Source organism: Shewanella sp. SM101 (genome assembly GCF_025654465.1).
In the GTDB taxonomy this organism is placed as follows: domain Bacteria; phylum Pseudomonadota; class Gammaproteobacteria; order Enterobacterales; family Shewanellaceae; genus Shewanella; species Shewanella oncorhynchi.
In genome coordinates this window covers 1-57,671 of record NZ_JAKKRH010000031.1, presented here as the reverse complement: position 1 = coordinate 57,671, position 57,671 = coordinate 1, and the positions used below count along the sequence as shown (strand labels likewise).

Here is a 57,671-nt window from a genome sequence, read left to right as displayed (position 1 = left end):
GACGATTCAAAAAAGACAATGCATTACCCTAGTAAACAACTCTTTTAAGCACGGAGGTATTCATGCCAAGTACCCACACTCACCCGCAGTTAGGTCCAAATCCCAACGATAAAGCGCCGATGAAAGGCTTTCCTCAGGTTGGCTTTCTTAAAAATTTTATTTCCCGCGAGAACATTATTGTCGGTGATTACACTTATTATGACGATCCAGCAGGTCCTGAGAGGTTCGAGTCAAATGTACTTTATCACTTTGACTTTATTGGCGATAAACTGAATATCGGTAAATTCTGTGCCATTGCGAAAGACGTGAAATTCATTATGAATGGCGCCAATCATCAAGTATCTGGCTTCTCGACTTATCCTTTTTATATCTTCGGCAATGGCTGGGAGAAAGCGGCGCCCAAGCCCGAAGATTTACCTTTTAAGGGCGACACCTGTATCGGTAACGACGTATGGATTGGTTATAACGCCACTATCATGCCTGGGGTGAAAATTGGCCACGGCGCCATTGTTGCCAGTCAATCCGTAGTGACAAAAGATGTGCCACCCTACGCTGTGGTTGGCGGTAATCCTGCCACAGTGATCAAGCTGAGATTCGAGCAAACTGTGATAGATGAGCTTGTTGCCATCGCTTGGTGGGATTGGCCGATAGAGAAAATCACTCAACACCTACACGCCATCGCAGGGGCAGAACTCACAACATTACAGCAGGCAACCTAAATAACGCCTATCGCGAGCAAGACTGAACAAAAAATCTCAAGCGACAAGCATTAAGCAACAAACATAAAAAACCGCCATTAAACGCAAACAAAATCCAATATGCGCAATTTTGTACAAAAGCGCTGAGGGTGTCTGGGTTACTATCAGGCACAACCCGCCATTAATACACTAAACACGGAGGCCTACTGTGAACACAGAACATGCGGCCTACCAGATTGCCGATGAATTAGGTGGCCTCGAGTTACTCAATGCCCACTACCATAAACAAAACTTTAGTCGGCACACCCACGAAGGTTACACAGTCGGCGTGATTGAAACGGGGGCGCAGCGTTTTTATCGCACGGGTGGCAACCATGTGGCGCCAAAGCACAGCATCATTCTCGTCAACGCCGACGAAGTCCATAATGGTTGTAGCGCCACCGAGGGCGGTTGGTCCTATCGTGCCATGTATCCAGTACCCGCGCAGTTTGCCAATATTAACAGTGAGCTAGCATCAAACCGCGGTGCGCCCTATTTCCCTGAGCCCGTAGTGTACGATCCTGAATTAGCCGAATTACTGCGCTTCACCTTTACGACTTTAGATACATCGGACAATCGCTTACTGCGCGAAAGCTTGGTCTATTCAAGCTTGACACAGTTGATGACACGCCATGGCAAGAATCACCCAAGCGATGACCTCACTGTAATCGCTAAGCCTGCGTTAGCACTGGTGAAATCCTTTATCGACGATCATCCTGCAGCCGACATCTCCCTTGAAGAGCTGGCAACACTCGCGGGATTAAGCCCCTATTATTTGCTGAACCAATTTCAGCGTTATTACGGCTTACCGCCCCACGCTTACCAAATTCAGGCAAGAGTGAGACTCGCCAAAGGAAAAATCAAACAAGGCACACGGCTGCTCGATGTCGCCCTCGATTGTGGTTTTCACGATCAAAGCCATTTGAATCGACATTTTAAGAAGACAGTCGGTGTTACGCCAGGGCAATTTGCCAAAGAAATAGGCCGCAATATTATCCAAGCCTAAACAATCACTTTAAGTTAATCTGCCATGCTCATTCTTGCTTTCTCCTCTATTGACTAAGCAAGCAACCTTATCCAAGCATTTATTATTTAACAGCAACCCCATCGCCGCTATTTTTAGGAGCCAAAGTGACCACCGACAAGCTTATAAAACCTGATGTTTATCCTGTGCATCCCACAAAATCCAAGGCATTTTTAAAAGGCACCTTGGCCATGATGCCGTTGACGATAGCGGTTGTACCTTGGGGAATTTTAGCGGGCTCCTTCGCCATTGAGGTTGGGCTAACGCCCATTGAGAGCCAAGCTATGTCGGCGATTATCTTTGCGGGCGCGGCTCAATTAGTGGCGCTCGGCATGGTGAAAGCCGGTATTGGTCTGTGGAGTATCTTAATTACGACGTTACTCATCACCTCACGCCATCTGTTATATGCAATGGCGATGCGCAGTCAAATCAGTCCGTTGCCGTTAAAGTGGCGCCTAACATTGGGCTTTTTGCTCACAGATGAACTGTTTGCCATCGCCAATCAAGGCAAGTTACATAAGTTCGACCCTTGGTACGCCCTTGGCGGAGGTTTGAGTTTCTATATCGGTTGGAACATAGCAACCTTTCTTGGCATAGTGGCGGGCAATGCGATCGAGAATTTAGATGAGATGGGATTAGATTTTGCCATCGCAGCCACCTTTATCGCTCTGGTCGTTCCTACCATAAAAAAGCCATCGATTCTCGTCTGTGTATTAGTCTCGCTCACCCTAGCAGTGGTATGCGCCGTTTTTAAAATTCAAGCGGGACTGCTCATTGCCGCCATTGCGGGAATGACGGCAGGTGTACTTTACGCCAAAGTGACCAAGGAAGCGGAACCCGCGGAACAATCCGCCAGCCAGTTAGCAAGCGCACAGACCAAAACAGAAGTGGATACTGGAGTTGGGACTGACATTAAGACAAAAACATTGTCAGGAGAAAAAGTATGATTTGGTTAATGATCTTTTCAATGGCGGCGGTTGTGTTTATCAGTCGTCATTTACTACTTGAGCCTAAACTACCGCTGCGATTAAGTAAGGGCACCCAAACCTTTTTAAGTTACTCGGCCCCTGCGGTACTCACTGCGATCTTTGCGCCCATAGTGTTTGTGCAGGAAGGTCAGCTCGATCTGAGCCTAGACAACAGCTATCTCATTTGCGCCGTAGTCGCTACAGTGTTGGCGCTCATCACTCGCAATACCTTGCTGACCACAGTGCTGAGTATGGGACTGTTTTTCTTTATCCACTAAGTAAGCAAAGAGTCAGTGCTCAGCAACGGCACTGACTCTTGCATCAATCACTGACACCGTCCCTACCACTCTTTTACACAGCCTAACCCTCTCTGAGACATCGCCCCCTAGAAAATTACTGACACGTTATCTTGATTTTCCACAATCTTCATATATTTAGACTCTTATGTCTGTGCAACTAACAGTATCGGCTTTAACGGTATTTCACACATCGACGATAATGGAAGAGTGATGATATTTATCAGCAATAACAAAGACTCAAACAATAAAAACAATATACTTAATCTAACCATATTCAAACTATTTAGTCTCTAAAACGTCCATTCAGAAATGTTATTTACAGCATCTATTACGGCATTAATCTCAGTATAGTTCTCGGTATAGCTCTCGGTATAAAGAGTCCATTTAAAAAGTTTTACATAATAAAATGCCGCATAAATATTAATCCACATTCAAAAACCAACCCACTAAATTTAAAGTAAATACACTATATTATAAAGTTCTAAATACCGTTTAAAAATAAAGTGATTAACATTTTTAACCAGATTAAAACACACCTCAAATTAATTAATTAATTTTTATTTTGTTTAATAAAAATAAAAGTGCTAGTTTTTAGATGTGCCTAGCAGTAATGATTATTTATATGATTCAGGACTACATATAATTGCCATCGGCGCTCTCAATGAAAGGACGTATTTTATTAAAATAAAGGAACAATCATGAGAACAAAATCTAGCCTGAGTATATTAACGTTATCCTGTTTAACCGCACTTGGAACTGTTTCTTTGTTGGCCGAAGCTGCTATTCCGAATACTATTCCAAAACTGTCAATGGTAGAACACGCTGCCCCTGATCTTGATTCGCTTAAAAATGATGCGATTAACGATCCCTCGTTTATCAGCTCGTTATTCTCCTTAGGACACCATCTTGGATATGCATGGGCTGGCGGTACGGCATCCCAGTATGTTGGTGAAGACATCGAAGTCAGAAGGGAATCGAGCAACGAATACAGTCTTAAAGCCCGCTATAACGGCAATGATCCTTATGCAAGCGGCTACAGAGCGAATGAACGTTTGAAGATAAATTTACAAAATATTCATTTCGTCACTAATCCTCAAAGTCTAAAGTTAGGTTCACCTCAAGTTTATGATCGTGAGGCTATTTATACTGCTCCTGTGGTTATCTATAACTGGGGCGATACCGAAGATACCGGTGTGGCCACCCTAAACTATGATTACACCACTAGCTGGGCCAAAACCGATAATTTCTCCTTCTCCGAGAAAATTGGCGTAACCAATAAATATGAAGTGGGTATTCCAGGAATAGGTGGAGCAAGTTCTGAAATCAGCGCCGAATTTTCTGCCAGCCAAGGTTGGAGTGAAACCGACGGCAAAAGTACAACGATTTCGAGTCAGGCGCAGTACCGCGCAATTATGCCGCCTCGCAGCAAACGTTATATCTCAATCACCCTATTTAAACAAAAGGCGGATGTCCCATACACCTCAAGTTTATATATGATGTACGATATAAAATATGAGAACTTCTTAAAATGGGGTGGTAATGCGCATATTAATCATCCGACAAATAGACCTAACTTCCCTTACACCTTTGGCGGAGCGAATGCGAATAATCTTAATGGACCAGAAGCCTTAGTCGATCAATATCTTCATCAAGATATAAACGGTTATGGTGTATGGGATTGGCCTGCAGCAATTAATTCGGCACAGTCAAAAAGTGGGTTTGAGTGGCAATTGGCGAATATTGTTAGACAACATGGCGCACCTATCAACGGTAAATTTACCGCAATAGATTCGAGTCAATTTAATATCGATGCGAGTGAATCCTATCCATTAACGGATGAAGACATTGCTAATCGCCCTAAAAGCGCTCAAAAGTTAGGACTGAGTCGCAATATTCAGGTTGCCGTCGGCGAACTCCAAAACAATGATGAAGATGGTTTAATCAAAAAACTGAATATTTCGCAATCAAGTGAAGTCATGTTAAACAATTAAAAACGGTGAGCTTAGGCTCTCAATAACAGCTATGACACCAGTATCAGAGAGATCTCGATACAACTAGCGAATTACTAGAAAGTTACTAGCAAATTAAAAATGTAATACAAAGCCACTTATTCGAGTGGCTTTTCTTTCGCTTCTGCTCGCGCCTTTGATTGCTCATCCATCAGGCAAATATAATCTTCAAGCTCTTGCCCGAAAGTGAGATCAAAATGACGGTTTAACCGCACAAGACCTGTGATGCGATCGACCCTGAAATTACGAAAATCAGCACGTAGCTCACACCATGTCAGTAAGGTCCAAGTACCACGCCAAAAATAGATGGCGAGCGGCCTAACTTCCCGTTCGGTGACATCCAGTTTGACATCTTGGTAGAAGAGTTTGACGTATTCGCGGCGCTGAGCCGCATTACGCAAGGGATCGAGGAATTGAAACTCATTGGAATCGAGGTAAAAATCCGGTGAAAACATTAGGGATTGATAGGCTTGTAATCGTTTAGGCAACACAGCTTCGACTTTAATCATCGCCTGCCTCGCGGCGCTACCAAGCTCCTTACCACCCCAAGTTTGTACCATTCGCATGCCAACTTGAATCGCTTCGAGTTCGGCTTCGTTAAACATCAAGGGCGGAACATTAACCTCATGGCGCAACAAATAGCCGACACCCGCTTCCCCTTCAATAGGAATGCCACTTAAACACAGGTCCTGCACATCACGGTAAATCGTGCGTGTAGAAACCTCTAACCGTTCAGCCAACTCTTGGGCTGTGGTCAGGCGTTTGTGTTTAAGAATTTGCACTATTTGAAATAGGCGATCAGCGCGGCGCATTAGCTCTGGTTTAACCCTTTATCTATCAATCAATTGATTAAGTATTATTACCCTAGGTCAATCGCTGGTATGTCCTTGAATACACACTTGAGTGTTTTTACGATTTGAATCATAAAATCCCGATATAGATCTCAACCTCAGTAGCACTAAGATAGACTTCAAAATCCGTTTGATAGCGTCGCTGATGAAAGCAATCAGCCGCGCTAAAATAACCCCACACTTGCCCCCAAAGATCGATAACACACTGGGGCATATCACCCTGGGCGGTGAATTTTAGGTATTTGCCAGCGTTAAGCTCCAATGGCGTAAAATGACTTGCATCAACAGGGGCATCAATTGCCTTACCCACCAGTACAGAAAACTCGCCATTCATGTCTGACTCATAGTCATAATACACGCCATACATGGGCGAATTAAGCATTGCTGTCAGCTGGGATGATTCAAAAAAGGCTTGCCACAGACCGCCTATTCTCGCGCTATCGACAGACATTTCTGCCCGATTATTCGTGCGGGTGCTTAGTCCAAGTAACGGTCGAGCATCAATATAAACCACATCCATCTTTGTTTCTTCCATAGAAATCTAAACCAATAGGTTAATGTTAGCGTCGTGCCTTAAGGGCACGACGCTAAAAATTTAACACTCGAGACTACTTATCCTTAGACCACAGACCGACTTTATTGCCTTCACTATCGGCAAATAAGGCGATATAACCACACTCACCGTCTTTTATCGGTGTGACTGGCAGGATAATCGTCACCTGTGCTGCGATCAGTTTATCCACTAAAGGTTGCAATTGTGCGCTGAAATGCAGATACACAGTGCTGCCTTGCATCGATGGTTGGCTCATGCTGCATTTGACTAGCCCTATGCTCGCCGCACTCGCATCTTCGGTGACTATGGTCGCATATTCCATGTCTTCCATATCGTCACGTTTAAACTCAACCCCAAAATGCTGCTGATAAAAGGCAACGGCACGGTTCATATCACTGACAGGAATTTCACCCCAAACTAACGGTGCAATAGATAACATTTTCACTTTCTCCTTGTTGAAAAATATCAATGATTCAAAATCTTATTTATAAAATTCAGGACAGAATCATTAACGGGCGACAACAAGAATAAAACAAGGCTACTGACAGCATGATGTCAGTAGCCTTTTAATAAAAGTGAATTTTGGCGTTTTAACTTAACCAGCAACCAAGATTATTTTGGCAAACTGGCTTGATGTGCCTGAATAAAATCATCCATGGCTTTGCTCGCCCTCGCTTGGGCGCTGGCTAAGGTATCTGTATCAACCATAGTTTCTACCACTTCGTAGTAGCACTTAATTTTAGGTTCAGTGCCAGATGGTCTGACGATCACCCGAGCCCCGCCCGCTAAGCAGTAAGTCAATACATCGCTCGGTGGTAAGTCGATTTTCTCAATATTTCCATCGGCAAAATGACGCTCAAGCGCCTTTAAATCATCGGTTGAGAGCACATCTAACTCACCAATCTTCACCGGTGGATGCTCGCGCAAATAGGCGCCAATATTGGGCGTGTCAGGTTTTAGCGCAATGCTCACCTGCGCATTGAGATGGAAGCCATGCTCACGGTAAATTTGCTCGAGTCTGTCCCAAATCGTTTGCCCCTTCGCCACCAGTTCGGCAGTTAATTGGGCAAATGCCACCAGCGCCGACAGGCCGTCTTTGTCCCACACCATGCTGCCAACTGTGTAGCCAAGGGCTTCTTCATAGGCAAACAGGAACTGATCCTCAGGGGACATTTTTGCAATCCCCACATTCATCAGCCACTTAAAGCCAGTGAGCGTGGTAAAGCTTTGCGTACCAAAACCCTGAGCAATTTTAGATAACAGGCTCGATGACACTATCGTTGTACCCGTAAGACGCTGATTATCTTTGGCATGAGATAACAAGTAATGCCCAAAGAGCACACCAACTTGATCGCCCGTCAACATCTGATACTCGCCATCCTCTTTACGCACTGCAACCGCAAAACGGTCGGCATCGGGATCGTTAGCACAGGCGAGCATAGCGCCGTGTTTTTTCGCCTCGGCAATCACTAAATCCATCGCACCCTTTTCTTCAGGGTTTGGGAAGTTCACCGTCGGGAAATCGCCATCGGGTTCACGCTGGGAGGCAACCGAATACACTTGGGTGAAACCGGCATCTTTCAATACAGTTTCGGCCATTTCAGCACCCACGCCGTGCATGGCGGTATAGGCTAAACTGACCTTTTCAGGAGCGGTATGGTTTTGCAGCACCTCAGCTTGCTGCACACCATGACGATAGCTTTGGTAAAAATCGTCCTGCAGGATAATTAACTTACCTTGGTTTACCGCGTCATCATGCTCTAAAAACGGAATCGCTTGATTCGCGGCGCGCTCAATTTGCGCGGCAATGCCAGAGTCGTGGGGCGGAATAATCTGCGCGCCATTCTCCCAATAGACTTTATAGCCATTGTATTGCGGCGGGTTATGACTCGCGGTCACCACAATGCCTGCTGCCGCATTAAAATGTTTTACCCCAAAGGCCACCAACGGCGTTGGCGCTACTTTGGACGTTAAGCGCACCTTAATCCCCATAGCGGTGAGCACACTCGCCGCATCATGGGCAAAATTAAATGAATCGTGGCGGCCATCATAACCAATCACCACGCCACGCTCGGCTGCATCTTTAATCTGATCAAGTAGATAAGCACCAAGACCAGCAGAGGTTTGGCGGATCACCAAACGGTTCATCCCCATAGGCCCTGCACCGACGACACCGCGTAATCCTGCGGTGCCAAACTCCAAGCGACCCGCAAAGCGCGCCGCGAGTTCGGCATCATTGCCGCTATCAATTAGAGTTTGTAACTGGGCTTGAGTGCGAGGGTCAGGATCATTTTCAAGCCAATGGTTTACCTGTAACTGCAGATGGGTATTCATATCACGCCTCATTGAAAATCATTTGCAATCACCTTAGGAAAAAGCAAGTAGAAGAACAAGCTAATTTGCATTAATTTCAAAATGAGCCAAGGGTATTGCCATAAAAAACGCACTATCTAACAGGTCATGCCAGATAGTGCGTTGGTTTTAACAAACTGGTTTCAAAACGGATTTAGAGTTTAAAGATATTGTCCTTCGTATCTCTGTCGATGAGCTTCACAAAGGGATCGACCCCCACATAACTGGGTTTTTCAGCCAAAGTGATCGTCAGCTTGTTTTCACCACTGACCAGCCTGTGCTTCTCAATCAATAACACCTGTTTGTCATCCTTTAGCTTATCGGGATCGGCACTAAAGGCACCGATATCGATGATGGCATCTAAAGGTTGCTCGGTTTCTTCACCTTTACCACTCGCGACTTTGCGACTGGCATAAATGCTCAAGTCAACTTGCGTCTTACCATCAGGCAGAGTGGTCATGACCGCATTGGTTAACCTAAGATCGTAGAGTGTGATGTCATTAAAAGACTCATCGATAAAGCGAGCTTGCGCTTCATCTGTGCCTTGCTCAAGGTAACTCACTAAATCCAATGTGGTTGGGAAAGGATCATTACGATACTGATAACGTGCTAAGAATGCCTTCAAATTAGCGTTGAGTTTCGCTTCACCCAACACATCTTTAATCGCCATCATCACCACTGAGCCTTTCTGATAATGAATGTACTGCTGATTTTCACTGCGCAGCAAAGGCATTTCTTTGATGGATTCAGATGAACGGCCACGTAAATATCTATCTAATTCATATTTCAAGAATTTACGGATCATTTTATCGCCGTACTTTTTCTCCAGCACCATCAGCGCCGAATACTGCGACAAGCTTTCGGATATCACAGCACTGCCCTGCACATCCGCAGCACCCACTTGGTGTCCCCACCATTGATGCGCCACTTCATGGGCGGTGACGTAATACACAGGATCGATATTATCCTCATTGCGTAAATCAGTAATAAAACCAATACGCTCTGAGTAAGGCACTGTATTAGCAAAACTTTGTGCAAAACTACGGTAACCCGGAAACTCCATAATTCGCATTTGCTTATGCTGATAAGGCCCAAATGCTTGTGTGTAGTAATCGATAGAATCTTTAACCGACTCTATCATGCGCGCAACGTTCCAAGGATGCTCCGCATGGTAGTAAACCTCAACCGCAACACCATTGTGCTCAGTTTTTTCCACCTGATAACGGCCCGAAATAATCGCGTAGAAATTCACCATAGGGCTATCCATTGAATAATGGAAATACTCACGCCCATCCTGCTGCCACTGTTTTTGCAAATACCCTGGCGCTAATGCAATTTGATCTGCACTTGTCGAAATAGTAGCTTCAAACTGAATGAAATCACCATCGACACCAAAGAAGTTTTGCGTGTAGTAACGGCTGTCTTCAAGCTTGTTCGCTCGAGCTTTTTCGGCTAAATCGCGCTTTTCGCGCTCGTGGCGATCCATCAGCTCATAGCCGTCTTGATAACCAAAGAGGGGCAATAGTTCAAAGTTGTTGATGAAGGTGCCATTTTCAACCACAGACATATCAAAGCCAGCTTCAGCAATACCCACAGACTGACGTACTAATTGAATGTCCCCTTGCACCACCTGCCCAGGCTGCACAGGTGTCGAAAAGGTCAACCAAGCATTGCGATAGCGGCTATCTAACTCACCTAAGTTTGTATTTGGGATATTGATTTTTACCGTTTCGGCCTCAGTATGCTCGGGCCACTGCACTAACATCCTTTCGATTGGTTTATCTGACTTGTTTTGCCATTCGAATATCACCTTAGCAACAATTTTTCGCTCTTCAGGGAAAATATCAATATTCGCGTTGACCTTAGTGGCCACTAAAATCGGCATGCTTTGGTATTGTTTGAAGGCCTTCTCATAATCGGCTTGCAGATCTGTGGTTTCATCTTGGGTTAAATAATGATTCAACACTTTTGTTTGGTAGAACAAATAACTGCCCATACCCAAAAACACCACCAAAGCAACGCTCACAATGGCTTTGCCACTAAAACCAAGCTGATAACTCAGTAATCCCATACGGGTTTTAAGGCTTTGCTGCGGTCCGCGATGGTACAAGCCATAACCTAAAACAAACAGGATAAGGCTAAAAGCCCCCCAGTAAATCATATAGAGTGCATGACTTAATAAGCCCCAACCGTAGCCGTTCATATCCGAGTAAATTAAGGTCGGTGATTGACCAAAGTTATATAAGCTATGGCCAAATCCCCAGCTTGCCATAACAAATGTCGTTAGATAATAAGCAACAAATAGCCCCATACCTGCGTACTTATTTGGGCTAAGCACTTGCAGGAAAAACGCCAGCACAGCGGTCATCAACAGCGGCAGGAGGTAATAAAATCCCAGTCGAATAAGGTACTGAGCAATCTCAAGATTGGCTTGACCTTTTATCAGTTGAAAAGCAATTGTGGTACACATAGCGAGCACATACAGCAAGGTCATCACTATGACCACAGATACTAGCTTTGAGCCCCAAAAACTTAAGTTTGAAACAGGAACGCTATCGACGATATCCCCCATTCCTGAACTGCGTTCACGCCAGACGATTTCTGCGCTGTAATAAATCAACACTATCACCATCAATAGCCCCGTCGCGCCAGCAATGTTATCCACCATATCTTGGGTTAATGGCCAATTAGATGTGCCGTACCAACCAAAATCATCGAACATGGGGCCGACTAAATTGAAAATAGTCAGCACACCTAACACCACAAATGGCGCGGTAAATAGTACTTGCCGTACTTCAAATTTAACCCGCGTCCAAAATTGCTGGCGACCATTAGGCTCAGTTGCCATAGCCAATTGTGCCAAAGGCACTAAGCTGGGGACTGTCCCCGCTTTATCGGATTTTTTCTCACGTTTCTTAGTCAAACTCGGCTGACGGAAAATCCCTGAAACGGCCAGTAATGCACAGGCAATTCCAAACCATATCGCCCTGTTTTGCAGTACGAGTCCTGAGAATTCAATTAACTGGCTATTCTTCTCGCTAATGGTCCAGTAACGGGTCACTTCGGCAAAGGTGCGCAGCGCAAAGGGATCAAGCAAAGCAGCAATAGTACGATATTGTGGCTGACTCGCCATTTCGCCCGTCAAGGTATAAAGCACCAACATGGCTACAGCGGTCAGATAGAGCGCCATTAAGGAACGAAAATGACTTGCCATCGCATAGAATAGAGTCGAGATCAGCAGCAAAGTCGGCATGGCGAGTAAAAAATACGGCACAAGATAATTCGATAACGCAAAAGGTCCAAAACGGCTAGCATCGACCCATGGCATAAAAGAGCCGAGCATTAACCCTATGGGGATAAAGGCAAATACCATCATCACCACAACAAAACTGCCGAGAAATCGACCAAATTGGTATGCAAATGGTGATAGGGGTTTGCTATAAATCAGCTCTTCCATCAAATGCTGATGATTGCGAATAGCCGTGCTACCCACAAAATTCACCACGGCAAACATGGAAATAAGTCCCATGATCAACATGGTTTGAGTAATCCCAAATGGGCTGTTTTTCATCACCTCACCGCCGCTACCAATTTGAATATTGTTAGAGACGACTGATAGAAAACTCATTAAAAACAATAGAAAAGAAACAACATAAAAGGATGGCTGACGCAAATAATAACGCCACTCAAACCTAAGCATTGATAACAACATATTGATATCTCCTTAGGCAGCCTGACGGCGGTGACTGAGCAAAGTCGAAAAATACAGATCTTCAAGTCCAGCAGTCGCAGGGGTAAATCCTTCAGGGCAAGTTTCAGCCATCACATTAAGGACTGTGCGTCCCGCTAATAAACGCTTAGAAATCACAGGTAATTGCGCTTCAAGCTCCTGTGCCTGTGCTTGACTCACAGTCTTAGTCCAAATTTTTTCCGTTAATTCACCCACCAATTGATGTGGATTGCCTTGAAGCAGAATTTTACCCGATGCCAAAACCGCCATATTAGCGCAGAGCTCTGACACATCTTCGACAATGTGAGTCGAGAGGATTACCACTTTTTCTTCGCCTAAACTCACCAGCAAGTTATGGAAACGGTTACGTTCTTCGGGATCGAGACCCGCGGTAGGCTCATCCACAATCAATAACTTAGGATCCCCAAGTAAGGCCTGAGCAATACCAAAGCGCTGACGCATACCGCCAGAGAAACCACTCACGGCTTTATTTTTATGCTGATAAAGATTGGTGTGTGCCAATAATCCTTCAACCGCTTCTTTGCGCAGCTTGCTCTGATTAATGCCCTTAAGAATGGCTAAATGATCTAACAGGTCATAGGCGCTAATACGCGGATAAACATTAAAGTCCTGAGGTAAATAACCTAAGGTTTTACGCAGCGCTTGAGGGTCGGCTAATACATCAATACCGTCAAACACTATGCTGCCACTATCGGCACTTTGCAGGGCGGCAATGGTACGCATGAGTGATGACTTGCCCGCGCCATTGGGTCCGAGTAAACCAAACATCCCTTTGGAAATCGTTAAATCAACACCATCGAGTGCTTTAACACCGTTATCATAGGTTTTAGTGAGATTAGAAATAGTCAGCATGCTTCCCTCTTGCGTCTGTGAGTTCAAAATACCGACAAACTATCACATAAAATTAACCTTTACAGTAGTTATCAAGATATTCATGTACTTACAGAATGCTAGCCAGCAAAACAAACTACATATTCTTAATCCCTAAAATAGCAAAAGGGACTCTATTTGAGTCCCTTGTTATTGAAATACAATATAAAAGTAAAAATATGCCACGAATTAAAATATGGCGTACTAAATACAATTAGTTACATAAACTTCAACATTAACGAGAGGGTAAAGTACCCTCGAATACGCGCACTTTGATGTTCTTTTTCAGGTTATCTTGGTCTTGTTGCCATTCTTGCCACTGGGTGAGACTGATACTGAGCTGCAATGAAAAATCAGTAGAAATCCACTGTTTTTGCCCTTGAGTATATTTAGGTGCAGGGACTATGTTACTGGGTCCAACGAAGGATGCAGAACACATAAAGGTTTTGAAATACACTTGGTCAATCGATAAATCGAGGGCGCTGGGTGATGTTAAACATTGACCACTGCCCGGCTCTTGATACGAGGCAAATTGATACAGAATTGCCGGTGTATTATTGGTACTATCGGGAACTGAAGCAGTTTGATGGCAAGATAAACAGCTACTTAATGCATTATCCGCAGGGCCATTTAGGCGCCCATTACACCCTAAGTGTCCCGCATTGGTGTGCTCATTCAAACGGCCAACGACCTCTTGAAATACCGCGCTATCCTTAAGCCCTGTGATTGGTTTTTGAGGGAATGCTGCCGCTCCCACAGTTGCTGGCGGCGTGTCATTCCCCCACATTAATCCCAGAGGTGAGATACGATCCCAAGGATTTTTCTCTTTCGCTTTAAACTGACCATCGGCGACAAAAGTGCCATAGGCCCATCCCACGGGTGAACGGCTGTCGCGCACTGCAATATCAAACTGCAATAAGTACACATCGGCGACAGAGCGCGGGCATTGCTCTGTTTCCTGTTGGAAACTACAGGCACTGCCATCGGCGTTTTTACATACACAGAAATCACTGGCACTGATATTGGCTTGCCAAACAGGTACATTTTCAAGGAAAGGATAGTTATTAGGCGTTGCAGTAGTGAACAGTAACTTGCCAATCACACTGCCTTCATTAAATGCAAAGTTTTGCTGGGGCATCACAGGTGATGGCGCCCCCGTCCATACCTTGCCAATGCTGTTTGCCGCCTGAGGATTATAAAAACCCACTGCCCACATAGTGGTTTTAAGGGAGCCTTGGCCTTTTATCTCCATAGTAACGGGGGCTTCTCGGGTCAAGCCATGGATAAATTCCCGCCCACTCATGGGATCATAGGTCTGATAGGGAATATGGTACCAAGAGCGCACCTTGTTGTTACACAGATCCCAGTCTTTACTGACATCGCCTTTGTCGATGTTTCCCTCTTGGATGTACTTCATCACAGCCCAGAGGTATTGCTCAGCTTGGGTATTTTTATCACTTTCACTCAGATTTTTATCAAAGGGATTGAATTTAAGCCAAGGTGCAGCGCTATCTGGTTTGGCACTCGAATAAGCATCACTGAGGCTAAAAATAGGCCCCTTCCAGCCAGAATAGGCTTGATTGATGGTGACCTGATTATCCCACATACCTGTTTTTGTAAAAGCAGGATCTTGGAAGTAACTTGGATAGGCTCCAGTACAGGTTGAATTTGCGTTAGATCTAGTGTTGGGCGATTGCTTATCTGCAGCTTTTGCGTTGACTGTGGTCAATGAACAAACGGTGAGCAGAAGTATGGCGGTAATGTTGAGTTTCATAATATCGTCCTTGAAGAGTATTAGTCCTAAAAACTCCCTTTGTGAGCCCAAAACTAACAACGGCTCGAATTAAGCATAGACTAATTTTTAACATCTTCTGTAAAGCTTAACGATTCACATATTAAGGATATAAAAAAGGCCGTTTAGTATGACTAAACGGCCGAAACATATTGCTTATTGGACTAGCCGTCCAAGCTATTTCTCAACTTCTTGCCCGCGCGTCTTCCACAGCGAATACAAGACACCTAAGACTAACAGACCAAAAGTCACACCAAGGGACACTGCTGTTGGGATAGTAAAGTCCACTATTCCCTCGTGATTGAAATACACTAAACCCACTTTCACCCCAATAAATACTAATACCACTGACAGCGCATATTTAAGGTATTCGAAACGGTGCACCATAGCAGCCAACGCAAAATACAAAGCACGTAGCCCCAGAATCGCGAAGATATTCGAGGTATAAACGATGAAAGGATCTTGGGTAATCGCAAAAATAGCTGGAATACTGTCGACTGCAAACACCAAATCCGCGGTTTCCACTAAGATCAACGCCAAGAATAACGGCGTCGCCCACCATCCTTTTGTTAACTGATGATCTTCGCCACGTACCCAGAATTTTTCTTTATGCAGCGTTGGCGTAAAACGCATCTTAGTGCGTAACCATTTATAAAACTTATTGTCTTGGATATCACCGTGCTCATCGTTTGAGAAGAGCATTTTCACGCCAGTGAAAATCAAGAAGAGTCCAAATAACACAAGTACACCTTGATACTGGGCAACAAGCACAGCACCAAGACCGATCATAATGGCGCGCAACACTATTACGCCCATAATGCCCCAGAAGAGCACTCTATGTTGGTATAAACGTGGGATACCTAAGCTACTGAAGATTAACGCGATAACAAATACGTTATCCATAGACAGTGATTTTTCAATCAGATAGCCCGTTAGGTATTCCATACCGGCGGTTGAACCCTTGTACCACCAGAGCCAGGCCCCAAACAATAAGCCCATACAGATATAAAAGGCTGAAAGCTTTAAACTTTCAGCCACGGTAATTTCATGCTGCTCCTTGTGCAATACGCCAAGGTCAAAGGCTAATAACGCCAGCACAAAACCGAAAAACATTAACCAAACCCAAAGCGGGTAACCCACAAATAGGGTGGTAAAAAACTCCATAAGTCTCCTTAGTAACACATAACGACTGATCTAAATCAGTAAAGTTGAGCAGATAGACATTGACTCATTGTAGAAATATAAACTGTGAAATCTTATATGAAAAATGCAACTATCAAGATTAAAATTCTTTTACAATCAATATAATTATGGTGCTTATTTATACTTATGCCTCGAATAAGTTCACTTCTCAATCACAGCGCTTCCCTGAGAAAATCATCTAACCCACCCATTCGTGACATTCCTTTAGATAGCAGCCTCGAACAAGCGCGTAGATGCTCTACCAATAATGCAAAATTGTTATCAATCATAAAACTTACACTATCCATTAAACGACGAACTACAGCTAAATCAAGGCTAAAGCCGCTAAGATAAAACTGCCACAGTTGAATTATGGCCACTATTTAGCACTCATTTCTTAACTGAAAATGAATTAATTTAACCGCTTAGTATTGCTATAGCGAGCCTTAAAGAACGGCTAAAAATGTTAGTTCTACAAAATATTCATCACTTTCAAGACCCTTGGCTGTTCCATATCATCCGAGTGTGATTAACTGCTGCAACAGCGCCGTCTTTTAGTGATCAAAAGCGCCGCGATAATCACAAATAATGAAAAATAATTAATAAAATTCATTACGATAAAATGAATCATTAGCTGCTCGGCGCATAAAGTGCCAGCATTGGGAGTTTTAAGTGTCAATAGAACAAAACCCGCCACACGCAATGCAGGGCCAACAAGGCTCGCCCCCAGCTGAAATGCTATTTGGGCATCCTAAGGGCTTATTTGTCTGCTTTTTTACCGAAATGTGGGAACGCTTCTCTTTCTACGGTATGAAAGCATTACTGTTTCTTTACCTGATTAAATATCATCTATTTACTGATGAATTTGGTTACAACGTGATTGGTGCTTACGGTGCCTTAGTGTATGCCATGCCCGTAGTGGGTGGCTTATTGGCCGACCGCTATATAGGCATGCGCAAAGCGGTGATCTTTGGCGGTGTTTTATTGGTGCTCGGCCACTTAGGTATGGCCTTTGAAGGCCATCAAGCGGTTATCGTTGCGGGTGAAGTTCAACGGGATGAACAAGCGCTGCAAGTATTCTATTTATCCCTCGCCTTAATCATTGTCGGTGTGGGCTTTTTAAAACCCAATATTTCCACCATAGTCGGTCAGCTTTATCCTAAATCATCCGCTAAGCGAGATTCTGGTTTTACCATTTTCTACGCGGGCATCAACTTAGGCGCCACCTTAGCCCCGCTAATTTGCGCTTATTTAGGTGAAACCTATGGCTGGAAGTACGGTTTTGGTTTGGCAGGTTTAGGGATGTTAGCAGGTTTGTTGGTGTTTATTCGTGGCAAAAAACATCTGCAAGGCTTCGCCGAACCCAGAGATCCTGCGCGGATTTTAAAGAAAACCGCCGGCATAACGACAGAACAATGGATTTACTTAAGCGCAATTGGCAGCGTAATCATAGTCTGGGGGTTGATTCAAACCCACTCCCTCGTACTTTCGATTAGCAGTTTATTACCCGCAGTGAGCCCAGTGATTTGGTTCTTGCACTCAGTATCACTAGTGCTCGCCCTTGGTATTGGCTGGTTCATGGTGAAACATTGTAATCCGATTGAACGTCAACAGATGTCGGCTTTGCTGCTTTTCATCGTTGCGGGTTTGGTCTTCTTTGGCTTATATGAGCAGACCTATGGCTCTTGGGTAGCATTTTCGGACCGTGTGATGGACCGTAACATGCTCGGCCTCGAATGGAGTGCGGGACAGCTAACCTTCCTCGGTGCCTTCTTTGTGATCAGTTTGTCGCCTATCTTCGCTTGGCTGTGGCCAGCCCTCGCCCGTAAAAATTGCGACCTAAGCAAACCAGTTAAAACCGCACTCGGTATTTTGTTCGCGGGTTTATCCTTTATGGTACTTGTGCTCGGGATCCAGATGCCGCTAAGCAGTGGCTTAGTGAGTATTTGGTTCTTAGTCGCGGCTTATTTTGTATTAGAAATCGGGGAGTTATTGCTGTCGCCCATAGGCTTATCTGCCGTGACTCAGCTTTCGGTAAAACGCGTTGTCAGCCTGATGATGGGTGCTTGGTTCCTCGGCACTTCATACTCTGAAATCTTAGCCGCCGAATTAAACAAGCTCGCCGCGATTGATACCCAAGGCGGCATAATAAGTGACGTGCCGAGTGCGATGGCGCTATACGAGCAACTGTTTATCTTCTCGGCGCAAATTGGCGTGGTGATGGCATTAGTCTTCTTTGCCCTTGCGCCATTAATGAAGAAAATGATGCACGAGAAAATGGCGACTCACTCAGTTTAAGCACACAAACAGAAAGTCGGTTGGCTTACTTTCGCCCTCTGAGGCGACGGTAAGCCAAGACGATAAGGTGCAAAGTAAGTAACCCCGTAAAAGCCGCGCAGAAAAACAGTAATGCAATCGAGTTTACATCCCTAGGCGCATCACGATAAAGCCACCACCACAGCGGCCAGCCGATGGCCGATAAAGCCGTAAGCTGCCACATACAGCGTTTGCAGCGACCAATCTTTTGTCTGAAAATTGACGTTTTACAATCACCGCAACTCATAAATCCCCAATAACATGATGGCAGTATATCTAAAACTAAAGCGACACTTTAAGCCTTGCCATCCCTTGATTAATAGAGACGAGCGCACGATAACCTAAATCTCGTTTAGCTGCGCTGATATCAAAATAATGGCTGCAGGATAACTGCCGTGCCACGAAGCGCGTCATCATGGGCTCTTCTTGCTTCTTTAGTAGAAAATACACAGTTTCCAACACGGCGCCAGCTACATATGCTACAGATTGAGGCACACGCTTAGTCACTGGCGGTAAAGCATCGCAGGCCAAAATCAGATTGATCATCTCGGCCATAGTGATGGGTTCATCATTACTCAGAAAATAAGCTTTCCCTTGACACTTAGGCTTTGCTTGGCAAAGTTCCAGTGCCGCCAGCACATGGGCATAGGCAGCGTTATCTATGTAGATGGTATCGACTAGCTTATCTTCGCGGCCAACCAGTTTAAGCTTACCTAAACGCCCGCGCGACAAGACCCGAGGTACTAGATGGGGATCGCCAGGCCCCCATATCAGATGCGGCCTGAGTGCGACGGTTTTTAACGCATAGGGTGCAGTGGCTTGAGTCGTCACTTGGCTAGATACTTGAGTCACACTAGGATTTTCAAGTGGCATGTCACCCACTTGATTGGCGTCGAGCATCATCTTTTCAGCGATGGCTTTAGAGTGGGCATAATGATTCAGGAATCTGGTAGCATAGGGAGTAGACTCATCAATACCCGATTCATCCTGCCCTGCAAAGGTCACACTCGGGGTACTGGTATAAACTAACTTATCTATTTTTAATGCCTTACAAGCGGCAATCACATTGGCAGCGCCCTTCACATTCGGACAAAAATAGCTGTCTCTGTCACCCCAAACACCTGCTTTAGACGCCACATGAAATACAATATCGCAGCCTTGCATCGCCTGTTGCAGCAGAGCTTTATTGACTAAATCCCCTTGCAGCATGACTACGCCCAGTGCTTCAAGTTCGGGATAATGCCCACGCGCAAAACCTGTGACTTTAATGCCCGCAGCTAACAATCTCAGGCAAATCGTTTTGCCTAAAAATCCCCCCGCCCCCGTGACAAAGGCGTGTTGCACCTTAAGCGCGAGCTGCGCGAGTGCCGTTTGTTCAGCCGCATCAAATTGGGCAAGCGTCGTGCTCTTGATTGGGTCTTTCGTCATTAAGGGTATCCATTTCAGCACATTTACATGAACTTAAAGTCGGTGTAATAAGTTTAAAATAAGCACAAGGGCTTAAAAATAAGCGAGTTTGTTCAAATGAACACAGAATATAACGTAAAAAATGCAGGAAAAAGCCGTGGAGTTTTAAATCAACCTTTCGTTTGTGATTGTGCCCAAACGGCTAATTTTTCTCTAAAAATCTTGGCATTATGCCGCACATCCACAGGGAAATCAGGATGGATAAGAAACCGCCTTATGCCCTGAGTCTGCGTAAATTGCTCGGCAATGGCGATCAAATCTTGGTACAACTGCTGACTCTTATTGCACACCAATGACTGGTCGAGTTCGATACAAATTAACGGCTCTATCTCGTTCGCCACTTTCACTCCCACTAAAGCGGAGCGCTTCACATTGGGATGCGTATTAAAAATGCGCTCGCAGGGAATGGAATAATAACGTTTAGCAAACAATCCGTTAAGGGTAGCGTCGACTCTGTGGGCCTTACGACCACACATCCACAGAAGACCTTGATCATCAAGATACCCCAAATCGCCCATGCGGTGTCTAACGGTATTGGTTGCCGAATCCCAAATCTTGGCCGCCGCAGTCGCGCGTTTGCCTTGGCTTTCGTTTTGGCTAGCGTGCTGACTATTGTTTAGATAATAGGACTGACTCACCATAGGCCCCTGCACGACTATCTCGCCGATTTCACCGTTATTCAGCTGTAAGGCATCATCCCACTCGGGAATAACCTCTTCGCTGATAGCAATAATGCGAATCGTCACGCCATCGATAGCGCGACCGACACAGATACCACCGCCGTTATCTGTGATGTCAGTCGTGGCAAATAACGCATCGCTGGCAATCATACTAATAGGCAAAGATTCGGTTGCGCCGTAGGAATTTAAAATCGGCACACCTTGGCTCAGCATCTTACTAAAACGGGCGATGGAGGCAATGGTGGCTGGCGCACCCGCGGAAATCACCCGCTGTACGCTAGGCAATTTATGCTGTTTTTGTTCCCCCGCGCGGCCTAAACGTTCGAGCAAAGCGGGATTAACAAAAATATTACTGCATTGATATTTCTCAATCGCGGCAAACAGGAATTCAGGATTGGCGGTAATGGGCTTGCTGGCATCCATTTCAGGAACGATAGACGCCATACCGAGTGCGGGACCAAAGAGTGAAAACAGTGGAAACGTGGCGAGATCGCGCTCGCCATGGCAAATGCCATAATCGTTTTTTAATGCTTGGATTTGTGCCTCAAACATACCATGGCTATACACCACCCCCTTAGGCGTGCCAGTGCTGCCACTGGTAAATAAAATCGCCGCTATCTCATCAGATTTAAGCATCACCATGGGATATTCAGACTTTGGAGCAGAAGATTGCACTGAGGTGCTTTGCAGCAGAGTCGATAAACTTATCGCACCAGTACCGATACGGATTAACTTTGCCGCTAAGCCTGTTTTGCCGTCATCAACATTGAGTAATGACTTAATACTGCCCTTACCCCAACCAAATAGACGTCTAGCAATATGAGCCTTGGGAATACCGATAAAGGCATCGGGCGCGGCTTCAGCAAAACACTGTTTAAGATTGCGGATCCCCATGCCGGGATCAACTAGGATAGGAATAACCCCCGCTTTAAACAGCGCAAAAGTAAGTGCAAAAAAATCCAAACTCGGCGTGACCATAAGCACAACCTTCATGCCGCGCTCAATGCCATGGGCATTAAGCGCAAAGGCTATCGCATCGCTTTGTCTATCCAGATTAAGGAAGTCCAACTCGCTGTAACGCAAATTCGCCACAGAAGCGCCCTGAGCGCTTTGTACTGCTACCGCAAGATGATGGGGAATGGCATGGGCGGCTTGCTTGAGATGACGACAAATATTGGCATCACTGACCGTTGCTGACGTAGAAGAACCCGTTAAAAGCGGCGTTTCCAACGGCGTCACTAAAGGAGCAACCAAAGGAGCCACTTCAGTCTCAAGCAAGGTCGACATTAACCTGCGGCCTGTTCGGACGGCGCCGCTTCTACGTGGTCGTCAGCCATAAAATCTTTAATATGGGCAATCACTTCATCGCTGGCATCTTCCAAAATGTAGTGACCACAATCGGCAAACTCATGCACGGTCGCATGGGGCATGTGCTGACGCCATTTTGCTAAAAAGTGCTTATCGAACACAAAGTCCTTGAGACCCCAGCAGATCAGGGTCGGCACTTTAGCAAATTTAGGTAAACTAGCAGCAATATCAGAGACTAATTGATAATTTCTATCGCCTTCACGCAGTGGAATATCCTGCACAAAACGCAGCGTCGAAATGCGATTAGCCCAAGAGTTAAACGGCGCGACATACGCCTCGCGAATGTATTTCGACATCGGCTGGCGCTTAACACCCACATAGGAAGCAATAGACGAAAAGGCATTGAAACCGCGTACCAACACTGTGCCTAACAGGGTATTACGACAGATCCACAGCGGCCAAGGAAACGGTTTAGTCTCGGGCAAATGGAAAGCGCCCGTGTTCAATATCACTAGGCGTTTAATGCGCTCAGGATAACGCGCCGCATAACCCATACCTATCATGCCGCCCCAATCGTGTACAACTAAGGTAATGTTTTCTTTCACATTCAGGCTATCGAGCAGGGCTTCGAGATCGTCGATACGATTCTTAAGGGTATAGTCATAACCGCTATCGTCTGGCTTATCCGACAGGCCACAGCCGATATGATCCGGCACTATGCATTGGTGAGTGTCTTTTAAGGCGCTAACAAGATTACGGTAGTAAAACGACCAGCTAGGATTACCGTGAACCATCACCACAGGCTCGCCTTGGCCCTCGTTGATATAATGTAGCTTGTTGCCATTACGGCTAAGAAAATGACGTTTAAAAGGCAACAGAGTGTCTAACATGACGCTTCCTATCTTGATTCTTTATGAGAGCGAATAACGGGTTATGTACAGCTGGCTTAGCTTATCGACAGAACTAAAGACTAAGCTATCAACTGAATCATGGACTTACTGGGTTGACTCGAATGTATGCCAGCCATCAAGCAAAGGCGTGAAAAGGTGCACTGCACCCTACCACTTAATACCTAACATCATGCAATTCAATCCACTGCCTATGCCTAAAAAGCTCACTTGATCGCCCGCTTGTAAAAAGCCTTGATCGTGCGCCATCGCAGCGGTCACAGGTAACGACACTGTGCCCATATTGCCCAGTAGCTGATACGTTGGAAATTCTTTTTCGGGGGGAATATTGAGCGCACTCAGTACTTGCTTACGATTTGAAGCGCCTACTTGATGGCAAATCACTTTGTCCACTTGCTCAACCAGCCAATTACGCTGCTCAAGGAAATGCTCCCAAGTGTGCTTCGCCAATTCAACGCCTTCTTTAAGCAAGGTAACGGCATCGGTACGCATAAACTCACGGTACAGATTGTGCCCCACTTCCTGCAAACCCCATTGACACAACTGATGATGCTCAGGCGCCGATAAGTGCGATGCCCCCAGCAATTGATGCTGACGCACATTTGTCAGCGGCAAGCTACCGTCGGTAAGGATCACCGCCACGGCACCAGAACCACCGGTTAAGGTCGCCAGTGACTGGGCAAAATTCTGCATGGTCGGATCGGCCAGCATGTTATCGATAGTGACATCGACAATATCCCGCGCCGACTCACAGGACACCACCATACCCGCCTTGATTTGACCCAACTCAATACGGTTTGCGATATCTAAAATGCCCGATAACACCCCAAGGCAAGCATTGCTGATATCGTAAATCGCAGTGTCTTTTGACACCCCCAATTCGGCAGCAATACGACACGCGGTTGCGGGCTCATGTTGATCGCGGCAAACGCCGGTATAGACAACAGCACCTAAATCGGCGACATCAATCCCAGTTTCAACCATGGCTTTACGGGCAGCTTTAATCGCACCGTCGGACAATTGATGTCCTTTTGGCCACCAGCGGCGTTCGGTAATCCCAGTCAATGCGGCAAGCTGTCCCATAGGAATACGGAACTTTTGATACAAAGGAGCAAGACGAGACTCTAGCTCACTACTGGAAACCACAACAGGCGCCAGTTCATAGGCCAGGCTATTAATAAATACGCGGGAATATTTCATGAAACTGTTTTATTCGCTCACTAGAATGACTGACCAGCAGGTCAGCTTTCAGTTGTTATTCGTCATTAATGCGACATTTGAACAAGAAAAGCCCGATGATTCAATAAAAAACCATCTTGAGTGTAAGACTTGTCTCACAGCGCAGGTTCCAAACACGACGGTCCTGAATTCACTATCACTAAACTTAAATGCGCTAATATAGAAATAATTCATAAAAAACATCACAGTACAGCATATTTTTAGACGCGCAAAATTATACCGCCATTTTTTGCGCTAAAATCAGCGTATTTCTTGGTGTGACGCTGTTTGCACAAAATTCACCCACGCAAACACCATATCCTTGTTCCTGCAAAAAACAAGCGCGATCTAAGATTAACCACTGCTCCAGTGCACTGCGGAATAAATGCGCGACTAAATCAATACGGCGAGTTAATTGTTGTCTTTGTCGCCCAACGTCAAGCCAAGCTTCAAAATCCCTGTTTTTTGCAAGATTAACGACCTTAGTCTCGGCTGCCCACAGGCAAAAATCCGTAAAACTGCCGCTCAACTGGCTCTGTTTTAACGAGGGCAAAGGTAAATATTCGTCGATTTGTCGACATTCACGTTGCAGTGCATCAAAGCCTAAGCGCCACGCAATTTCTTGATGGCGTAGCGCTTGCTGTTTGGGATTAGCGATCACACTCTGCTGTAGCGGTAACTGTAAATCATGGCGACTGAGCTTTAGGCTGCTCTGCTGAGCAAGAATGGATAACGGCTGATAATGGCTCGCTTGAATTAAATGATAGCAACAGGGAGAAATAGCCAATGCCTGCGTGCCCGCCTCGGCCGCCAGCGTTAACAGCCGAACATGCAAATCTCCGCAGGCATGCAAAGCAACTGCTTGCTGCTGAGCAGTTAAGGGATGAGTTGTTAACGGATTCGCTGCTGAGGGATGTTCAACTGGTGTTTCGACAGTGGCTATAGCCCTGTGCTCAGCGCCAATAGCAAAGGCATCGGCGCAAATAAAGGTTTGCGATAACTGCCACTTATCAGCAAAAGCCTGCCCTGCTTCACATAATGGCGCTTGCCATTCTAAGCTCACCACTTCGGCGCCGCGAGCTTTAGCAATCAAGCGGCCCAAATGCCCTTTACCCGCACACCATTCCAGCACAGGTAAATTAAGCTGGGGTAAATGCTGCACAAAGGCGGTAATTTGCTGCCATTTTCGGCCTTTAATGTGAGCACTAAAGTGCGCCTCATCATCAAAGGACAAACCGCGGTCCTGCGCTTTATCTACCTTTGTGGTATAGGTAATTGCAATATCAGCAATGGCAGTGGTAAGCAATGACAAGTCCCAATCTTGGCCTAATGCCCTAAGATCTTGGCTTAATGCCGGTGACAGCGCCTTAACCAGTAAAGATTGCTCGGCGTCGAGTCCATCAAGCTCATCGTCAGCCAGCGCCCACACAGCTTCGGCCAACTGCGGAAAATCCTGTGCCCAAGGCAAAGCGTTCACTTCAAATGCACGCACTTGCCACAGGGCAGCACTCTTTTCAAGCAACTGATTAAGCTTGCTAAATTGCTGTGAGTAAGTGAATTGTTGCTGCAGATTATCTTGGTTCACGTCATGCCCAGTGTAAAAAATACTTGTCTCGTATTAGGCTGAGTAAATCTGCCCTACGGATGACTTTATGCGAAAAAATGTTAGTATCGCGGCCTTTAAACACTCATCCATATCGTTAACTGAGAAGACTCGGTTAACTAGCCATAAGGCTCCAAAGGACACCTATGCTTTCACCTTGCGTCGCACGCTGCGGTTTAAATGACGAAGACTACTGCATGGGCTGCTTTCGACATATCGATGAAATCGTCAGTTGGCGCACGAGCAGCGAAGCGCAACAGGCAGCCATTTGTCAGCAACTTCCCGCCCGTAAAGCTTTGTTTGAAGGCAGTGAAAACCAGCATATTTTAAGCCGTGATAAATGGTTAGCTGCCGAAGCGCGTTTAACCGACAAAGACTAAACGCCGCCTGCTAACGCCACCCTCTGCGCAAGCTCATCCTGCTAACAGCCCACAAGACTATTTTTTCAGCATTGATTTCAAGTCAGCAAAGGGATTGTAGGTCGCCGCCGCTTGCTTGGTTTCTGTGGTGCTACCGTAGCGGATCAATTCTTCAAAGCGAGAATGTTCGTTGTCATGGCAATACAGGCACAATAACTCCCAGTTTGAACCGTCTGAGGGGTTGTTATCGTGGTTATGATCACGATGATGCACTGTCAGTTCACTTAAGTTTTTCGGGGTAAACTCGCGGGTACAACGGCCGCACACCCAAGGATAAAGTTTTAACGCCTGCTCACGGTAACCGCCCTCACGCTTAGCTTTGTACTCCCGCGCATCGGCTAATACTTTATCTAACTTACTCTGGCCTGGCACTGATGACATAGTGTAATCCCTAAAACAAACCCTAAAAAAAATTGCCCCAAGGATAATCCGAGTTATCACTTGGGGCAATATATCCCGCACTTTGCGGGTTAATGGTGCACGATTTGTAGACGTAAATGGCTAAGCCTATTTACGTTACTGGCTTAGCTTACTTAACTTACGTTACTTAGCTTACGTTACTTAGCTTACGTGGGCATGATCGGCATTCGACAGATGCAAATAGTGTAAGTATTTTTCATACTGAGTCACCACATCCGCGAGGATTTGCTCTTCGGTATAACCCATCACATCGTAATGCTGACCACCTTGTTCAAGGTACACTTCGGCGCGGTAATACAAGGTATTTCCTTGCTCGATTTCAGTCCCTATTGGGTTAGTGATGTCAAAACAACGCGTTCGTACACCGTAAACAAAGGGTAAATTCACCTCATTGCTGATCACTAATCGCACGCGGCCATCTAAGTATTCAAGATCGGCCACTATGCCTTTCGCCATAAAGTGTTGGCACACTTTAGACAAAGCGGGCGTAGCCACATTATTCAAGAACACTTGCGCTTCTTCATGGGTAGGATGCGAGACTAAAACCCCAATACGCTCTTCCCAGCTCATATTAGTTTTGGCGTATTGCACACTAGTATTGTGTAACTGCACGCTATTAATCTTCAGCCAATCATTTTTCAGGGCTTTAAATAGGCCCAGACACATGAATAGCATCACCACTAAGAACGGCATAGCACTGGCGATAGCCGCCGTTTGCAGCGCCTGTAACCCACCCGCTAACAACAATACCGAGGCCACAACCCCTTGCAACAGTGCCCAAAAGATCCTCTGCCATACGGGGGCATTGTTATCACCACCCGAGGTTAGATTATCAATCACTAAGGATCCCGAATCCGACGAGGTCACAAAGAAAGTGACGACTAAACAAATCGCAATCCCAGAGAGTAAAGTCGGGAACGGCATGTGCTCGAAAAACACAAACAAGGCCACTGACACATCGGTATTCACCGCCTCGGCAAGATAGGTCGCGCCGTGATTCATAATCGAATCAATCGCCGTATTACCAAATACCGTCATCCACAGAAAGGTCAACGCCGATGGCACAAATAACACACCAATCAAAAACTCACGGATGGTACGGCCGCGGCTTACACGTGCAATAAAGGTACCGACAAAAGGAGACCAGGAAATCCACCAGCCCCAATAGAGCAAGGTCCAGCCTCCGAGCCAATCTTCCTTATGTTCATAAGCGTACAAGTTAAAGGTTTTACCCACTAAATCACTTAAGTAACTACCGGTATTCTGCACAAAAGCCTGCAACAGCATAACCGTAGGGCCAAGGATCAAGACGATAAGCAATAAAATAATCGCGAGACCCAGATTAAGTTCGCTTAAGCGTTTCACGCCTTTATCGAGACCAGAAAATACCGACAGGGTCGCGAGCAAGGTAATGCCGATGATCAAGCACACCTGCACCACAGCATTATTAGGTAAACCTTCAAATAGATAACTCAACCCAGAATTGACCTGCAATACCCCAAAGCCCAGTGATGTCGCCACCCCAAACATAGTGCCAAGCACAGCAAATGTATCCACTGTATGGCCAATAGGACCATAGATGCGTTCACCAATTAAGGGATAAAGCGCACTTCGCGGCAATAACGGTAACTTATGTCGATAAGAGAAATAGGCCAGACTCAATGCCACCACAGCGTAAATCGCCCAAGCATGCAGTCCCCAATGGAAGAAAGTAATCTTCATTGCCTCTTTTGCGGCAATAAGACTCTCAGGGGTTGCATCCGGCGGCGCCAGATAGTGCATCACAGGTTCAGCGACCCCAAAAAACATCAAACCTATGCCCATACCCGCCGAAAACAACATGGCGATCCAGCTTTTATAGCTGTAGTCAGGCACTGAATGATCTGGTCCTAGTTTGATATCGCCGAAGCGACTGACCATGACAAATATGATAAAAATCAGGAAAAACGCCACACTTAGAATGTAAAGCCAACCAGCTTTCATTTCTATCCATGACTGCATTGATCTAAAAAAGGTGTTTGCCTCTGTGGGCCATACTGCGCAAATCATCACCATCAAGATGATGAAAAAGACCGACGAATAAAATACCGGCGGATTAATACTAGACTTGATTGACATTGACTCTCCCTATTTCTAGCGGGTTCACACTCCAAATATCTCAACATACCAACGGCGAGATAGGACAAAACTTATACTTAAAATTTGGTTAATACTGCGTGGCTCATCTATGACCAGTATGGGGGAAATCCCAAAGATCATGGCAACGACTCGCTATGGCTAAACGCGACAGGATCTGAACAACGGGATTAACAACACTCGACTTTTTTAAGCCAATGATTGATGGATAAACAGAATTAACACCACTAAGGCAGCTAACACCCACCTTTAGCATAAAACAAATATATTACTAGAATATTCAGCATAAAAAATGGCAACCATATTGGTCGCCAAAAAATTATACCACAAAAATCATCAAATTTAATTTTAAACGCTAAAAAGCACAAACCTTCATCGGATTACTTAGTCGGTGACTGCGAGATACCAGCAGTTAAATTGAAGCGCATCGCCTCCTCAAACGACCAATCAACCATAATTAAATCATCCCGCTTAACTAAGCTCGTCACGCCCGCCATTTGATAGCTCAATTGGAACAACACAGGCACCCAATCGCCCTCTGGTAGCGCATCTAACAAGGGCTGTGGCGGCGTATCCGTCATAATAAAACCCACCACAAAACTGCCATTCGCCTGTTTCACTAACACTGTCTTTTGGCTTGTTGGCTTACCGTCACGATTCATCAAAGAGGCGATATCACGGATACTGCCATAAACCGATTTAAACAATGGGAAACGCATCAACTGGCGCTCAAGCCAACCATAAAGCCACACAATCGGGCTGACCGAAAACAGCAGGCCCACGGCAAAAACTAATGCCACCACCAGCATAAATCCCGCGCCGACAAAGTGTTGGTTAATCCCTACCAACTCTAAAATTACAATTCCTAAACCATCTAACGATACAAACAACGACCAAAACAGCCACAAACTCAAGGCCATAGGTAATAGATTCATTAAGCCGCGGGCTAAGGTTTTTTTCATAACACTCTCATTCAGTCATAGGGATATAGAAGGCATAAAATATTTACGCAAAAAACGCCACAAATGCTACCACAGAGTCACTTTTGCACCAGCACATGATGTAAGGTATCTGGCAGTAATAGTCTCAAGCATAGAGACAGCGTTCAAATTCAGAGCCCACTCTGAGCCATTCTAAGGAAAGTAAAATGCGCGTAACCCGCTTAGATCATTTGGTCTTAACCGTAAAAGACATCGCCGTCAGCGTCGAATTTTATCAAACCGTGCTCGGGATGAAGAAAGTGGTATTTGGCAATCAGCGTACTGCGTTAAGTTTTGGCGACCAAAAGATTAACTTGCATCAAGCGGGCGCAGAATTTGAACCTAAAGCCGCAGCAGCCAAGCCCGGCAGTGCCGATCTGTGTTTTGTGGTCAGCCACAACATAGAAGAAGTGATCGCCCACTTAAACGCACTTCAGATTGAAATCATTGAAGGCCCAGTGCTACGAACCGGCGCCACAGGCCGGATAAACTCAGTCTATATCCGCGACCCAGATTATAACCTGCTTGAGTTATCAGAATATCTTCCCGCCTGCACGGGATAAGCGAAGTTAAAAACTTCATTTGAATTTTTTAATCAAAGTCAAAGTCGTGGGGCTTCACCCCACACCCGACCAAGGAGGACTGCTCGTCCTATCCTCCTTGGATGCTCCAAGACTCCCCTACGGAGTTGAAAGCCCCTTGTGCTCATTGACAAATTTGCTATCGCTTCCGAAGGATGCGTCCCTGCACCTGCGAAAGCTAGTTCAGCATCCATGCCGAGACTCACGCACTCTTTATTAAATCAAGAGCTCTATTCGCCCTGCGGCAACTCCGAGGGGAGGTGTATTCCTTGGAGTTTTGAGTCGTTAAATAGCGATTCATCAGCAAAATAAGCGCGAAAAATGAAAAAGCTAAAACGATATCAAGTGATTACCCATCAAACTGTATAAAAAACTGCTACCGCAAAAAAGCAAATTCCTATAGCATCATTTTACCAATTGACTCGGATGTGGCAGCGGCCAAGTCCAACAAGCGAGTTATGCCCTGCAGACAGCGCAGCGCATAAATACTAAGGCGTTATATTTCACACAGAGTACGGAGACTCAATTGGACTATTTAGTATACGGCGACGAAAGTGGAACGACGGGAAGTGACCGCTGTTACTCTATTGGTTTACTTTGTGTCCCAAAATCTAAAGTTAACGAATTCAATAATTACGTTCTTGATTTAAAGAAAAAACGAGGGATTGTTGGTGAACTTAAATGGTCAAAAATTAAGAATAGTGCTGGGCAAGCAAATATCTGTATAGATTTGCTCTCGATGGTTCTAAGAAGTTCATGCTGTTTTCACTCTATCGTTGTTGAAAAATCTATCTACAACAACTGGAAATTAGATCGAGAAAAAGCATTTTATCAAACCTACACTTATTTATTAAAAAACACTGCAAAACAAGTAAAATCCAAACTGGTCGTTTTGATAGATCAAAAGTGTGATAAATATAAAAAGAACGATGAAGTTATTGGTATTGTTGCGAATAATATGTTGGCAAAGTTTGGCTCGGATAGAACCATTCAAGAAGTAACAATGAATGATTCCAAAGAGCACGTTGGCTTGCAAGTCGTAGATATTTTAACTGGTGCAGTAAATTCAGGCTACATGAAGTTCCTAAATCCTAATCTAACTTTATCCGTAGCAAAAGAAGCTGCATTCATTAAAATGGCTAATATGCTTGGTTGGGATAAACTGGTTTACGACACATATCCCAACAAAGACTTTAACATTTGGCACTTTCCATCTGAAAATAGGTCAAGACCTGCAACAAAAGCAATTACCCCTAATTTTAGTATCAAGGCAGTAGAGCCAAGTGAAATATAACAAGCTAATTAATAAGGACAAAAAACAGTTTTCTGTTTTCGTTCCTCAACATTTTAGCAAACAATTTTGCCCATTATTAGGGCGTTGCCCATAGAAATTTTAATTCGAAATTCACTAATTCGAGCTAAAAGTCTAACTCGGAATTGTCCCAAAAGTGTGTTGCGTATGTCTTTTAAATCTACATGTTACGTGAATGCACGAAAGGTGAGCCATGGTGATTAGCGAGACGACCGTCCGCCCCATGGACTGGGCGGTCGAGCACCCAAGGATGGACTTGAGCAACATCCCTATTTAACAGCCAGTTCGCCGTCCATGACTCTCGTTCATAAGCTCAGAAACCCTAGGTTTCTATTCACCGTGTCAGTGAGTAAGTACCATGGCAAGCCTATATGTGTGGATACCAGCCAACGCCTAGCAACTAAAATTACAGCTCACTCAGCTATAATAGCCCTGCAGAATTTTCCAATGCGTTTTTACCAAATCGAATTGACTCATTATTGCTATTAGTCCTGTCAAATCAGTCTATAAAAGCAGTCAGCATTTATTAAACCACATTTAAAAGCCCTAAAAGCAAAACGCTCCACAGAGACTGTGGAGCGTTGTATTCAGCTAATGGCATTACAACAGCAGATTAATGCGTGTGTTAGCCTTTCATGTCTTTTTCCATATCTTCGTAGGAAGTATGGCGAACGTCTTTGCCTTTCACGTAGTAGATGATGTATTCACAGATATTTTTACAGCGGTCACCGACACGCTCAACTGCACGTGCTGCCCATAATACGTCGAGTATGTCTGGGATTGAACGCGGATCTTCCATCATATAGGTCATTAACTGGCGAATGATGCCTTCATATTCACGGTCAAGCTTAGCATCTTCTTTATGCAGCTCTAACGCGGTATCGGCATCCATACGGGCCAAGGCATCTAAAGTCGCATGCAACATCCGAGTCGCATGACGCCCCATATTTTCAATGCTAACTAACAAAGGCTGCTGATTATTCAAACGTTTATCTAATGCCGCTTTTGCAATCCGTACACAGGCATCACCAATACGCTCAAGATCGGCGATGGTTTTTGAAATAGCGATAATCAAGCGTAAATCGCTGGCCGCAGGTTGACGCTTAGCAATAATACGCGTGCATTCTTCGTCAATGGAGACTTCCATCGCATTGACCTTATGATCGCCTGCAATCACCCGCTGAGCTAACTCGGCATCGAGGGCACTTAAGGCATCAATCGCTTGCTCCAGCTGACGTTCAACCAAGCCACCCATGGCGAGCACTCGATTACGGATATCATCCAGCTCAGCGGTGAACTGACCCGAAATGTGCTTACTTAAATTCATGTTTTCCATTGCGTTCCAACCTGTTACTTAACTGTTGACCCATACCAAGCCGTGGTGGCCTTATCCGATACTCAAGCGATTAACCGTAACGTCCTGTGATGTAATCTTCAGTCTTACGTTTTTTCGGCGTGGTGAAAATCGTATTAGTATCAGCATATTCAACTAATTCACCCATATACATAAAGGCCGTTTGATCCGATACCCGCGCCGCCTGTTGCATGTTGTGAGTCACGATAACCACAGTATATTTCGTCTTAAGCTCAGTGATTAACTCTTCAATCGTCAGCGTCGAAATCGGATCGAGTGCCGATGTTGGTTCGTCGAGTAATAACACTTCTGGCTCAATGGCTATCGCACGGGCAATCACCAGACGTTGCTGTTGACCGCCAGACAAACCAAAGGCGTTATCGTGCAATCTGTCTTTAACTTCGTCCCAAATCGCCGCGCCGCGCAATGAACGCTCAGCCGCTTCGTCGAGTTCACGACGGTTATTCAGCCCTTGCAATCTCAAGCCATAAACAACGTTTTCGTAAATCGACTTAGGGAAAGGATTTGGGCGTTGGAACACCATACCGACATTACGGCGCAGGGCCGCGACGTCAATCTTTTTGTCGTAAATATTCTGGCCGTGCAGCAATATCTCGCCGCCGATATGACAATTATCAACTAAGTCATTCATGCGGTTAATACAGCGCAATAGTGTCGATTTACCACAACCACTGGGGCCGATAAAGGCAGTGACTTGCTTCTTGGGGATCTTCATCGATACATTAAACAGCGCTTGCTTATCACCATAGCGCAAATCTAAGTTACGGATCTCCAGCGCGGTGTCGTTCTGGCTTAAGTTAGCTAAATCAAAGTTATTGGTTTTCATTGCTGTCGAATCTATAGAAATCATATTTAGTCCTAATACTTTCAGGATAATCGCTGATTAGTGCTCAAGCGAACGATATTTTTCACGTAAGTGGTTACGCACGCTAATGGCCGTCAAGTTGAGTGCCACAATCACAGACACCAGCAAGAAAGAGGTCGCATACACCAGAGGACGTGCCGCTTCAACGTTAGGACTCTGGAAGCCCACATCATATATATGGAACCCTAAGTGCATGAACTTACGTTCTAAATGCACAAACGGGAAGTTAAAGTCCAGTGGTAATGTTGGCGCTAATTTAACGACACCCACCAACATCAGCGGTGCCACTTCACCGGCAGCACGAGCGACCGCTAAAATCAAACCCGTCATGATCGCTGGGCTCGCCATCGGGATCACAATCCGCCACAGGGTTTCAGCCTTAGTCGCGCCCAGTGCCAAACTACCTTGACGCACCGCGCTTGGAATACGACTTAACCCTTCTTCAGTCGACACAATAACCACTGGCAGCGTCAAAATCGCGAGGGTTAATGCAGACCAAATCACCCCTGGCGAACCAAAGGTAGGAGCAGGCAAAGCTTCAGCGTAAAACAATTGGTCGATGGAACCGCCCATCATGTACACGAAGAAACCTAAACCGAATACACCATACACAATCGAGGGCACACCCGCTAAGTTGATTACCGCAATACGGATCATCTTAGTAATAGGGCCTTTCTTAGCATATTCATGTAGATAAACCGCCGCGACCACGCCAAATGGCGTTACGATAACCGCCATCAACATCACCATAAACACAGTGCCGAAAATCGCGGGGAACACGCCGCCCTCAGTGTTGGCTTCACGCGGATCGTCACTCATAAAGCGTCCAATACCGACAAACCACTTACCAATTTTGCCTATGAGTCCTAAGTGATTCACATAGGTCACATCGAGAACGGTATCGAGCTTCAGTTCAACTTCTTCGCCGCGCATATCTCGGACAATAACCGAGTCACGCGCCGCATCATCACGCAGGGCAAATAACGCTTTTTCAAGCACTAAGTAATCTTCTTGCAGTTGAGCTCTCTTGGCGACCAACTCAGCTTTAATACTGTCGGTCAGTTCCCCATCCAGCTCGAAACGACGCTCCTGCAAACGCAATTTTTCAATGGCGTAGTTAATCGAGCCAATATCTTGCTTCTGCAAATCAACCGCTTTGTCCGATAAGGCAACAGCGCGTTCGATGTGCTCCATTAAGGAAGATTCAATCGCATCATTTACTAAATCAAGACGCTTGCCATTTTCAATCACGGCTATCGGATAACCGTAGAAGTTACCGTTTTTAGCCCGCTCGATCAGTGCGACCTCGCTTGGCACAGAACGGCTAACAATGTCCGTACCTAATATCCAGCGGAAATCCAAACCCACAAATTCACGGTTACCGGTTTTCACTAAGTAACGGGTCACAAACTCGCCCGGATGTTGCTTAAACACATGGCCAGCAGCAATCAAACGCTCAGTAGGTACTTCTTCCCTATCGTAAACCTCACCAATTAAGGTCGAACGTACACCCGTGTTATCTTCAAGCTCCCACTGGTAAACGGTTGCAGGCCAAAAGTAACTTAAGCCACGCCATGCGATTAACAATAATAAGCCTAAGACGGCAATCAAACTGATGCTCACAGCACCGCCCGTCATCCATATCCATGGCGAGCCTGATTTTACCCACTTACCCATTGCACAAACCTCTCAAGGTCACTGGCGAAATAGTATTTAATGTCATTGTCTTATCCCCGTTACAGCGAGCTATAGCGTTCACGTAGACGCTGTCTCACCACTTCTGCAATGGTGTTAAAGAAGAATGTAAAGATGAATAGTACGAACGCAGCAAGGAAGAGCACACGATAATGCGAGCTACCGATAGCCGATTCAGGCATTTCAACCGCAATGTTTGCCGCCAAGGTTCGCATCCCTTCGAACACACTCCATTCCATGATGGCAGTGTTACCAGTGGCCATCAGTACGATCATGGTCTCGCCAACGGCGCGGCCAAGGCCCATCATAATGGCCGAGAAAATTCCCGGACTGGCGGTTAACAACACCACGCGTGTCAATGTCTGCCAAGGCGTCGCACCTAAGGCTAAGCTGCCGTTAGATAAATGACGCGGTACAGAGAAAATGGCATCTTCAGCGATGGAGAAAATCGTTGGGATCACCGCAAAGCCCATGGCAATACCGACCACCAGCGCGTTACGTTGGTCGAAGGTGATCCCTAGTTCATTAGTGATGAATTGACGGGTATTACCATCAAACAGCGCCACTTCGATGATTGGGCTGACTGCAAAAGAGAACCAACCCACGAAACAGACCACAGGGATCAACATCAGCTCTTGGTACACTTCGGGTAAACGTTGTTTCCACTTACCCGGCAACCTACTCCAGCCATAGGCAGATGTGAGTATCGAGGTCGGCAATAAGATCAGTAGAATTAAAATGCCGGGGAGATGTTCTTCAATCAGTGGCGCTAACCACAGACCCGCCAAGAAGCCTAAAATCACCGTTGGTAATGCTTCCATGATTTCAATGGTCGGTTTCACGAAACCGCGCACCTTAGGCGACATAAAGTAAGCCGTGTAAATCGCACCAGCAACGGATAAAGGCACGGCAAATAACATGGCATAAAATGCCGCTTTCATTGTGCCGTAGGCCAATGGCATTAAGCTCAGCTTAGCTTCGAAATCGTCAGAACCTGAGGTCGATTGCCATACATATTTAGGCTCTGGATAACCTTCATACCACACCTTGTCCCACATAGCGCTCCATGACACTTCTGGGTGGGAGTTTTCCACACTGAAGATATGCAGCTTTTTGTCCGCCTCAACGACTATGCCGTTTGAGCGTGGGGTAAAGCCCATTTTACCGGGGTTTTTAAGGTCAAACTTTGCATCAAACAGTTCACGATGACTCGTGGTATAGAGTAGTGTTAGCTCACCCTCAGGGCTCACTGTCGCGAAACTCTTACGATAAAACTCAGAGGCAATCGAGCTGATGGGCGGTAAGTCATCAAACTGACGAATCTCTTGATATAAACGCCCTTTTTCACCATTAACTTGGAAGTACTGCGCCACAATACCTGTGTCATAACTGACCAGTAATGAACTCGCTCCCGCCAGCAAAGCCACGTTATTGACTTGTGCCTTAGCACGTTCAACATCAATCACCTGCAGCAGATCTAAGCTGTCAGTATCACGGATGTCGTACACGAAAATTTTATTGCCAGTTTGCAACATCAATTGACGTTGATCGGGCGTCATCAGCTCGTGGGAGACTTTCTTCGGCGCATCTTGAATTTGTGACGTCGTAGAAACCCACTCCACTTCTTCAGTCATCATGTTCTCTTGCCCTTCGAGACGAGTGAGGCGCCAAACACCACTTTCATCTTGATAAGCAAAACTCATTTTGTCTGAGCTATAAGTGAAGGTCAGCTTATGAATCGCGCTGCCCGTCTCATCGACTGTTATGGGGGTTTCACCTGCGGGATAACGCAGTTTAGGTGTGATTAAACGTTTGTTATTGGGGTACGTTAAACCAAACTCTAGGCCCGCCACTAAGACCTGACCATTACTTAATCCCAGCGCAAAACGTTGTTCGCTCGGTACAGCAACGGCGGCGCTGGTGACTGTAACACCCGCTGGTAACGTCGGGGTAAAGCTAGAAAGTAAGCTACCGTCGGCAACAGTATAGAAGTCCACTTGACCATGAACGCTCACACGGTACATCACCTCATTTTGCTCTTCAGCACCCACCATTAAGGTCGGCACATCCGCGTGTTGATAACTCACACTCTTAACGGGTATGACATCAGCACTGTCGAAAATGGGTTTAATCACATACAACAGATAAAAGAAGATCAACAATAAGGCGACAAATACCATAGTGCCGCCGATAGTGACGCTGATTTGCGCCGCTTTATCCTTAAATGCCCTGCGATTCGAGCGTCCGCCTTTAAGCATACTGTGCGATGCAGAACCAGGTTGAGTGACCTGACTTTCCATTAAGAACCTCTATTATTAATAGCTAGCGAGTTTTTTCGCTAGGATTTGCCGAGTGCTATGCTTACACTGTTTGAACGTAAACTGAGCAATAACAACATCCTTTATTCTAAGTGCGTTGGATTATATGACGCAAAGATGACAGTTGTGTTACACCCCATTTTAAAACAGGTGCCTTTTACAAAAAATAGGAGTCAGTCACTATGCTACGATACTTAATCACACTACAAGCACCTGATAGAAAAGGATTAGTAGAACAAATCGCCCATGCTGTGAGTCGTCATGGCGGCAACTGGCTCGACTCAGAATTACGCCATATTGACGGTGTCTTTGCCGCGATATTGTTACTCGAAGTGCCGTCACTGCGCATGGATGAGCTCATTGAGGCCCTAGAATGCATCGATAGCCTGTCCCTCACCTACTCCAAAACCTCGGTCGCTCTTAAGCCCATCAAACGCTTAAGTTACAACCTAGTGGCCTATGACAGACCCGGACTTGTGCTCGATATATCCAATAAAATCAATGCAATTGGCATCAATATCGATCAGTTTAGTAGTCAATATGAAACCGCAGGCCACACAGGTATAGCTTTGTTTCGGGCAACCATTGGCCTTGGACTCACAGATCTAGCCCAAGAAGATCAATTAGTTGAATCCCTCTATGCTCTTGGGGATGATCTCGTGCTCGATAGATTAAGCCGTTAATGCCATTAACTTTTACGGCAAGCTAACACTTAGCACACCAATACATTTAGAGAGTGCACTCGCAATGGCACTTTCAAACAGCACTTTAAGAGCGCTTAAAAGAATGTTTAAAAACCGATATTCGCGGCAAGGTGTTCAAATTAAGTTAAGCCAGTGCAATCAATACTGGATAGTTGGAATGCGCATAGGAATCTGGCAAGTGGGTTTGTAAGTTGATGCCATCATTCGAAATTTATTAACCCTATAATAATGCTTAATATTTTTACTATAAAAAGCCCACAAAACCCGATTACTGAATCATAAACACACTAACACCAACAAAATTTAATGTTGTAACTGCCTTTCGATTCATGCTCCCTTGGTAGAATAACCCACGAAACACCATAGCTCAGGTTCAAAATTGCCGCTTTCGAGCTTTTCCATCTTTATGTTTTATCAATTATTTTAGGGAGTAGTACGTATGGAGCAGTTATACGAACTGGCCCAAGCCATGATACACAATGATCTGGCGGTTTTAGCCAATCCTAAAATCGCCCTCATGGTCAGCGCATTAATTTGTGGCTTTTTAGTGTTAGAAAATGGCTTTATTCCCACCGCATTTTTACCCGGAGATAGCCTACTCTTTCTCACTGGAGTGCTGATTTATCAAGATATTCTTCATATCGGTATTATGCCGTTATTGGTTCTAGCAACCTTTACAGGTACAGCTATAGGTTATTTACAGGGTCGATTTTTAGGGCATACCCAAATTTACCAAAAACTGCTGTCGAATATTGATATCAAACATCAGGAAAAAGCGACCCACCTAATTGATAACTATGGAGTGATAACCCTGCTACTCGCACGTTATATTCCTTTTGTTCGTACCGTTTACCCCTATATTTTAGGTGCAACGGGTATTTCTTCCCGTCGTTTTTTACTCATTAACTTCATCAGTTCAATGGTGTGGATTTTTTCCGTTGTTGGTTTTGGGTATCTCATTAGCCATACCCAATTAGCAACAAAATACCAAACACAATTTATGAGCATAATCATTTACTTACCAGTAGCCTTGCTTACTTTCGGTATTATTACCTTAGTGTACAAATGGTTAAGTAAAACAAAAGAGGTTTAGGTGCACTCAGTCAATCGACTCACTTATCGACTTACTTATCGAAAAATCCTATCTAAACTGGCTTGGATAATCTTGTATACTGGCGGCCACGCAATGACGATATAACGAAAGCGTGCAGTTAGATGACGCGCAACAAGTGCAATATCAACTCGTTGTTGGTGATGAGTTACTCCCGCTCAATCCATTGATAGGCAAGCAATTAACCTTGACCCACACGGGCAATATCTTCTGCTGCAACTGCGGTAAAAAGAGCAATATTACCCAGCCGCGTGAGACTTGCCCAAACATGTTGCAACTATGTAGTTAAACCCTCTCTGAGAACGATTACTTTTTCCCTTGCAACTGCAAGCGCTTAGCTTGACTGAGGATCTCATTCAAAAACACTGAATCTGTTTGTTTTGCTAATAGCACGGCTTTGTCGGAGGCTCTTATCGCCTGTTCAAGTTGTCCATCCAGATCATAGGCGGTCGCTAAACTGTCCCATAACACCTCTGAATGAGGAAACGCACGCGTCCCCTCTGCGAGAATTTCAACGCCCCAAGCCGTTTTTTGTTCATAAGTGGCCTTGAGCCCATAAACATTATATTGCTGAACAAAGAGTGGAAATTCATAGCCAAACTCAGCGCTCTTTTGCCGATAGAACTGTTTTATATCCTTAAGTGGCATAATGGCAATTTCAGGCACGGCATTCCAATCGGCAAAAAGTGTCTTTAACGCCTCAATATTGCCTACAAGCGGCGTACTGTCGTGAGTTTCATCGGGGAAATGCTTGTAAAACCAATGTAATTGCTTTGATGTGTTATCCGTGGGGCTTGTACCTAAGCCGTCTTGCAACTGCTTAATTTGTGCCGCAAACGCGCTCGCCATCTCATTGGGCTCACTTGCCATACTCAAAAACCAGCGCAGTGGTTTCGCACGCTTAGCTTGTAATAACTCGGCCGACTTAAGCACTAGCCAATCACTGTCCCACCATAAACTGGGACTGATTGAAATCACCGCATCAAATTGGCTATTTGGCGTCAAGGCGACATAACTGCTAAACAGCCCCGCGAAGGAGTGACCCGTGAGTATTTGGTAATCTGAGGTGCGGTATTTTTTGCCTAATTCACTGAGCAGCTCTTGCTCTAAAAACTGCCTGAACCTTTCAGCACCACCGGAGCTGTCTTTAAATTTATCGATTTGAGTCGGCGTGAAATACTTCATCCGTTGATCCGAACTCACGCCAACGGTAATCATTTCCGGAATAATGGCATAAGTACTTAAAAAACCGACATTCGCAGCCACATGCTCAAATTGGCTAGAGCCATCTAATACGATTAATACCGGATAGTTAAAATTGTTGGAATGCGCATAGGTATCTGGCAAATGGATTTGTAAGTTGATGTCATCATTCAAGATTTCTGAATGAATTACCGTCTTATCCATCTGTGCGAAGCCACCCGTCGAAAAGAAAAATATCAGCACTAAAACCAACCGCATAAGTACACCTCCATTTGTAATGCAGGGTAACTTACTGGTTTTCATCATAAGACTCAAATCATTACCCTCAAAAAGTCCGTCTAAGCCTATGGGGTTAAGCGCAGTTTACAAAAACTCACTTAGCAAAAAATCCTATCTAAACTGACTTGGATAATCTTGTATACTGACGGCCACGCAATGACGATATAACGAAAGCGTGCACTAGACCGCATGATGAGCGACTAAGCTGCACCAGAACGCAACACATTAGGATGACCATGTTAGGAACGCTAAAAAAGATGCGCGTGCAGTTAGATGACGCGCAACAAGTGCAATATCAACTCGTTGTTGGTGATGAGTTACTCCCGCTTAATCCATTGATAGGCAAGCAATTAACTTTGACCCACACGGGTAATATCTTCTGCTGCAACTGCGGTAAAAAGAGCAAGAAAAGTTACTCGCAGGGCCATTGTTTTGTCTGTATGCAAAAGTTGGCGAGTTGCGATATGTGCATTATGAAGCCGGAAACTTGTCATTACGACCAAGGCACTTGCCGCGAACCAGAGTGGGCCCAGAGCCACTGTTTTGTGCCGCATTATGTATATCTGTCGAATACTTCGGGCGTTAAAGTCGGCATTACCCGCCACACTCAACTGCCCACCCGTTGGATTGACCAAGGTGCTACCCAAGGTTTACCGATTTTTAAAGTCTCAACAAGACAGCTCTCAGGCTTAGTCGAAGTAGAATTGGCAAAACTGGTTAATGATAAAACCCATTGGCAAGCCATGTTAAAAGGCCATGCCGACGATATTCATTTAAATGCTAAGGCTGCGGAACTGATCCCGCAAATTGAGGCTAAGTTGCACGAAATCGGCATGCAAAAAGGCGATTACAGTATCGAGCGTTTGCACGAAACGATTCAGCCAATTCATTATCCAATTGACACCTTTCCGAAGAAGATCACTTCGCACAATTTCGATAAAGATGTGGTCGTCAGCGGAATTTTGCAGGGGATCAAGGGGCAGTATTTAATGTTTGATACGGGCGTGATTAACATTCGTAAGTTTTCATCCTACGAGATCACAGTCGAGCACGACTGAAACAGTCTGAAATCAAAATGGAACTTCCCTCCATTAAAATGAAAAAGCGCGGCAGTTTTCACTGTCGCGCCCTTTATTGAGATGGCTGTCACTAAAGTACCATGTCCCACAGTTCAAAAATGGGAGCTAGCACCACAAACATGGGACCAAGACACCTCAATTAAGCACTAATCCCGTTTATCTGGCGAATGCTCCAACCAAAATGCTGACTCAATTCACTTAGAACTGAACTAAAGCTCAAACGCTGACTAAGGAGCCACATTAACCGACGGCATATTGGCCAACATACTGGCAATGAGACTGTCGAAATTTTCGGTTAGCTCATCCATCTTTTTAATGTTGCCAAAACCTTGGGCAAGCACTCGCCAAATTGGCTCATCAACGCCCTGTATTTTAGTGGGTTTAAAGAGCGCTATCACCACGGTACCTTTGTCATACTTTTGGGTATTCACACCGTCGGTTGACAGCCCAGCGACTAACCCTGTCACTGCCAAAATTTGTTCATCGCTCATTTCAGTTCCCATAGCGACGCCAAAGCCAACCTGAAAATCCGCCAGTAGTGGATCTTCAACCCAGCGATATCCCTTACTCTGCAAAGTTTGCTTTAATACGGCTTGCATGTGTTGCAACACTGGCTGCGGATCTAAGCGTTTATCTGTGATGATTTTTTGAAATTTAGGATGCCAAGTAAATGTCATTGCCGTTGACGGTAATTCACTGAGATCGCCAGACATCACGATTGTGGTTCGCAACGGCTGCGCCGCGTTATCCGTCACAGTCACGCACCCAGTAAGACCTAAAACGCTGCTAAAAAGCAGTATTAACACTCTCAAATACCGACTTAACACTCGGTCGGGAACCCAGCAAGGAACTCGACTGAACTGTCGATTTAGCACTCCACTTAGCTCACTATGTAATGATGGATTCATCATGCCCTGTTACCTCAATCTATAAAATGCTGTCTAAGGATAGTTGCTATTACTAAAACTGAAAGCTGATATCCATCATAGTGTTAAATCAGCATATTCCAATATATCTTGATATTCGTGCTAACACAGAGAACCATCAAACTGCGCTAGCCCTATTCTCACGCCATCAATCCCATCGAGGCATGTACATATTTTGTTATTCTTTTTAGTTTATAAACTCGCTATGTCGTATAGGCGCGGCAACATTTAATCGCTAGAATGCCTCGCCTGCGTTGCAATCAAATGTCGCAATTATAAATAATAGCAACACAGTATTGCGTACCGTCCGATGAGTAAATCGCAGGCTCAATGCGGCAAATAATCACAATGCCATAAAACTAAAATAAAAGTGTGGATCTATCTATGGAGTTAATACTCGCTATCGCGTTGTTTGCCTTTTCATCTGGGATCACCCCAGGGCCTAACAATATTATGCTGATGACCTCAGGGGTAAACTTTGGCGTAAAACGCAGTATTCCGCATCTTATGGGAATAAGCCTTGGCTTCCCGACCATGATCCTCGCGATAGGTTTGGGCTTGAGCGCCCTATTCCAAAGCTATCCTATCATCCATCAAGTGATTAAAGTCGTCGGCATAGGTTACCTTTTGTATCTGTCTTGGTTGATTGCCAACAGCAGTAGCAAGATGGAAGGTAAAGCCATTGCTAAACCCTTCAGTTTTATCCAAGCCGCGGCCTTTCAATGGGTCAACCCTAAGGGCTGGATCATGGCCGTGGGCGCGATTGCGACGTTCACGTCAGTACAGCAGGATTTGACCCCGCAGGTCATCACTATTGCAACGGTATTTTTGTGCATCGCATTTCCCTGCGCTATCGTCTGGCTCGGCTTTGGTGTAGCCCTTAAACGCATTTTAAAAAATGAGCGCCAACAGAAGATTTTTAATATCAGCATGGCGCTCTTGCTTGTGGCGTCTATCATCCCTATGATCGCCCCCTAATTTTTAAGCACGAGCAAACGACCGCCATGAACGAAATTGACATGATCACTCAACAAACCGACGACTGGGTGAAAAAAGTGATCATGAAATACAATATTTGCCCCTTCGCCAGACAAGAAGTCGAGCGCGGCAGTATTCGGTATCTGGTGGTGGAACAAACCAAAGTCAAACTCGTACTCAAGGCATTGATTGAAGAATGCCAATACCTCGACGCCCACCCCGAAGCCGAAACCACACTGTTTATTCTACCCCGTGGTTTTGAGGGGTTTTATGCTTATCTCGACCTCATCGACATGGCAACCGATACGCTTATCGAACACGAGTACGAAGGCACTTATCAACTCGCCACCTTTCACCCAGACTATTGTTTCGATGGTGAACCACAGGACGGGGCAGCCAACTTCACCAACCGCGCGCCCTACCCAACCCTGCACATCATCCGCGAAGCCAGCATGGAGTTAGCCCTTGCTAACTACAACGATCCCGAAACCATCCCAGAACGTAACATCGCCTTTTGCGAACGCAAAGGCAGCGACTTTTTCGTCAAACTGTTAGCAGAGTGCATGGGGAAATAGCTTCGTTTCTTTAAACAACAGAAAGCAGTTATACAAAGCAAGACAGGGTTTATTGGGCTGTTGACGTTATTCCAAGTTAGACATTAAGCACTATCATTCCAGTGACTCGCCGTGAACTCATCCATGAGGGCTCGACGACGGCATCCATGCCGCCAACGGTCACTTACATGCCAGTGCTTAATTCAGTTAACCTTTGCACATATCTTCGACCCAGCCAGAACAAATATTTAACCCAAATACACTGTCACTATCTGAACTCTTTGCTCTTCTTATATAAACTTATCAATAACGGCTGACACATCAACAGCGGGTCGCATTCACACCACCCTTATTGTTAGACTTGTTCACTTCAATTTCAGCCATTGATTCACGTTCAAACTTAAGAGCTTCGGAACGATCACCGAGATACCGAGGTAGACAACCTAATGCCATAAAGCCACCTAAACTTTGTTCGTGATGACCGACAATTAAGCCGCCGTAACAATTATGCGCATGACAACCACTGAGCAAGGTTGCATTATTTGTAATCAAAATATTACTCGGCCTTACTAAAATCTCTACCCCATTTCTTAAAAATCGGCCTCGTTTTATAACAACTTTATTTGGTGGTTTGAAGTCTATCTCTATAAGTATCTTACGATGTGCCTCCCGAATTGAAAGCCTTGTACCAACTAGCTGGATATCCCATGGTGCAGTAGAGTAATAAAGCTGATTATTTTTAATATGAAGAACTGGTGCATTAAATTCATCAAAAATAACAAGATTTAAGAGTAAATGTCCATCCGCCATAACCAGCCCAATCAAGGGAGTACCATCTACGCTAATAGGTACCATTGCGGTTCCATATCCTTGATCCTCACATGTGAAGCTATTTCCGCCAATCTCAATTTCAGCAGTTTTTCCCGAAAAATGAAGGCAGTATGGTTTAGAAACGCCTTCACGAAGATTAAATGGATCTGAATCAGCATTGCGTACCATTTCTTTGGGCAGGAACCCACCCGTTTTTTCTCTATGGTGTTGATCGCACAATAGCGTTATTTCTTCAGCGACATGGCGCTTAACGCTAGCCCATTCCTCCATATGCTCATATTCATAGAGTGGCATTCCGCAGATAACACAACCGAAGCCACAACGTTGCCTAACCTCTCGTTAAATAGGGAGAGGTATATTCCTACTATTACAATCTTGATCCTTGGTCATTCAGATTCCTTTTTGAAGCTAACCTTTAATTGATGTACTGCACGTTTACCTTAACTAAACCAACAAAATGCACACGCTCAGCCTCCAAACCTGCAGCCTGAACATCAACCTTACAATATATGATTGATTTTAAATGCCGCTAAACTTATCAATATTAATAAAAGTAAGCCCCAAAAATTTTCAAATGGTTAGCACCTCTATCAAATTAAAATTTTAACTATTCTTTAAACCGACTCAAAGATGATGATAAATATCAAATTTTATAATAAGAATCGAATGTAGTAGCTGACGTGACCTTCGATGACATGGATGTCATCGTAGAGCCGCCATGGATGGCTTCACGGCGTGTCACGGAAGCAACTGCACTCGATTTACAACAGGCAACGATTCAGATTCAAGCAATCACTCAAAGAAGTCTTAATCCCCATACATCAAAGGCATCACGACTTAATTGTTCCCTAAAATCTGGGTGAGCGATGGCGATCAACGCTTGTGCCCGTTCGCGCAGGCTGCGGCCGCGTAGATTGGCGGCGCCGTATTCGGTCACAATGTAATGCACATGGGCCCGAGTGGTGACAACCCCAGCGCCAGGTGATAACACGCTTGCAATGCGAGAAAGCGTTCCCCCCGCGGCAGTGCTGGGCAGCGCAATCACAGAACGACCACCTTCAGATAACCCTGCTCCGCGGATGAAATCCATCTGGCCGCCAACACCGGAATAGATTTTAGTGCCAATGGAATCGGCACACACTTGGCCTGAAAGGTCGACCTGCAGCGCCGAGTTAATCGCCATCACATTGGGATTTTTACGGATAATGGCCGTGTCGTTAACTTGCTCTATGTCCATAAAGATGACCGCAGGATTATCATCAACATAGTCGTATAATTTCTGGCTACCCAGGGCGAAACCTGTGACGAGTTTCCCCGGATAAAAACGCTTCTTGCTGTTGTTAATCACGCCCTTTTCAACCAGTTGTAATATACCGTCAGAAAATAGCTCTGTGTGGACGCCTAAGTCTTTATGTTCGGTTAAACAAGACAGCACGGCATCGGGGATCGCTCCTATACCCATTTGTAAACAATCGCCATTACGCACCAATTGGGCAACATTTTTACCGATCGCCAAACTCACCGCATCCCCCGTCGCGAAGGAATGAATGGGCAACGCCGCGCTCTGCTCATACACAGCGGCAAAACGGTCGATATGGATAAAGCTGTCGCCATGGGTTCGCGGCATTTGTGGATTAATATGAGCGATGATCTTACCCGCGACTTGGCAAGCTGCGAGCGTTGCTTCAACCGAAATGCCTAAGGAACACATGCCATGCTTATCGGGTGGCGACACTTGGATAATTGCGGTATCAATTTTTTGCTCGCCGGAACGAAATAACTTAGGCACTTCAGACAGGAAAATCGGCACATAATCCGCGTCACCACTTTGCAGTAATGCCCGCGTTGGCAGCCCACCGAAAAAACATCGATGGCGTAAATGCCCCTGTAAACTGGGATGGCTTAAGGATTCGGCGCCTTCAGTATGTAACTGTAACAGGGTGAGATTTTCTTTGGTGAGAGCATGCTGCGCCAACGCATCTAATAAAATGCGCGGAGTGGCGCCCATGGAATGAGTCCACAGCGTCTCGCCGCTTTGAATTAAAGCAACCGCATCGAGCGCGCTATGACAAATGATTGGAGGCATAATGAATTCCCTTCGCTAAGCATGATGGCGGCAATCGCCCTAGCGGCAGTGTAAGGGATATCCTAATTAAGCAACATCGATTTCAATGGCTTAGCGCGACTGTTTATCTATAGTTTGCGCTATATCAAACTCTGGATTATTAATTGGATCGCAAAATACACATTCAACCTGTTTTGGCACTAGAGGGGAATAAAGCCTCTGGCTAAAATGCTTTGCAGAAATTTGATTAGGGATAACACCAATAAGCCCGTATTGGTTATCCCCATCAGCGCTCAGCCTTACCAAATATATATTACTTTACCAATAATCAAGTCTTGAGGAATAAACCCAAAATATCGACTATCTAAGCTATTGTCTCTGTTATCACCTAAGACGAAATACTGACCAGCGGGAACTAACCATTCATCCCTTAATGTGTTTTCCTGCACATAATAGCGATCAACCAGTTCTTTCTGATGGCGGAGTAATAATACCTGATAGCGAATATCATCCAGCGACTCTTGGTAAACAGCTTGAGTCTCAGTACTCAACTCGGGTAATAAGGTTTTATCGATAAGATCGTATTGAGAGTCCAATACTGCACACGCTTCCCTCGATACATTGCAGGCTTTCTGCACAAAAATAGTTTTGTCGCGATAGATAATCCTATCGCCGGGTAGACCAATTACACGTTTTACATAGTCAATCGTCGGGTTTGCAGGGTATTGAAATACCAATATATCCCCTCTTGCGGGTGTTACCGATGGCGTCGACTTAGCCAGTTGAAAACCTAAATATCGATAGTTACCAAAACCATACTTGCTCACCAACACATGATTGCCAGGTGCTAACGTCGGCTTCATGGAAGAGGCCGGAATACTAAAAGGCTCAAAGAAAAAACCTCGTAACACAATCAGCGGTAACATCATCAAAGCGTAACTCGCTAACACTATCCACCAGCGAGCATACCAGCGGCGGGGTTGAGTAATATCGTAACGACGGGCGATCATAAACCCGTGAATGGGACAAATAACAATAAATAACCAAGAGAGGTAAATATGTTGAAGCCAAGCCATATTTCCCGATTTAAATGGGAAATAGTTTGAGTGTAAAAATACATCCACGGCCGCGATAATCAGCGCACCAATAAAATATCGAATAAAATATTTAAATTGATTAACGTATAAAAATACAAACGGCTGAAAAAATAGACCTAATAATATTGCGAGCCAAGCTTTTGGCTTCCATTGAATATCCAATTGAACTCCGTTTCACCCTAGATTTGGAAAACGGCATCATAATTCACTGCCTAACCTAGCACAACCTCATTCCCAGTTGCTGATAGCCTGCCATGCGACTATCAGCATACTGATGATAATATTAATCTAGACGCTTAGAGAATCTCATACTGGCAATCAATAACCCAATACAAGTAAAACCTATCATCCACAGGGCATCAAATTGCAGATCCATCACTTGGGCATCGCGCAGCACTATGGCCCGTGACATGCGCATAAAATGGGTTGCGGGTAAGGCTTCGGCAATCCACTGCGCCGCGATAGGCATGGCTTCGTAGGGGAACATGAATCCCGACAAGAGAATCGATGGCAGGAGGATAAATACCGTCATCTGCATCGATTGCAACTGGGTTTTCGCTATGGTCGAAATCACTAATCCTAAGGTTAAACTGGCGCAAATGAACAACATAGCAGCAAGGGCGATGGAATCAAGCCCGCCGCGAATGGGCACATCGAACAACAGATGCCCTGCGCTCAGGATAATGGTCACTTGCACAAAGCCAACCATCACATAGGGCACGATTTTACCCAGCATCAACTCCAGCGGCCGCACTGGCGTAGTGATCAAAAACTCCATATTGCCCTGCTCGCGCTCGCGCACTATGGCGGCGGAGGTGAACATCACCATGGTCATAGTCAAAATCACCCCCAACAGACCGGGCACTATGTTGACCACAGAACGTTGTTCTGGGTTGAAATATTGCACCACTTCAAAACTCGGCATCGCCGTTTTTAGTGCTCTTCCTGCGACTTCATCCAGTGGCATTTGCCTTAGGCTACGAATAGTTGAAGCGACAACCGTATCTGAACCATCCACTAGCCATTGGCCAGCGGGTTGTGCGATATAGGACTGCGCTAAATATTGCTGACCCACAAAGCTTGGGTGACGCACTAAGCGTTCATCAAGATCGGCACCAAGGTACAGCACGGCCTTCACTTCACCGCGGGTAATGGCCGCCTCGGCCTCCTGAGCACTGAAATAAGTGCGTTTAAAATCGACCACTTGGGTCGCTTCTACCGCTTTAATTAAGGCGCGGCTGTAGGCGGAATCACTTAAATTGACCAGCCCAGCGGGCAGATTACGCGCATCGGTATTAATCGCGTAACCAAACAGCATCAGTTGCACCAGCGGGATCATCACTATCATGCCAAAGGTCATGCGATCCCGAGACAGTTGCCTAAGTTCTTTGATCACTATCGCAAAAATCCTACGCCACATGGTCAGTCTCTCCCTTGGAAACCCCAGCCAAGCGCTCGCCAGTACAAGTGACAAACACATCTTCTAAGCTAGCGCGCACTTCTTCCATCGTCCGGCTGGCAACTCTTGGTTTAAGCCAAGCGAGCGGATTTTCAATATCGCTGCGCACTAACACCCGCAAACGACTGCCGATTTGCGCCGCCGACAATACCGCAGACTCGCTGATCAGTGATTGTTTTAAAGTGCGTAAGTCGTCCCCTGAGATCTCAACCACCCGAGCCCCCATAGCCGCCATCAGCTGCTGGGGTGAACCGTCGGCGCGTTTTATCCCGCGCTCTAAAATCGCAAGATCATGGCAACGCTCGGCCTCATCCATATAGTGAGTCGACACAAGTATCGTAGTGCCTTGGGCACAGAGATCGAATAAGCGCTCCCAAAACTCGCGTCGATTTTCAGGATCGACCGCCGATGTCGGCTCATCGAGAAACAATAATTCGGGGTGATGTAAGGTCGCTGCCGCTAAGGCCAAACGCTGTTTCTGGCCGCCACTCATGGAGCCCGCCATTTGTTTCTCGCGGCCGACTAAATCGTATAGCGTGACTAACTCGGCTATTCGCAGCTTTGATGCTCGGCGGTTAAGGCCATAAATTTGCGCGACAAACTCTAAGTTTTCCCGCACCGAAAGATTGTCGTACAGGGAGAATTTTTGCGTCATATAGCCAATACGGCGACGCAGTTTTTCCTCGGCGCCGGGTAAGGTTTCACCCAATACGCGGATATTCCCCGATGTGGGACTCAGTAACCCAGTCAACATACGAATTGAAGTCGATTTTCCGCAGCCATTGGGGCCGAGAAACCCATAAATTGTGCCCTTGGGAATGGCGAGGTCGAGGTTTTCCACCGCATTAACACCACCAAAGGCGCGGGTCATCCCTTGGGTCTCGATAGCAAAATCAGCGCTTTTCATGGCTGCTCCACTTTTTGCTGCACTCCTTGCAGCACATCGAGTTGCAGCACATCGAGTTCAACTTCTAATGCCATGCCAGTAGGTAGGTCCTGATCTGTGGCGGAAATGGTGATATCGGTCAAATACATCAGCCGCGCTCGATCACGTTCATTTAGCGCATAAAATGGCGTGTAAGCAGGTTGACTGCGAATATTTCGCACAGTGCCAGCAATCGGTATCTCGCGGCCATCCACAAGAATATTGACGCCATCGCCCGCCTTCACTCTGTCTAACCAAGTCGCGGGCAGGTAAACCCGTACATAGGGATCCTCGCTCGCCAGTAAACCAATCAACTGGGTGCCTGCGGCAATGCGATCGCCGACTCGCCAAGGCAACGTATCGACAACGGCATCACGCGCCGCCACTAAGCTCAAGTCTGCTAAGGCTTTTTGTTCGATGGCTACACTGGCGCGAGCTGCAGTCACCGCGGCTTTAGCTTGTTCAAGCTGCTCACTACGGGTGCCATTTTCTAGCAATCGCAGGCTTTGCAGCGCTTCAGCTTGTTTAGCGAAACTGGTATCCCGCGCCGCACGGGCCGTATCTAAATCCGCTTGGCTAAGTACTTTAGTGGCAAATAAACGGTTTGTTCGTTCAAAGGCTCGCTGAGCCTCTTTCACGCTGGCATTTGTCCCGTCGAGCACGGCCTTGGCGCGTTCTATATCCTCTAAACGCGCACCTGTGACCGCCTCAGAAAGTTTAGCTTTAGCCTGTTCAAGCTCGGCTTGGCGCAGGGCGAGGCGCGCATTGGCTGAGGTTGTATCGAGCTGAATTAACACCTCACCCGCCTTAACCTGCTGACCTTCAACCACATTCACTTGAGTAATCAACTCACCTACGGGCGCGGTAAGCGTCAGCCTGTCCCGCTCGACAGTGCCAAGCACTCTGGGCGGCGCTTCAGTGCAGCCGACTAATAGCAAGATCACACAACCCACATTCACGTGCGTCAGAATTTTAAAATTCACACTCATTACGACTTCCTCGGTTCACGCAGTACACCTTGGGTAAAAACCTGCATATTGTGCAGCGCTAAACGCTGTAAACCATCAGCATCGGCACTAAAAAAACCGAACTGACGCATTAACACCGGGGGCGCAATAAGCGGAAAGACCATCAGACTCACGAAACTGAGGCGTGCTAAATCGGGATCTAATCCCTCCTTCAATAGCCCCGCATTGACTAATGTGGATTCGAGCCATTGCCGCGAGAGGGATAAAATTTGCTCAAAAACAGACAACATAATGCGATAGGGTTCTGAGCCATCGCCTTCCTGTAACACCCGTATAATCAACCGTGGCAATCCCAGGTTAGGTGCCATAACGCGATAATATGTCTGCATAAGTTCACCCAAGTTATTAGGGGCATCCGCAGCGGATATTTCGCGAAAACGCGCTAATACGGGCTCAAGGGTTTCCCGCACCATTTGTTCGAACAAGCCCGCTTTTGAACCAAAATAATAACGAATAAGTGCGGCATCAACCTCGGCTTCGCGGGCAATTTCACGGGTAGAAACACTGGGATAACTGCGATGACTGAAGAGATTTAGGGCTGCGATAATTAAGCGTTGGCGGGCATCGGAATCCCCTTTCGGACGACCAGGAGTCTGCGGCTGTGATTCAGTTTGGGCGGTAAATGGCACAACCCCCTTTGGGCGACCGGGAATAAGCGACATGGCAAGCTCCAGCAAAATTCATCTATTGATGAATATACTGAAAAGCCGCGTAAAAAGGCAGCAGTTAAATTCCTCATTTTCATTGATATTGAGGAATTTAACCCTAGCACTGCAAGGCTAAAATTTAGGTACCGTTCAATCGAAAAATTAAGCGGCCTTCTATTAAAGATTTATACAGTAAAAGCTTATGCGCCTTTCACTATCGCACTCAAACGGGTAATGAATTGCTGTACGGCTTCAACCGTGTCAAAACTAAAGGCAAGGCCATAGTGGGTTTCGGTCAAACTCTTATGCAAACGTTTGGGGAAACGTGTCATCTCGGCATTGTGGAAATAGTCGTATTTGGCATGCACGCCTGCAATAGTGGCAAGTTCGCCGGAAAAGACTTCGAATGCAGGGCGAATAATCAAGTTTGGTGATTTACCGTCGAGGTGTAAATAGAACGCCTCTTTGGTTTCTGGGAGCATGTATTCAGTAATGTTTTTTATGGTGAAATTAGTGCGACATTGCAGTCCACTTAAGCAACTCACCATCTTATTATGTTCTATCGCCAAACTTATTCTCCCGTGTTTGTTGTCTATTTAGATTAAACCTGCCCATATCGCGCTACTTTTTCTACTCCCAGTCAATCCATGGCTCAGATGACTGATTAAGATAAGAAGAATATCATCTCGGCAATGTTGGTTCTTATCCCGTTTATCCCACTTTACCTCAGCTCAGCCTAATCGGTTTAGTCTTTAAATGCACTAAAGTGATACCCATATCCCAGAGTAAATGGGCGAGTTTGAATTATTTATCACAAAAAACCTTTATATACAGAATGATAAACTGATTAACTCAAACACTAAGCGGGTGTCACAGAAAATTCTTTTGTGTGAGCAAATCGATATTTCAAACACGATAAAGCACAATTTAGTTTATTAGGCATTGCTTATCATCAGGTTACCAACCTTTAGTTTAACATTAAAACGAACCGTTCAAAATGCGACCCTGCGATTGCATTTTATAATGATGGTTTTACTTGCCAGCTTAAAATGTTGCGTCTAGGTTAATAAGCTTGAGTTAAGTCCTGTTGATAATGGCTAAGTTACGGCAATCACATTTGATGCCAACCTAAACTAGCGCATTCACACTATCCCGTCGTATTCAGGCCTTAAGTCATGTTTTACCCAAAGTGAGTAACCCGCGCTTAAGCGCCTATAAACCGAGCCATGCCAGCCGATTTCAAGCTTATTTACGGCAAATCCTGCATTAACTGACTTGCCCTGAACTGTCGCAACGGACTGGCGGCCACAATCAACAAGACCAACAACACGAGATATAGCCATGAAGATCAAAAAAGCCCTCATGCTCTTGGGTCTGTTCGCTGTCAGCCCAGTAACGTTAGCCGCAACCGGAGTCGCCTTTATCCATGGTACGGGTCACCAGACCAATGCCTTAGCCGATTACTGGACGCCCGAATTTGTTAACTCAGTGCGCCAAGGCATCCCAGTGCCAAACAATTACACAGTGATCAACTGCGACTTTGACCAATATATGTGGGAAGAAAGCGCCGCAGGTTGTCTGGCAACGCAGCTCAATAGCTTTATCCAAGCCAAAAATATCGACGACTTAATTCTGCTGACCCACTCCAATGGTGGCAACGTAGTGCGGTGGATTTTATCTAATCCAACGTGGGACAGCCGTTATCCTGCAGTGATCAACGCCACCTCAAAGGTTATCGCCATCGCGCCTTCCAGTGCTGGTACGCCGCTGGCCGATGCGGTGAACCAAGGTAATGTGTTCGAAACCAGCTTAGGCTGGCTCTTAGGCTATGGCAGCAATGCGGTGAAACAACAGCAAGTCGGTTGGATGGCAAACTATAACAACGCTTGGCTTAATGGCACAGCGGGTCGCCCATCGCTGGGTAAACCCTTCGAAGTCGTGGTGGGCTCAGATGTTGATTCCGCTATTTGGGACAGCGACAGTTACTGCGCGGGTTATCAATACCAAGTCGCGCTCGAAACCACCCAAAACTGGCTCGATAGCTGCTCCGACGGCTTCTTAAATTGCAGCTCACAAAAGGCGGCTGGCACTGTCTGGTTTACTGATAAACAAAAGACCCGTGGCCAAGAGCCCTTAAGCCATCAGCAGAGCCGTCGTACGTGTTTCAACTTAGACACGCTGATCCGCAACCACATTTAAGGAGCACTAAGATGCACACACTCAGCAAACTTGCCAGTGTCTTGGCGCTAAGCGGACTGCTTGCAGCCTGCCAAGATGAAGCCACACCCATAGATCCCAAAACCAATGCCAGCCCAATGTACGCCAAAGGGTTAACCCTAGCCGCGCCGAGCGATACCGATTTAGTCGATAGCAATATTGCCAGCCCAACACTCACGCCCATCAACACCAGTTCGGATTACATTAGCTTTATCACCCCGCTGTACGGCGAGTATCAGGCAAGTGCGCCGCAGCTTGAGCAAGCCAGCCAAAGTGACGAGTATTGGGTCAATGTAACAGGCGCACAGCTTAATGCGGGCGTGGGCCTCACCATGAGCCAAGCGTCGAGCTTAGTGCGCATTGCACCTCGGGGCGATACCCGCTCTGGCGCCTTAATGCATGCAGAGGCTATTGCCCCTGAGCGCGTACAAATTCAGCGCGTTACCCCTAATCAGTCACCCCAAGGCAAAGCAGCCAATAGCAGCGGGATAAACACCAATGAGTCACTGGTTAAATCAATGGTCAACGCCGATGCTTTGGCTAGCGCAGGGTTAACCGATGATTCGAGTGCATTGCAAATGTCGGCGAAAGCCACACCGGGCCAATATCGCCTGCAGGTCAGCCAGCCGTTAACACCGAGCGCCAGCTACTTAGTCAATGTGAAGGAAAAAGGCTCGCCCTATCAACTGAGCGTCAAAGCCCCCACCGCCATCGCGGCGGATGCGCAAAACCTTGGGCTTGAACTCGCTCTCAGCCAAAGTGATAACACCTTTGTACCACAGGCAAAACTCAAACAAGCCGATGGCAATATGCAACCGCTGGCGATGGTAAAACAAGGGGAGACATGGCAAGCGGTGATCCCCGCGGGCGTCGCACTTTCGAGCAGCAATGCAGGTTTCAGTGAAATTGAAATCACAGTACAAACCCAAGTCGATGGCCGACCTGTGCAGCGCACGGTCAAATCTGTCTTTAAGTCCTATGTCAATTCGGCGAGCATCAAGCCCAAAGTGCTCACGGTTTGGGATAAAGGCTTGCCTAACCAAATCAACTTTGAGTTAACTGTCGCCGAGGCGGGACGTTTTGGCTTAAGTGGCACGTTAACGGGCACCAACGCCGAAGGTCAAAAGGTGGCGATTCTACGCACCCAAGCGGCCAATTGGCTGACCCCAGAGTCGCCGAAGTTAAAGCTGATGTTAGATCCTAAGCTCATCCAAGCCTCGGGTTTACAGCAGCCCTTCGAACTCAATGAGTTAGAACTCCAAGATCAAGGTCAAATGGCCAGATTAAGCTATCAAGCCAAGGCACTAACCTTAACGCGCTAATTCAAAGGGACCAATGTTAAGGGGCTAACGTTAAGATACTTAGCTTAACGTGCTGATAAGTCAGGCTTGTTAGCCTTAAGTTCATCTCTAATACCAAGTGCCCAATCACGGGCACTTTTTTATTGTTGATCTTTTGCAATCGACACCTAAAAGCCATCACCTTATTTAACATCTAGCGCAAAGCACAAACTGTTGACAGAAAAATGACAAGCTAAAGACTATTTACCACACCTCACCCTGATAAAATTTACATTGATTATCAAGGGTTATTCCTTTTAAATAACAATCATCAACGGCATAATGTCAACGTCTTGACATCAGACCTTTGAATGACAAGCATAGATCTTTATAACAATACGTATAACAATAAGAGTGACTCACGGCGCAAGTTTTTACCGTGCCATGGTCAATACTCAATAAATGGACATCGTTATGAGTGACAGCACATTTTTCTTTGGTGAATGGCAAATCAATCCCAGCGCCAATAGTCTGCTCCTTGGCAAACAAGTCAAACAACTTGAACCCAAGGCGATGGATGTGCTGCTATTTCTCTGTCAACGGGCGGGCGAAGTCGTCAGCAGTGATGAAATAGTCAGCCACTGCTGGCCAGGTGTAGATACCGGCGACAATCCACTACACAAGATTATCAATCAGTTACGTCGAGCATTAGGCGATAGCGCCACAGAACCCACCTATATAGAAACCATACGCAAACGCGGCTATCGCACCTTAGCCGAAGTGCGTTTTCCTATCGGACACCAAGCCACCGCCAGCCCACAGAGTTGGCAAGGCGGCTCGCCCTTTCCGGGACTGCAAGCCTATAGCGCTAATTATGCCGAGGTGTTTTTTGGCCGCAGTGAACAAATCAGCACTTTGCTTAACCGGATAAGCCAACAAATCCTGTTTGGCCGTGCCTTCTGCCTGATCTTAGGTCCAAGTGGCAGCGGTAAATCCTCCCTGATTAATGCGGGTGTTGTGCCCAATTTAATGAAGGGCGACGGCTATACCCAATCAACCTGAAGATGCGTGGGTAAAGAGCTGAAAATTATCATTGATCCGCGACGCTAAACTTTCACCAATATCGGGTAATGTTTCTTTGAAAAATTTATCCAGTGCGGACCTGAAATCTCGCTTATTTTTGAAGTACACGCTGTTCCTCGCGTGCTCATTCATGACCTTCCACAGTCTTTCTATCGGATTGAGGTTCGGGCTGTAAGGCGGTAAATAATGCAACTCAATATTGTGCGAAATGCGAAA

General features: G+C 45.8%; 50 protein-coding genes and 2 pseudogenes (1 of these 52 running past the window's edge). 19 read left to right on the top strand and 33 right to left on the bottom strand.

All coding sequences use genetic code 11. The annotated features are described in order from the left end of the window. The 6 genes from L5M38_RS16740 to L5M38_RS16715 all read left to right on the top strand — a co-directional run. Positions 1-32, top strand: the 3' end of a protein-coding gene (locus tag L5M38_RS16740; protein WP_263179735.1) for a ClbS/DfsB family four-helix bundle protein. Its footprint begins 484 nt before the window's first position; only the last 32 of its 516 coding nucleotides appear in the window; its start codon lies off the left edge, out of view; its stop codon occupies positions 30-32. Positions 33-62: 30 nt separating this feature from the next. Continuing rightward, the gene (locus L5M38_RS16735) at positions 63-719 is read left to right on the top strand and encodes a Vat family streptogramin A O-acetyltransferase (protein WP_263179733.1); all 657 of its coding nucleotides are present in this window, start codon (positions 63-65) and stop codon (positions 717-719) included. Between the two features lie 187 nt (positions 720-906). After that, entirely contained in the window at positions 907-1,743 is an 837-nt protein-coding gene (locus L5M38_RS16730; protein WP_263179731.1) for an AraC family transcriptional regulator, read from the top strand. Positions 1,744-1,868: 125 nt separating this feature from the next. Beyond that, the gene (locus L5M38_RS16725; protein WP_219256101.1) at positions 1,869-2,708 is read left to right on the top strand and encodes an AzlC family ABC transporter permease; all 840 of its coding nucleotides are present in this window, start codon (positions 1,869-1,871) and stop codon (positions 2,706-2,708) included. Then, on the top strand, positions 2,705-3,007 hold the full coding sequence (locus L5M38_RS16720; RefSeq protein WP_219234596.1) for an AzlD domain-containing protein: 303 nt from the start codon (positions 2,705-2,707) through the stop codon (positions 3,005-3,007). The genes L5M38_RS16725 and L5M38_RS16720 overlap by 4 nt, the downstream gene beginning before the upstream one ends. Positions 3,008-3,726: 719 nt before the next feature. Continuing rightward, entirely contained in the window at positions 3,727-5,019 is a 1,293-nt protein-coding gene (locus L5M38_RS16715) for an aerolysin family beta-barrel pore-forming toxin (protein WP_263179730.1), read from the top strand. A gap of 116 nt (positions 5,020-5,135) precedes the next feature. On the opposite strand, the gene L5M38_RS16710 is transcribed toward L5M38_RS16715, so the two are convergent. From L5M38_RS16710 to L5M38_RS16675, 8 genes are all read right to left on the bottom strand, one after another. Beyond that, complete coding sequence (locus L5M38_RS16710; RefSeq protein WP_263179729.1) at positions 5,136-5,849, bottom strand: helix-turn-helix transcriptional regulator; 714 nt, start codon at positions 5,847-5,849, stop codon at positions 5,136-5,138. 109 nt (positions 5,850-5,958) lie between these two features. Further along, on the bottom strand, positions 5,959-6,408 hold the full coding sequence (locus L5M38_RS16705) for a GyrI-like domain-containing protein (RefSeq protein ID WP_263179740.1): 450 nt from the start codon (positions 6,406-6,408) through the stop codon (positions 5,959-5,961). Positions 6,409-6,496: 88 nt separating this feature from the next. After that, entirely contained in the window at positions 6,497-6,880 is a 384-nt protein-coding gene (locus L5M38_RS16700; RefSeq protein WP_263179728.1) for a VOC family protein, read from the bottom strand. A 173-nt stretch (positions 6,881-7,053) separates the two neighbouring features. After that, the gene (locus tag L5M38_RS16695) at positions 7,054-8,775 is read right to left on the bottom strand and encodes a phospho-sugar mutase (protein WP_263179727.1); all 1,722 of its coding nucleotides are present in this window, start codon (positions 8,773-8,775) and stop codon (positions 7,054-7,056) included. 172 nt (positions 8,776-8,947) lie between these two features. After that, complete coding sequence (locus L5M38_RS16690; protein WP_263179725.1) at positions 8,948-12,505, bottom strand: ABC transporter permease/M1 family aminopeptidase; 3,558 nt, start codon at positions 12,503-12,505, stop codon at positions 8,948-8,950. A gap of 12 nt (positions 12,506-12,517) precedes the next feature. After that, positions 12,518-13,396, bottom strand: a complete 879-nt coding sequence (locus L5M38_RS16685; protein WP_028760513.1) for an ABC transporter ATP-binding protein — start codon at positions 13,394-13,396, stop codon at positions 12,518-12,520. 253 nt (positions 13,397-13,649) lie between these two features. After that, positions 13,650-15,188 carry a hypothetical protein gene (locus L5M38_RS16680; RefSeq protein WP_263179724.1) on the bottom strand — a complete coding sequence of 513 codons (1,539 nt, stop codon included), beginning with the start codon at positions 15,186-15,188 and terminating at the stop codon, positions 13,650-13,652. Between the two features lie 195 nt (positions 15,189-15,383). Beyond that, positions 15,384-16,370 carry a TerC family protein gene (locus tag L5M38_RS16675; protein WP_131525740.1) on the bottom strand — a complete coding sequence of 329 codons (987 nt, stop codon included), beginning with the start codon at positions 16,368-16,370 and terminating at the stop codon, positions 15,384-15,386. Positions 16,371-17,060: 690 nt separating this feature from the next. Between L5M38_RS16675 and L5M38_RS16670 the strand changes: the two genes are divergently transcribed. Further along, a complete protein-coding gene (locus tag L5M38_RS16670) occupies positions 17,061-18,686 on the top strand; it encodes a peptide MFS transporter (RefSeq protein ID WP_263179722.1) in 1,626 nt (541 codons plus the stop codon). A 25-nt stretch (positions 18,687-18,711) separates the two neighbouring features. On the opposite strand, the gene L5M38_RS16665 is transcribed toward L5M38_RS16670, so the two are convergent. From L5M38_RS16665 to L5M38_RS16640, 6 genes are all read right to left on the bottom strand, one after another. Beyond that, on the bottom strand, positions 18,712-18,951 hold the full coding sequence (locus L5M38_RS16665) for a DUF3624 domain-containing protein (protein WP_263179721.1): 240 nt from the start codon (positions 18,949-18,951) through the stop codon (positions 18,712-18,714). Between the two features lie 35 nt (positions 18,952-18,986). Beyond that, positions 18,987-20,132 (bottom strand): 2-alkyl-3-oxoalkanoate reductase, encoded by a 1,146-nt coding sequence (gene oleD, locus L5M38_RS16660; RefSeq protein WP_263179719.1) that lies wholly within the window; start codon positions 20,130-20,132, stop codon positions 18,987-18,989. Between the two features lie 149 nt (positions 20,133-20,281). Next, a complete protein-coding gene (gene oleC / locus L5M38_RS16655; RefSeq protein WP_263179717.1) occupies positions 20,282-22,138 on the bottom strand; it encodes an olefin beta-lactone synthetase in 1,857 nt (618 codons plus the stop codon). Then, positions 22,138-23,049 carry an alpha/beta fold hydrolase gene (locus L5M38_RS16650; protein WP_113938892.1) on the bottom strand — a complete coding sequence of 304 codons (912 nt, stop codon included), beginning with the start codon at positions 23,047-23,049 and terminating at the stop codon, positions 22,138-22,140. The genes oleC and L5M38_RS16650 overlap by 1 nt, the downstream gene beginning before the upstream one ends. Before the next feature lie 168 nt (positions 23,050-23,217). Further along, entirely contained in the window at positions 23,218-24,267 is a 1,050-nt protein-coding gene (locus L5M38_RS16645; RefSeq protein WP_028760522.1) for a 3-oxoacyl-ACP synthase III, read from the bottom strand. 253 nt (positions 24,268-24,520) lie between these two features. After that, complete coding sequence (locus tag L5M38_RS16640) at positions 24,521-25,870, bottom strand: SAM-dependent methyltransferase (RefSeq protein WP_263179716.1); 1,350 nt, start codon at positions 25,868-25,870, stop codon at positions 24,521-24,523. Positions 25,871-26,034: 164 nt separating this feature from the next. On the opposite strand from L5M38_RS16640, the gene L5M38_RS16635 reads away from it, so the two are divergent. Then, positions 26,035-26,268: a DUF1289 domain-containing protein gene (locus L5M38_RS16635; RefSeq protein WP_006085323.1), complete on the top strand. Its 234-nt coding sequence runs from the start codon at positions 26,035-26,037 to the stop codon at positions 26,266-26,268. Between the two features lie 57 nt (positions 26,269-26,325). Here the strand turns inward: L5M38_RS16635 and L5M38_RS16630 are convergent, their stop codons facing one another. From L5M38_RS16630 to L5M38_RS16620, 3 genes are all read right to left on the bottom strand, one after another. Next, complete coding sequence (locus L5M38_RS16630; protein WP_006081075.1) at positions 26,326-26,688, bottom strand: YajD family HNH nuclease; 363 nt, start codon at positions 26,686-26,688, stop codon at positions 26,326-26,328. 180 nt (positions 26,689-26,868) lie between these two features. Next, the gene (locus L5M38_RS16625; RefSeq protein WP_105249669.1) at positions 26,869-28,845 is read right to left on the bottom strand and encodes a BCCT family transporter; all 1,977 of its coding nucleotides are present in this window, start codon (positions 28,843-28,845) and stop codon (positions 26,869-26,871) included. Between the two features lie 398 nt (positions 28,846-29,243). Further along, a complete protein-coding gene (locus L5M38_RS16620) occupies positions 29,244-29,825 on the bottom strand; it encodes a DUF502 domain-containing protein (protein WP_028760527.1) in 582 nt (193 codons plus the stop codon). Between the two features lie 185 nt (positions 29,826-30,010). Here L5M38_RS16620 and L5M38_RS16615 point away from each other — a divergent pair, with 185 nt between their 5' ends. Together L5M38_RS16615 and L5M38_RS16610 are read left to right on the top strand one after the other, a co-directional pair. After that, positions 30,011-30,406, top strand: a complete 396-nt coding sequence (locus L5M38_RS16615) for a VOC family protein (protein ID WP_113938895.1) — start codon at positions 30,011-30,013, stop codon at positions 30,404-30,406. 544 nt (positions 30,407-30,950) lie between these two features. Then, the gene (locus L5M38_RS16610) at positions 30,951-31,718 is read left to right on the top strand and encodes a DUF3800 domain-containing protein (RefSeq protein ID WP_263179715.1); all 768 of its coding nucleotides are present in this window, start codon (positions 30,951-30,953) and stop codon (positions 31,716-31,718) included. A 643-nt stretch (positions 31,719-32,361) separates the two neighbouring features. On the opposite strand, the gene phoU is transcribed toward L5M38_RS16610, so the two are convergent. The 4 genes from phoU to L5M38_RS16590 all read right to left on the bottom strand — a co-directional run bounded on the left by phoU (position 32,362) and on the right by L5M38_RS16590 (position 37,971). Continuing rightward, positions 32,362-33,072, bottom strand: a complete 711-nt coding sequence (gene phoU, locus L5M38_RS16605) for a phosphate signaling complex protein PhoU (protein WP_028760530.1) — start codon at positions 33,070-33,072, stop codon at positions 32,362-32,364. A gap of 70 nt (positions 33,073-33,142) precedes the next feature. Then, complete coding sequence (gene pstB, locus L5M38_RS16600) at positions 33,143-33,961, bottom strand: phosphate ABC transporter ATP-binding protein PstB (protein WP_028760531.1); 819 nt, start codon at positions 33,959-33,961, stop codon at positions 33,143-33,145. Between the two features lie 33 nt (positions 33,962-33,994). Then, positions 33,995-35,653 (bottom strand): phosphate ABC transporter permease PstA, encoded by a 1,659-nt coding sequence (pstA, locus tag L5M38_RS16595; RefSeq protein WP_028760532.1) that lies wholly within the window; start codon positions 35,651-35,653, stop codon positions 33,995-33,997. A gap of 59 nt (positions 35,654-35,712) precedes the next feature. After that, complete coding sequence (locus tag L5M38_RS16590) at positions 35,713-37,971, bottom strand: ABC transporter permease subunit (protein WP_263179714.1); 2,259 nt, start codon at positions 37,969-37,971, stop codon at positions 35,713-35,715. A 200-nt stretch (positions 37,972-38,171) separates the two neighbouring features. Here L5M38_RS16590 and L5M38_RS16585 point away from each other — a divergent pair, with 200 nt between their 5' ends. From L5M38_RS16585 to L5M38_RS16575, 3 genes and pseudogenes are all read left to right on the top strand, one after another. Then, complete coding sequence (locus L5M38_RS16585) at positions 38,172-38,672, top strand: glycine cleavage system protein R (RefSeq protein WP_263179712.1); 501 nt, start codon at positions 38,172-38,174, stop codon at positions 38,670-38,672. Between the two features lie 460 nt (positions 38,673-39,132). Continuing rightward, a complete protein-coding gene (locus L5M38_RS16580) occupies positions 39,133-39,786 on the top strand; it encodes a DedA family protein (RefSeq protein WP_263179711.1) in 654 nt (217 codons plus the stop codon). Between the two features lie 112 nt (positions 39,787-39,898). Further along, positions 39,899-40,066 (top strand): annotated as a pseudogene (locus L5M38_RS16575) (DUF2797 domain-containing protein); the annotation flags it as partial. A gap of 44 nt (positions 40,067-40,110) precedes the next feature. Here the strand turns inward: L5M38_RS16575 and L5M38_RS16570 are convergent. Beyond that, a complete protein-coding gene (locus tag L5M38_RS16570; RefSeq protein WP_263179709.1) occupies positions 40,111-41,265 on the bottom strand; it encodes an alpha/beta hydrolase in 1,155 nt (384 codons plus the stop codon). 257 nt (positions 41,266-41,522) lie between these two features. Here L5M38_RS16570 and L5M38_RS16565 point away from each other — a divergent pair, with 257 nt between their 5' ends. Beyond that, on the top strand, positions 41,523-42,344 hold the full coding sequence (locus L5M38_RS16565) for a DUF2797 domain-containing protein (protein WP_263179707.1): 822 nt from the start codon (positions 41,523-41,525) through the stop codon (positions 42,342-42,344). A 248-nt stretch (positions 42,345-42,592) separates the two neighbouring features. Here L5M38_RS16565 and L5M38_RS16560 read toward each other — a convergent pair whose 3' ends face one another. Further along, on the bottom strand, positions 42,593-43,276 hold the full coding sequence (locus L5M38_RS16560) for a DUF4136 domain-containing protein (RefSeq protein ID WP_317630248.1): 684 nt from the start codon (positions 43,274-43,276) through the stop codon (positions 42,593-42,595). A gap of 399 nt (positions 43,277-43,675) precedes the next feature. Here L5M38_RS16560 and L5M38_RS16555 point away from each other — a divergent pair, with 399 nt between their 5' ends. Further along, positions 43,676-44,269: a LysE family translocator gene (locus L5M38_RS16555; RefSeq protein WP_173497129.1), complete on the top strand. Its 594-nt coding sequence runs from the start codon at positions 43,676-43,678 to the stop codon at positions 44,267-44,269. Between the two features lie 26 nt (positions 44,270-44,295). Beyond that, complete coding sequence (locus L5M38_RS16550) at positions 44,296-44,844, top strand: DUF1415 domain-containing protein (RefSeq protein ID WP_113938905.1); 549 nt, start codon at positions 44,296-44,298, stop codon at positions 44,842-44,844. Positions 44,845-45,144: 300 nt separating this feature from the next. Here L5M38_RS16550 and L5M38_RS16545 read toward each other — a convergent pair whose 3' ends face one another. The 9 genes from L5M38_RS16545 to L5M38_RS16505 all read right to left on the bottom strand — a co-directional run bounded on the left by L5M38_RS16545 (position 45,145) and on the right by L5M38_RS16505 (position 54,218). Next, positions 45,145-45,948: a cell division protein gene (locus L5M38_RS16545; RefSeq protein WP_263179702.1), complete on the bottom strand. Its 804-nt coding sequence runs from the start codon at positions 45,946-45,948 to the stop codon at positions 45,145-45,147. 502 nt (positions 45,949-46,450) lie between these two features. Continuing rightward, positions 46,451-47,740: an acetyl-CoA hydrolase/transferase family protein gene (locus tag L5M38_RS16540; RefSeq protein WP_113938909.1), complete on the bottom strand. Its 1,290-nt coding sequence runs from the start codon at positions 47,738-47,740 to the stop codon at positions 46,451-46,453. A gap of 278 nt (positions 47,741-48,018) precedes the next feature. Further along, positions 48,019-48,978 carry a signal peptidase I gene (gene lepB, locus L5M38_RS16535; RefSeq protein WP_113938910.1) on the bottom strand — a complete coding sequence of 320 codons (960 nt, stop codon included), beginning with the start codon at positions 48,976-48,978 and terminating at the stop codon, positions 48,019-48,021. Between the two features lie 121 nt (positions 48,979-49,099). Further along, positions 49,100-50,236, bottom strand: a complete 1,137-nt coding sequence (locus L5M38_RS16530; protein WP_263179700.1) for an ABC transporter permease — start codon at positions 50,234-50,236, stop codon at positions 49,100-49,102. Continuing rightward, positions 50,226-51,182 (bottom strand): ATP-binding cassette domain-containing protein, encoded by a 957-nt coding sequence (locus L5M38_RS16525; RefSeq protein ID WP_263179698.1) that lies wholly within the window; start codon positions 51,180-51,182, stop codon positions 50,226-50,228. Before L5M38_RS16525 ends, L5M38_RS16530 begins: the two co-directional genes overlap by 11 nt. Next, positions 51,179-52,189: an HlyD family secretion protein gene (locus tag L5M38_RS16520; RefSeq protein ID WP_263179697.1), complete on the bottom strand. Its 1,011-nt coding sequence runs from the start codon at positions 52,187-52,189 to the stop codon at positions 51,179-51,181. Before L5M38_RS16520 ends, L5M38_RS16525 begins: the two co-directional genes overlap by 4 nt. Beyond that, positions 52,189-52,890, bottom strand: coding sequence for a TetR/AcrR family transcriptional regulator (locus L5M38_RS16515; RefSeq protein WP_263179696.1), 702 nt, complete (start codon positions 52,888-52,890; stop codon positions 52,189-52,191). Before L5M38_RS16515 ends, L5M38_RS16520 begins: the two co-directional genes overlap by 1 nt. 185 nt (positions 52,891-53,075) lie before the next feature. Continuing rightward, positions 53,076-53,423, bottom strand: coding sequence for a hypothetical protein (locus tag L5M38_RS16510; protein WP_113938914.1), 348 nt, complete (start codon positions 53,421-53,423; stop codon positions 53,076-53,078). A 594-nt stretch (positions 53,424-54,017) separates the two neighbouring features. After that, positions 54,018-54,218 (bottom strand): hypothetical protein, encoded by a 201-nt coding sequence (locus L5M38_RS16505; protein ID WP_173497123.1) that lies wholly within the window; start codon positions 54,216-54,218, stop codon positions 54,018-54,020. Here L5M38_RS16505 and L5M38_RS16500 point away from each other — a divergent pair. The 3 genes and pseudogenes from L5M38_RS16500 to L5M38_RS16490 all read left to right on the top strand — a co-directional run. Continuing rightward, positions 54,217-55,074: a hypothetical protein gene (locus L5M38_RS16500; protein ID WP_028760548.1), complete on the top strand. Its 858-nt coding sequence runs from the start codon at positions 54,217-54,219 to the stop codon at positions 55,072-55,074. The genes L5M38_RS16505 and L5M38_RS16500 overlap by 2 nt on opposite strands. Before the next feature lie 11 nt (positions 55,075-55,085). Further along, entirely contained in the window at positions 55,086-56,414 is a 1,329-nt protein-coding gene (locus L5M38_RS16495; protein ID WP_263179694.1) for a DUF4785 domain-containing protein, read from the top strand. 432 nt (positions 56,415-56,846) lie between these two features. Then, positions 56,847-57,419, top strand: a pseudogene (locus L5M38_RS16490) (winged helix-turn-helix domain-containing protein); the annotation flags it as partial. A gap of 6 nt (positions 57,420-57,425) precedes the next feature. Here L5M38_RS16490 and L5M38_RS16485 read toward each other — a convergent pair. Then, a partial coding sequence (locus tag L5M38_RS16485) for a transposase (protein ID WP_263179693.1) occupies positions 57,426-57,671 on the bottom strand: 246 nt, incomplete at its 5' end.

Bases quoted from the DNA above. Each gene is read 5' to 3' on its own strand.
- L5M38_RS16555 (WP_173497129.1), top strand. From the start codon at position 43,676: ATGGAGTTAATACTCGCTATCGCGTTGTTTGCCTTTTCATCTGGGATC.
- L5M38_RS16705 (WP_263179740.1), bottom strand. From the start codon at position 6,408: ATGGATGTGGTTTATATTGATGCTCGACCGTTACTTGGACTAAGCACC.
- L5M38_RS16625 (WP_105249669.1), bottom strand. From the start codon at position 28,845: ATGTCAATCAAGTCTAGTATTAATCCGCCGGTATTTTATTCGTCGGTC.
- L5M38_RS16735 (WP_263179733.1), top strand. From the start codon at position 63: ATGCCAAGTACCCACACTCACCCGCAGTTAGGTCCAAATCCCAACGAT.
- oleD (WP_263179719.1), bottom strand. From the start codon at position 20,132: ATGACGAAAGACCCAATCAAGAGCACGACGCTTGCCCAATTTGATGCG.
- L5M38_RS16560 (WP_317630248.1), bottom strand. From the start codon at position 43,276: ATGATGAATCCATCATTACATAGTGAGCTAAGTGGAGTGCTAAATCGA.
- L5M38_RS16680 (WP_263179724.1), bottom strand. From the start codon at position 15,188: ATGAAACTCAACATTACCGCCATACTTCTGCTCACCGTTTGTTCATTG.
- L5M38_RS16510 (WP_113938914.1), bottom strand. From the start codon at position 53,423: ATGGTGAGTTGCTTAAGTGGACTGCAATGTCGCACTAATTTCACCATA.
- L5M38_RS16695 (WP_263179727.1), bottom strand. From the start codon at position 8,775: ATGAATACCCATCTGCAGTTACAGGTAAACCATTGGCTTGAAAATGAT.
- pstB (WP_028760531.1), bottom strand. From the start codon at position 33,961: ATGATTTCTATAGATTCGACAGCAATGAAAACCAATAACTTTGATTTA.
- L5M38_RS16665 (WP_263179721.1), bottom strand. From the start codon at position 18,951: ATGAGTTGCGGTGATTGTAAAACGTCAATTTTCAGACAAAAGATTGGT.
- L5M38_RS16715 (WP_263179730.1), top strand. From the start codon at position 3,727: ATGAGAACAAAATCTAGCCTGAGTATATTAACGTTATCCTGTTTAACC.
- L5M38_RS16550 (WP_113938905.1), top strand. From the start codon at position 44,296: ATGAACGAAATTGACATGATCACTCAACAAACCGACGACTGGGTGAAA.
- L5M38_RS16500 (WP_028760548.1), top strand. From the start codon at position 54,217: ATGAAGATCAAAAAAGCCCTCATGCTCTTGGGTCTGTTCGCTGTCAGC.
- L5M38_RS16720 (WP_219234596.1), top strand. From the start codon at position 2,705: ATGATTTGGTTAATGATCTTTTCAATGGCGGCGGTTGTGTTTATCAGT.
- L5M38_RS16545 (WP_263179702.1), bottom strand. From the start codon at position 45,948: ATGCCACTCTATGAATATGAGCATATGGAGGAATGGGCTAGCGTTAAG.
- L5M38_RS16635 (WP_006085323.1), top strand. From the start codon at position 26,035: ATGCTTTCACCTTGCGTCGCACGCTGCGGTTTAAATGACGAAGACTAC.
- L5M38_RS16700 (WP_263179728.1), bottom strand. From the start codon at position 6,880: ATGTTATCTATTGCACCGTTAGTTTGGGGTGAAATTCCTGTCAGTGAT.
- L5M38_RS16520 (WP_263179697.1), bottom strand. From the start codon at position 52,189: ATGAGTGTGAATTTTAAAATTCTGACGCACGTGAATGTGGGTTGTGTG.
- L5M38_RS16710 (WP_263179729.1), bottom strand. From the start codon at position 5,849: ATGCGCCGCGCTGATCGCCTATTTCAAATAGTGCAAATTCTTAAACAC.
- L5M38_RS16650 (WP_113938892.1), bottom strand. From the start codon at position 23,049: ATGTTAGACACTCTGTTGCCTTTTAAACGTCATTTTCTTAGCCGTAAT.
- L5M38_RS16525 (WP_263179698.1), bottom strand. From the start codon at position 51,182: ATGAAAAGCGCTGATTTTGCTATCGAGACCCAAGGGATGACCCGCGCC.
- L5M38_RS16690 (WP_263179725.1), bottom strand. From the start codon at position 12,505: ATGTTGTTATCAATGCTTAGGTTTGAGTGGCGTTATTATTTGCGTCAG.
- L5M38_RS16645 (WP_028760522.1), bottom strand. From the start codon at position 24,267: ATGAAATATTCCCGCGTATTTATTAATAGCCTGGCCTATGAACTGGCG.
- L5M38_RS16585 (WP_263179712.1), top strand. From the start codon at position 38,172: ATGCTACGATACTTAATCACACTACAAGCACCTGATAGAAAAGGATTA.
- phoU (WP_028760530.1), bottom strand. From the start codon at position 33,072: ATGGAAAACATGAATTTAAGTAAGCACATTTCGGGTCAGTTCACCGCT.
- L5M38_RS16630 (WP_006081075.1), bottom strand. From the start codon at position 26,688: ATGTCATCAGTGCCAGGCCAGAGTAAGTTAGATAAAGTATTAGCCGAT.
- L5M38_RS16685 (WP_028760513.1), bottom strand. From the start codon at position 13,396: ATGCTGACTATTTCTAATCTCACTAAAACCTATGATAACGGTGTTAAA.
- L5M38_RS16530 (WP_263179700.1), bottom strand. From the start codon at position 50,236: ATGTGGCGTAGGATTTTTGCGATAGTGATCAAAGAACTTAGGCAACTG.
- L5M38_RS16565 (WP_263179707.1), top strand. From the start codon at position 41,523: ATGTTAGGAACGCTAAAAAAGATGCGCGTGCAGTTAGATGACGCGCAA.
- L5M38_RS16590 (WP_263179714.1), bottom strand. From the start codon at position 37,971: ATGGAAAGTCAGGTCACTCAACCTGGTTCTGCATCGCACAGTATGCTT.
- L5M38_RS16540 (WP_113938909.1), bottom strand. From the start codon at position 47,740: ATGCCTCCAATCATTTGTCATAGCGCGCTCGATGCGGTTGCTTTAATT.
- L5M38_RS16615 (WP_113938895.1), top strand. From the start codon at position 30,011: ATGCGCGTAACCCGCTTAGATCATTTGGTCTTAACCGTAAAAGACATC.
- L5M38_RS16675 (WP_131525740.1), bottom strand. From the start codon at position 16,370: ATGGAGTTTTTTACCACCCTATTTGTGGGTTACCCGCTTTGGGTTTGG.
- L5M38_RS16620 (WP_028760527.1), bottom strand. From the start codon at position 29,825: ATGAAAAAAACCTTAGCCCGCGGCTTAATGAATCTATTACCTATGGCC.
- L5M38_RS16505 (WP_173497123.1), bottom strand. From the start codon at position 54,218: ATGGCTATATCTCGTGTTGTTGGTCTTGTTGATTGTGGCCGCCAGTCC.
- L5M38_RS16570 (WP_263179709.1), bottom strand. From the start codon at position 41,265: ATGCGGTTGGTTTTAGTGCTGATATTTTTCTTTTCGACGGGTGGCTTC.
- L5M38_RS16515 (WP_263179696.1), bottom strand. From the start codon at position 52,890: ATGTCGCTTATTCCCGGTCGCCCAAAGGGGGTTGTGCCATTTACCGCC.
- oleC (WP_263179717.1), bottom strand. From the start codon at position 22,138: ATGTCGACCTTGCTTGAGACTGAAGTGGCTCCTTTGGTTGCTCCTTTA.
- L5M38_RS16495 (WP_263179694.1), top strand. From the start codon at position 55,086: ATGCACACACTCAGCAAACTTGCCAGTGTCTTGGCGCTAAGCGGACTG.
- pstA (WP_028760532.1), bottom strand. From the start codon at position 35,653: ATGGGTAAGTGGGTAAAATCAGGCTCGCCATGGATATGGATGACGGGC.
- L5M38_RS16580 (WP_263179711.1), top strand. From the start codon at position 39,133: ATGGAGCAGTTATACGAACTGGCCCAAGCCATGATACACAATGATCTG.